This window comes from Marivirga atlantica (genome assembly GCF_016734805.1).
In the GTDB taxonomy this organism is placed as follows: domain Bacteria; phylum Bacteroidota; class Bacteroidia; order Cytophagales; family Cyclobacteriaceae; genus Marivirga; species Marivirga atlantica.
Genome location: NZ_JAERQG010000002.1, coordinates 980,414 through 1,038,084, shown reverse-complemented (window position 1 = coordinate 1,038,084; position 57,671 = coordinate 980,414). Strand labels below are relative to the sequence as shown.

The 57,671-nt window shown below is 36.0% G+C and carries 49 protein-coding genes (2 of these 49 running past the window's edge); 36 read left to right on the top strand and 13 right to left on the bottom strand.

From position 1 onward, the window contains the following. The 3 genes in view from JKP34_RS11535 to JKP34_RS11525 are tightly spaced (each overlapping or abutting the next) and all read left to right on the top strand, a layout consistent with a single transcriptional unit that may run on beyond the window. Positions 1-138, top strand: partial view of an acetyltransferase gene (locus tag JKP34_RS11535; protein ID WP_201921342.1) — the 3' end only. The gene continues 492 nt to the left of window position 1, outside the view; only the last 138 of its 630 coding nucleotides appear in the window; its start codon lies beyond the left edge, outside the window; the stop codon is at positions 136-138. Then, positions 135-662 carry an exosortase family protein XrtF gene (gene xrtF, locus JKP34_RS11530; RefSeq protein WP_201921339.1) on the top strand — a complete coding sequence of 176 codons (528 nt, stop codon included), beginning with the start codon at positions 135-137 and terminating at the stop codon, positions 660-662. Before JKP34_RS11535 ends, xrtF begins: the two co-directional genes overlap by 4 nt. After that, positions 649-1,077 carry a hypothetical protein gene (locus tag JKP34_RS11525; protein ID WP_201921335.1) on the top strand — a complete coding sequence of 143 codons (429 nt, stop codon included), beginning with the start codon at positions 649-651 and terminating at the stop codon, positions 1,075-1,077. Before xrtF ends, JKP34_RS11525 begins: the two co-directional genes overlap by 14 nt. A 7-nt stretch (positions 1,078-1,084) precedes the next feature. On the opposite strand, the gene JKP34_RS11520 is transcribed toward JKP34_RS11525, so the two are convergent. Both JKP34_RS11520 and JKP34_RS11515 read right to left on the bottom strand, forming a co-directional pair. Continuing rightward, entirely contained in the window at positions 1,085-1,309 is a 225-nt protein-coding gene (locus JKP34_RS11520) for a DUF3820 family protein (RefSeq protein WP_201921332.1), read from the bottom strand. Next, positions 1,310-2,200, bottom strand: a complete 891-nt coding sequence (locus JKP34_RS11515; RefSeq protein WP_201921328.1) for a 3-hydroxyacyl-CoA dehydrogenase family protein — start codon at positions 2,198-2,200, stop codon at positions 1,310-1,312. A 151-nt stretch (positions 2,201-2,351) separates the two neighbouring features. Here JKP34_RS11515 and JKP34_RS11510 point away from each other — a divergent pair, with 151 nt between their 5' ends. The 8 genes from JKP34_RS11510 (at position 2,352) to JKP34_RS11475 (ending at position 9,553) form a co-directional block, all read left to right on the top strand. Further along, positions 2,352-3,224, top strand: a complete 873-nt coding sequence (locus JKP34_RS11510) for a hypothetical protein (RefSeq protein ID WP_201921324.1) — start codon at positions 2,352-2,354, stop codon at positions 3,222-3,224. A 9-nt stretch (positions 3,225-3,233) separates the two neighbouring features. Continuing rightward, positions 3,234-4,484 carry a BamA/TamA family outer membrane protein gene (locus JKP34_RS11505; protein WP_201921321.1) on the top strand — a complete coding sequence of 417 codons (1,251 nt, stop codon included), beginning with the start codon at positions 3,234-3,236 and terminating at the stop codon, positions 4,482-4,484. A gap of 83 nt (positions 4,485-4,567) precedes the next feature. Next, on the top strand, positions 4,568-4,978 hold the full coding sequence (locus tag JKP34_RS11500; RefSeq protein ID WP_201921318.1) for a hypothetical protein: 411 nt from the start codon (positions 4,568-4,570) through the stop codon (positions 4,976-4,978). A gap of 54 nt (positions 4,979-5,032) precedes the next feature. Next, positions 5,033-5,533, top strand: a complete 501-nt coding sequence (locus JKP34_RS11495) for a hypothetical protein (protein WP_201921316.1) — start codon at positions 5,033-5,035, stop codon at positions 5,531-5,533. Then, a complete protein-coding gene (locus JKP34_RS11490; RefSeq protein ID WP_201921313.1) occupies positions 5,530-6,105 on the top strand; it encodes a pyridoxamine 5'-phosphate oxidase family protein in 576 nt (191 codons plus the stop codon). Before JKP34_RS11495 ends, JKP34_RS11490 begins: the two co-directional genes overlap by 4 nt. 60 nt (positions 6,106-6,165) lie before the next feature. After that, the gene (locus JKP34_RS11485) at positions 6,166-7,392 is read left to right on the top strand and encodes an oxygenase MpaB family protein (RefSeq protein WP_201921312.1); all 1,227 of its coding nucleotides are present in this window, start codon (positions 6,166-6,168) and stop codon (positions 7,390-7,392) included. Positions 7,393-7,395: 3 nt separating this feature from the next. Then, on the top strand, positions 7,396-8,073 hold the full coding sequence (locus JKP34_RS11480; protein ID WP_201921309.1) for a DUF6989 domain-containing protein: 678 nt from the start codon (positions 7,396-7,398) through the stop codon (positions 8,071-8,073). Positions 8,074-8,218: 145 nt separating this feature from the next. Further along, positions 8,219-9,553, top strand: a complete 1,335-nt coding sequence (locus JKP34_RS11475) for a sensor histidine kinase (protein ID WP_201921307.1) — start codon at positions 8,219-8,221, stop codon at positions 9,551-9,553. A 4-nt stretch (positions 9,554-9,557) separates the two neighbouring features. On the opposite strand, the gene JKP34_RS11470 is transcribed toward JKP34_RS11475, so the two are convergent. Continuing rightward, a complete protein-coding gene (locus JKP34_RS11470) occupies positions 9,558-11,831 on the bottom strand; it encodes a tetratricopeptide repeat protein (protein ID WP_201921305.1) in 2,274 nt (757 codons plus the stop codon). A gap of 291 nt (positions 11,832-12,122) precedes the next feature. On the opposite strand from JKP34_RS11470, the gene JKP34_RS11465 reads away from it, so the two are divergent. Further along, on the top strand, positions 12,123-14,102 hold the full coding sequence (locus JKP34_RS11465) for an OmpA family protein (protein WP_201921304.1): 1,980 nt from the start codon (positions 12,123-12,125) through the stop codon (positions 14,100-14,102). Here the strand turns inward: JKP34_RS11465 and JKP34_RS11460 are convergent. Then, complete coding sequence (locus JKP34_RS11460) at positions 14,095-14,598, bottom strand: GreA/GreB family elongation factor (RefSeq protein WP_201921303.1); 504 nt, start codon at positions 14,596-14,598, stop codon at positions 14,095-14,097. The two genes, JKP34_RS11465 and JKP34_RS11460, sit on opposite strands and share 8 nt — an antisense overlap. A gap of 121 nt (positions 14,599-14,719) precedes the next feature. On the opposite strand from JKP34_RS11460, the gene JKP34_RS11455 reads away from it, so the two are divergent. The 9 genes from JKP34_RS11455 (at position 14,720) to JKP34_RS11415 (ending at position 30,538) form a co-directional block, all read left to right on the top strand. Beyond that, positions 14,720-15,991: a hypothetical protein gene (locus JKP34_RS11455; protein WP_201921302.1), complete on the top strand. Its 1,272-nt coding sequence runs from the start codon at positions 14,720-14,722 to the stop codon at positions 15,989-15,991. 65 nt (positions 15,992-16,056) lie between these two features. Beyond that, positions 16,057-16,614, top strand: a complete 558-nt coding sequence (locus JKP34_RS11450) for an RNA polymerase sigma factor (protein WP_201921301.1) — start codon at positions 16,057-16,059, stop codon at positions 16,612-16,614. Then, positions 16,604-17,812 (top strand): hypothetical protein, encoded by a 1,209-nt coding sequence (locus tag JKP34_RS11445; protein WP_201921299.1) that lies wholly within the window; start codon positions 16,604-16,606, stop codon positions 17,810-17,812. The genes JKP34_RS11450 and JKP34_RS11445 overlap by 11 nt, the downstream gene beginning before the upstream one ends. A gap of 186 nt (positions 17,813-17,998) precedes the next feature. After that, positions 17,999-20,368 (top strand): TonB-dependent receptor, encoded by a 2,370-nt coding sequence (locus JKP34_RS11440; protein ID WP_201921297.1) that lies wholly within the window; start codon positions 17,999-18,001, stop codon positions 20,366-20,368. 6 nt (positions 20,369-20,374) lie between these two features. Further along, entirely contained in the window at positions 20,375-21,514 is a 1,140-nt protein-coding gene (locus tag JKP34_RS11435; RefSeq protein WP_201921295.1) for a PepSY-associated TM helix domain-containing protein, read from the top strand. Positions 21,515-21,620: 106 nt separating this feature from the next. Next, the gene (locus JKP34_RS11430) at positions 21,621-25,889 is read left to right on the top strand and encodes an HYR domain-containing protein (protein WP_201921292.1); all 4,269 of its coding nucleotides are present in this window, start codon (positions 21,621-21,623) and stop codon (positions 25,887-25,889) included. Position 25,890: 1 nt separating this feature from the next. After that, on the top strand, positions 25,891-26,820 hold the full coding sequence (locus JKP34_RS11425) for a PorP/SprF family type IX secretion system membrane protein (RefSeq protein ID WP_201921289.1): 930 nt from the start codon (positions 25,891-25,893) through the stop codon (positions 26,818-26,820). Next, positions 26,817-28,448, top strand: a complete 1,632-nt coding sequence (locus JKP34_RS11420) for a tetratricopeptide repeat protein (RefSeq protein WP_236664970.1) — start codon at positions 26,817-26,819, stop codon at positions 28,446-28,448. The genes JKP34_RS11425 and JKP34_RS11420 overlap by 4 nt, the downstream gene beginning before the upstream one ends. Before the next feature lie 8 nt (positions 28,449-28,456). After that, on the top strand, positions 28,457-30,538 hold the full coding sequence (locus JKP34_RS11415) for a sensor histidine kinase (protein ID WP_201921282.1): 2,082 nt from the start codon (positions 28,457-28,459) through the stop codon (positions 30,536-30,538). Positions 30,539-30,678: 140 nt separating this feature from the next. Here JKP34_RS11415 and JKP34_RS11410 read toward each other — a convergent pair whose 3' ends face one another. Both JKP34_RS11410 and JKP34_RS11405 read right to left on the bottom strand, forming a co-directional pair. Then, positions 30,679-32,712 carry a glutamine--tRNA ligase/YqeY domain fusion protein gene (locus tag JKP34_RS11410; protein WP_201921279.1) on the bottom strand — a complete coding sequence of 678 codons (2,034 nt, stop codon included), beginning with the start codon at positions 32,710-32,712 and terminating at the stop codon, positions 30,679-30,681. A gap of 221 nt (positions 32,713-32,933) precedes the next feature. Beyond that, a complete protein-coding gene (locus JKP34_RS11405) occupies positions 32,934-33,263 on the bottom strand; it encodes a rhodanese-like domain-containing protein (protein WP_201921276.1) in 330 nt (109 codons plus the stop codon). Positions 33,264-33,428: 165 nt separating this feature from the next. Here JKP34_RS11405 and JKP34_RS11400 point away from each other — a divergent pair, with 165 nt between their 5' ends. From JKP34_RS11400 to JKP34_RS11390, 3 genes are all read left to right on the top strand, one after another. Beyond that, on the top strand, positions 33,429-33,677 hold the full coding sequence (locus JKP34_RS11400) for a hypothetical protein (RefSeq protein WP_201921273.1): 249 nt from the start codon (positions 33,429-33,431) through the stop codon (positions 33,675-33,677). Positions 33,678-33,741: 64 nt separating this feature from the next. Then, the gene (locus tag JKP34_RS11395; RefSeq protein WP_201921270.1) at positions 33,742-33,993 is read left to right on the top strand and encodes a hypothetical protein; all 252 of its coding nucleotides are present in this window, start codon (positions 33,742-33,744) and stop codon (positions 33,991-33,993) included. 28 nt (positions 33,994-34,021) lie between these two features. Further along, a complete protein-coding gene (locus JKP34_RS11390) occupies positions 34,022-34,618 on the top strand; it encodes an SDR family NAD(P)-dependent oxidoreductase (protein ID WP_201921266.1) in 597 nt (198 codons plus the stop codon). Between the two features lie 21 nt (positions 34,619-34,639). On the opposite strand, the gene JKP34_RS11385 is transcribed toward JKP34_RS11390, so the two are convergent. Beyond that, positions 34,640-35,368, bottom strand: coding sequence for a LytR/AlgR family response regulator transcription factor (locus JKP34_RS11385; protein WP_201921263.1), 729 nt, complete (start codon positions 35,366-35,368; stop codon positions 34,640-34,642). Beyond that, on the bottom strand, positions 35,365-36,861 hold the full coding sequence (locus JKP34_RS11380) for a sensor histidine kinase (protein ID WP_201921260.1): 1,497 nt from the start codon (positions 36,859-36,861) through the stop codon (positions 35,365-35,367). The genes JKP34_RS11385 and JKP34_RS11380 overlap by 4 nt, the downstream gene beginning before the upstream one ends. 182 nt (positions 36,862-37,043) lie before the next feature. On the opposite strand from JKP34_RS11380, the gene JKP34_RS11375 reads away from it, so the two are divergent. Next, positions 37,044-37,946, top strand: a complete 903-nt coding sequence (locus tag JKP34_RS11375) for an ABC transporter ATP-binding protein (protein ID WP_201921257.1) — start codon at positions 37,044-37,046, stop codon at positions 37,944-37,946. Next, complete coding sequence (locus tag JKP34_RS11370; protein ID WP_201921254.1) at positions 37,940-41,536, top strand: ABC transporter permease/M1 family aminopeptidase; 3,597 nt, start codon at positions 37,940-37,942, stop codon at positions 41,534-41,536. Before JKP34_RS11375 ends, JKP34_RS11370 begins: the two co-directional genes overlap by 7 nt. 67 nt (positions 41,537-41,603) lie before the next feature. Here the strand turns inward: JKP34_RS11370 and JKP34_RS11365 are convergent, their stop codons facing one another. Continuing rightward, on the bottom strand, positions 41,604-42,845 hold the full coding sequence (locus JKP34_RS11365; RefSeq protein WP_201921250.1) for a cation:proton antiporter: 1,242 nt from the start codon (positions 42,843-42,845) through the stop codon (positions 41,604-41,606). Between the two features lie 241 nt (positions 42,846-43,086). Here JKP34_RS11365 and JKP34_RS11360 point away from each other — a divergent pair, with 241 nt between their 5' ends. The 7 genes from JKP34_RS11360 (at position 43,087) to JKP34_RS11330 (ending at position 51,597) form a co-directional block, all read left to right on the top strand. Further along, the gene (locus tag JKP34_RS11360; protein ID WP_236664969.1) at positions 43,087-43,386 is read left to right on the top strand and encodes a response regulator transcription factor; all 300 of its coding nucleotides are present in this window, start codon (positions 43,087-43,089) and stop codon (positions 43,384-43,386) included. A 92-nt stretch (positions 43,387-43,478) separates the two neighbouring features. Beyond that, positions 43,479-44,174: a DUF998 domain-containing protein gene (locus JKP34_RS11355; RefSeq protein WP_201921244.1), complete on the top strand. Its 696-nt coding sequence runs from the start codon at positions 43,479-43,481 to the stop codon at positions 44,172-44,174. Positions 44,175-44,244: 70 nt separating this feature from the next. After that, positions 44,245-44,661, top strand: coding sequence for an alternative ribosome rescue aminoacyl-tRNA hydrolase ArfB (gene arfB, locus JKP34_RS11350; RefSeq protein WP_201921240.1), 417 nt, complete (start codon positions 44,245-44,247; stop codon positions 44,659-44,661). 294 nt (positions 44,662-44,955) lie between these two features. Next, on the top strand, positions 44,956-47,613 hold the full coding sequence (locus JKP34_RS11345) for a sensor histidine kinase (protein WP_201921237.1): 2,658 nt from the start codon (positions 44,956-44,958) through the stop codon (positions 47,611-47,613). Beyond that, positions 47,606-49,906: a hypothetical protein gene (locus JKP34_RS11340; protein WP_201921233.1), complete on the top strand. Its 2,301-nt coding sequence runs from the start codon at positions 47,606-47,608 to the stop codon at positions 49,904-49,906. Before JKP34_RS11345 ends, JKP34_RS11340 begins: the two co-directional genes overlap by 8 nt. Beyond that, positions 49,887-51,056: a DNA cytosine methyltransferase gene (locus JKP34_RS11335; RefSeq protein WP_201921230.1), complete on the top strand. Its 1,170-nt coding sequence runs from the start codon at positions 49,887-49,889 to the stop codon at positions 51,054-51,056. The genes JKP34_RS11340 and JKP34_RS11335 overlap by 20 nt, the downstream gene beginning before the upstream one ends. Next, entirely contained in the window at positions 51,043-51,597 is a 555-nt protein-coding gene (locus tag JKP34_RS11330) for an HNH endonuclease (RefSeq protein ID WP_201921227.1), read from the top strand. Before JKP34_RS11335 ends, JKP34_RS11330 begins: the two co-directional genes overlap by 14 nt. A gap of 256 nt (positions 51,598-51,853) precedes the next feature. Here the strand turns inward: JKP34_RS11330 and JKP34_RS11325 are convergent, their stop codons facing one another. Both JKP34_RS11325 and JKP34_RS11320 read right to left on the bottom strand, forming a co-directional pair. Continuing rightward, on the bottom strand, positions 51,854-52,267 hold the full coding sequence (locus JKP34_RS11325) for a hypothetical protein (RefSeq protein ID WP_201921224.1): 414 nt from the start codon (positions 52,265-52,267) through the stop codon (positions 51,854-51,856). A 38-nt stretch (positions 52,268-52,305) separates the two neighbouring features. Then, positions 52,306-52,518 carry a helix-turn-helix domain-containing protein gene (locus JKP34_RS11320; protein ID WP_201921221.1) on the bottom strand — a complete coding sequence of 71 codons (213 nt, stop codon included), beginning with the start codon at positions 52,516-52,518 and terminating at the stop codon, positions 52,306-52,308. A gap of 985 nt (positions 52,519-53,503) precedes the next feature. Between JKP34_RS11320 and JKP34_RS11315 the strand changes: the two genes are divergently transcribed. The 3 genes from JKP34_RS11315 to JKP34_RS11305 all read left to right on the top strand — a co-directional run bounded on the left by JKP34_RS11315 (position 53,504) and on the right by JKP34_RS11305 (position 56,917). After that, the gene (locus JKP34_RS11315; protein WP_317193686.1) at positions 53,504-54,412 is read left to right on the top strand and encodes a phosphotransferase; all 909 of its coding nucleotides are present in this window, start codon (positions 53,504-53,506) and stop codon (positions 54,410-54,412) included. Between the two features lie 432 nt (positions 54,413-54,844). Continuing rightward, positions 54,845-55,711, top strand: a complete 867-nt coding sequence (locus JKP34_RS11310; RefSeq protein WP_201921216.1) for a 3'(2'),5'-bisphosphate nucleotidase CysQ family protein — start codon at positions 54,845-54,847, stop codon at positions 55,709-55,711. Between the two features lie 66 nt (positions 55,712-55,777). Next, positions 55,778-56,917: a BamA/TamA family outer membrane protein gene (locus JKP34_RS11305; protein ID WP_201921215.1), complete on the top strand. Its 1,140-nt coding sequence runs from the start codon at positions 55,778-55,780 to the stop codon at positions 56,915-56,917. Positions 56,918-56,936: 19 nt separating this feature from the next. On the opposite strand, the gene JKP34_RS11300 is transcribed toward JKP34_RS11305, so the two are convergent. Together JKP34_RS11300 and JKP34_RS11295 are read right to left on the bottom strand one after the other, a co-directional pair. Next, complete coding sequence (locus JKP34_RS11300; RefSeq protein ID WP_201921213.1) at positions 56,937-57,293, bottom strand: response regulator; 357 nt, start codon at positions 57,291-57,293, stop codon at positions 56,937-56,939. A gap of 49 nt (positions 57,294-57,342) precedes the next feature. Beyond that, positions 57,343-57,671, bottom strand: partial view of a LytR/AlgR family response regulator transcription factor gene (locus JKP34_RS11295; RefSeq protein ID WP_201921211.1) — the 3' end only. 412 nt of this gene lie beyond the right edge of the window; the window shows 329 of its 741 coding nt (coding positions 413-741); its start codon lies beyond the right edge, outside the window; it ends in the stop codon at positions 57,343-57,345.

The following is a 57,671-nucleotide window of genomic DNA, read 5'->3' as shown; positions in this document are numbered from 1 at the left end:
GTAGGGAGCGGTGCTAACATTTTAAATGGCATTATACTGGAGAAACAAAGTGTATTAGGATCAGGCGCTGTACTCACCTCAGATTTATCAGCTGGTAAAACGGCTGTTGGTGTTCCCGCAAAAGAGATTGATTCATGAGTTTGTTTGCCGATTTTAAACCCTCAATTTTATTCCTTGGGAAGTTTCTGGGGCTCTACATAATCTTGAATGTACTTTACGGCTTTTATCTTGATGCTTACTCTGAAAAAGCAGATTGGATGACACAATTTGTGACCGAGCAAACGGCCGATGTGCTGTCTCTTTATAATGAAAACATCACTACTGGTCCCAAAGAAGATTTAAAGAGTGTCTATATTTTTAAAGATGAACGAGCTGTTCTTTCTGTTTATGAAGGTTGTAATGGTCTAAACGTTATGATTATATTCATAGCCTTTGTTTTTGCCTACAGTAGACCTTCAATGAAAATGCTATGGTTTGTTCCAGTAGGATTAATAGTAGTTCATTTATTTAATCTCTTAAGGATAGATCTTTTGTATCATGTCACCTTATCACTGCCAAAGCTGCTTTATTTTTCTCACAAATTTCTGTTTACTGCATTTATATACATAGCGGTTTTTGGTTTATGGGCATTATGGATATTTAAAATAGATGCTAAAAAGTAATCAATTACAACCAGACAGATCAAAACGATTAGCGTTAATTGTCTTCTGCTTTATATGTCTGGGGCTCGTATTCATTTTTCAGAAGTTTGACTACAGCCAACTAATACTAAACGAAGCATCCTTCAAAACACGCTTTATTTTCAATAGGAGTTTGCGCTTTTTAATGAATGACAACCTCATGTTGTTGTTGATATATGCATTATTTTATCAGCGAAAGTATGTGCGCTTCGGACTTATAGTAGAACTCTTCGGATTACTATTTTTATTGATACCCTATTTCATTTTGAGATTTTCTGTTACCATGGATCACATGTATATCTCATTTCTCCACAGGCTTATTGTAAATCCAACGCTTATGGTTTTGCTAATCCCAGCTATTTACATTCAAGAGAACAAGGTCAATACAGGAAAATAGATAAGAGCTATCTACCTTTTAGTTGATGTAAAATCTCTTCCAATCCATTGGTTTTGATTACCCAAAGTGTTTCCAATTGCATGCCCAATTTTCCTGCAGGAAAACCATCTTTACGCTTAAACCATTCAAGGTAGGAAACAGGAAGATTACAAAGTAAAATGCCCTTATATTTTCCAAAGGGCATTTTAACTCTTACTAAGTCTTTTAGAATTTCAGGATTTAATCCTTCCATTTATTTCTTAAATGTATCTGCTACTATTAAATCTTTAGTACCATGGCCATATGAATAAAAACCTTCACCTGATTTAATACCCATTTTACCAGCTTGCACCATGTTAATCAATAAAGGACATGGTCTGTATTTAGGGTCACCTAATCCATCATGTAGTACGTTTAGAATGCTCAGGCAAACATCTAGTCCAATAAAATCAGCTAGTTGTAATGGCCCCATAGGGTGCGCCATACCTAACTTCATAATTGAATCAATTTCTTTAACACCAGCTACGCCTTCAAATAAGCTAAAAATAGCTTCATTGATCATTGGCATTAAAATTCTATTAGCAATAAAACCAGGATAATCATTAGTCATTTCTGGTATCTTGCCCAAGCTTTTTGAAAGCTCCATAATTTGATCAGTTACTTCATCAGAAGTGCTATAGCCCCTGATTACCTCAACTAACTTCATCACTGGAACAGGATTCATAAAATGCATGCCAATCACTTTATCTGGTCTGTTCGTAACAGCAGCAATTTTAGTAATGCTAATTGAGCTGGTATTAGAAGCCAGAATGGTGTTATCGTTACAAACCTGATCAAGTTCTTTGAAGATGTTCAGCTTTAAATCAACATTTTCAGTTGCTGCTTCTACCACTAATTCCGCATTTGCTGCACCTTCTTTAACAGAAGTATAGGTGGTAATATTTTTTAGAGTGTCCGCCTTTTTGGCTTCGTCAATAATTTCTTTCTTTACTTGCCTGTCAAGGTTTTTTTCTATGGTTTGAAGGGCTTTGTCTAATGCTTCTTGCTTGATGTCAATTAGGGAAACCTTAAAATCATTTTGAGCAAAAACATGTGCAATGCCATTACCCATAGTTCCGGAACCTATTACTGCAATATTTTTCATATTAATATAGTTTGACTTTTAATTTTTCAACAAATATAGAAACTAAACAGGGCTTGCCTAACACTTGTTTGGAAGAATTAGCCATCATGAAATGAAAAGCTCTGTCTGCTCCATGACAGTTGATATGACTCATGCCGTGCTACATTGAAGTATGATAAAAAGAACCTTAATACTTATCAGCCTTTTTAGTAGCCTTCCATTAGGCTTGCTTGCTCAGGAAAACCTGCAGACTTATACACCCTCAATATTATTTGACAGGGGCGAATGGGAGTTTAAAAGTTTTCAGAATCTATATACCCAAACAAAGGCCTTTGGAGAAAGACCTTTAAATAAAGAGCCTATTAATGGTGGTAGACAAACCTATTTTACATCTATTAATCAATTTTTGTATGGTGTGAATGACCAGCTTAATTTAGGACTGGATGTTTGGGTGAAGCAGGTTAATTATGAAGATGAGAATTTAAATAACAGAACAGCAATTACTGGTTTTGGGCCTAAAATTAAAATAGCACCTTTTAAGAACCTGAAACGGCTTTCCATTCAATCTACTTTTCTTTGGCCACTAGAACAGGATTTAGAAGCACCTCTTCCTGATGAGGGTGGTCCTTACCCTTTTTTAGAAACTGATAAAAGTCTGTGGTTGACTCAGTTCTACTATGATAAACCAATTAGCAATAAACTTCAATTGTTCTTTCAACAAGCTTTCTGGATGAATTTTGTGCGTGACTCTTTCCGAGAGAATAACTTCCTGCAAACGCAGACAAGTGGCTTTTTGAGTTATTTCCCTACCACCAGGTGGACTTTATACGGTATGGTTGAATATTTTCCTACACACTATAATGATCAGGGACAAAGCTTTGAGGCTTTTAATAATTACTTTGTTCAAAGTGGGCTCGGAGCCAAATATCAATTAATGCCACAATTTGTTGAGCTGGAGTTATTATATACTTCATTTTGGGCTGGGAGTGAAGGAGCCGGTGCAGGAAATACATTTAATCTTGGGATAAGACTGATAAGACAGTAGTTTTAGTATATGTTTCGACTTGTCTTATTGGTTGGCTACCTAATTGTGAGCTTTGAATCTCTTGCTCAAGACAAGATTATTGCCATTCAATTTAAGGGCATTGACAAAACTAAAGAGGTTTATATCAACAAATTTATTGATACCCAAATAGGAGATGAGCCTGATACTGCTAAGATACATAGAGAGATTAACAGGCTAACTAACCTTGAAATGTTTGGTGATGTGAGTTATCAACTAGATGTTACTGATGAAGGTCTTGTTTTAACTTACGTGTTCAAAGAACTTTTCACACTGTTACCAATTGTGAACTTTGGAAGTTTGACCAATAACTTTTGGTTCCAGCTTGGTACCTCGGACGTTAATCTACTAGGAATGGGACATAAGTTTTATGCTTACTATCAGTATTATGATAGGAGTAGCGTAGCCGTACATTTAAATTTGATAAGAATAAAATGTACACAATGGGATGTGAACTTTAATTATATCAAGTGGAGCACTTTAGAACCATTGTTTTTCGATGCTGGTGAAGTATTCTATAATTATGACAATTATACTTATGGAGCAGATTTAGTACATCATTTTAATTTTAATAACAGCTTATTATTTGGTGGAGCTTTTTTTACTGAGGAGTATACAGCAACATCTACTTTAGTGGAAGGTGCTCCTAGCTATGCCTTTGAGAAAAAAATGCTTTTAAAATTGATATTTAAACATCAACAGATAAAGCAGCATTATTTTCAATTATGGGGTTATACCAATCAGCTAACGTTACAACATGTGAGGTCATTTTCTGATTATCCCTTGTTTTTTATCGGCTATAATGACTTTAAGTATTATAAGAAAATAAGAGAAAAGGGAAACTTGGCAGTTCGCCTTCGCCTGGGTCTTTCTTCAAATAACAACAGCCCCTTTGCACCATTTGTATTGGATAGCTACTTAAATATTAGAGGCGTTGGTAATAGAGTAGACCGTGGGACTGGTACCTTAGTATTGAATGCAGAATACAGACATAGCCTATTGAACAAGCAAAAACTAGCACTTCAGTTGGTTGCTTTTATGGATACAGGGACATGGCGTACACCAGGCGGTGGCTTTGATGACTTTATGATGTATGAAAACCAGGAATACTTTGGAGGATTAGGAATTAGATTCATCCATAAAAAGATACATAATGCCATTTTACGAATTGACTACGGAGCTGATTTCAAGGGTGCTTCAGGTAGCAATGGAATTGTGATAGGTCTTGGTCAGTATTTCTGATTAATCGTTTCAAAGGTACATTTTATCTAAAGTAACTTTTCAAGAATATAATTTTTTTCTAAATTCTTGTAAAATTTCTAGTTATGATAATATATGATAAACCTCATGCTTCAATAGATTACAATCCTGATACGAAAATTGGTTTTGTAGTTTGGAAGAGCAATTGCACTATGGATCAGTACAGAGATGTTTTTGAAAACATGCTCGCTTATGCAAAGACTCATTTAATGAAATACGTATTATCCGATACCACTAATCAAGGTGTTGTATCTCCAGAAAATAGAAAATGGTTCGAGAAAGAAATGATTCCCGCGGCTATAGAAGTTGGTCTGGAGAAAGTAGCTATTATCACGGATGCCAACGTTTTTAAAAGATACTACCTTAATATGCTATTGAGTGCTGTGAATAAATTTGGTGTGCCATTTAAAATATTTGGTAACGAGGGCCAGGCGAAAGCTTTCTTACTTGAAGAGGAAACGTTAGCTGCGGAGTAACTCTTTTGATGATTTTATTTTCAAACATCATCAGTAAGATGGTGTTTGGTTTTAATGTCAGACAAAAGAGCGGTTAAAAATGCTAAGCCTAGCCATTTCAGAAACCACATTTTTGAGAAAACCTTTAAGTCTCAATATAATGAGGCACAAGTGTGGGATTGGCTAAATGATCCCAAAACTTTTACCAAATCACAGATTTTCCCTTACCGGGTTGAGTTTCTTTTAAAGCCTGAAGAAAGTAGTGCTTTTTCAAAAGGTGTGCTCAATATACATCATGGTCCTTTACTTTCTTTAGCTGGAGAAATAGGAGAAGTCAATGCCCATTATCGAGACCTCCAGTACTTCTATGGAAGTTATGCTATCAGTTTCCGATTAATTCGTCCTTATCGCCTGGAGTTTAGTAGTGCACCAACAGAAAAAGGAACGCATTTTACTGTTAAGCTGAGCTCATTTGTACAACCTTCAATATATGGCATGTGGAGTTGGTCACAGGGCTTGTTTTGGTCGCGCTTTGGTAATTGGATGGACAGGTCGATTAAAAAGAGAATTAAATGAGTAGTAATTATATTAAATCTGAAGATAGCTTACCAGAGATCAAGAGAACCGTATTCGATTTATTAAAAAGGGCAGCGGCTGATAATAGGTCAGCTATGCACTTTGTTACGCTTGCAACTATTAAAAATGATACGCCAAATTTAAGGACCGTTGTGTTAAGGAACTTTAATGAGAATGATCAAGCTGCTATTATTTATACCGATGAGCGGTCGAGCAAAGTCCATGAATTAAAAGAAAACAAGAACGCTACCATTCTAGCTTACGATAAAGGGCACAAAATCCAGCTAAAATTAATTGGTGAGGCGCATGTACATCATCAGAATGATCTGGCGCTAAGTCATTGGCTGAATTTGAAAGGGGGCAAGGAAGCCTATAACACTACGAAAGCACCGGGAAGTGAAGTTAAAAGTTTAGAGAGAGCTCATACTTTCAAAAAAGAATTTGATGAGGAACACTTTGCTGTGATAGAATTTAACATAAAAGTAATAGCGGTACTTCAACTCAATGGAAGTGAGCATATTAGAGTGTGTATTGATTTAAAAAATAACAAGAGCAGTTGGTTAGTGCCATGATATTTTCAGAGTGTTAAGCAAAATATTAAATATGATTTAATATTTTGCTTAAAAAACCTAATGGCATCCTTAGAATTCAACCAAAACGAAATTACAATTCCTTTTCTTGAAAGCTGTAGACATATAACTGATGAATTAGCTGACAACGTTATAAAACAGGTGATAGATAGCGGTAATGCCGAGCATCTCAATGCTGTTTTCGTAACTCTTGTAAGTAATCACACTTTTAATGAACAAACTTTCAAACAGTTTGAAGGTGAGTTAAAATTAACCCTAGACAAATACTTTATTGATTCAGCTCAACTACCTGATTGGTATGATGCCGATAAGATCAAAGTTGGTGAGCAGGTGTTTGCCGAGTTTGGTCCAGAAATATTCATGTTGCTGAACGTAAGTTCCTTGCCCATGTGTTATACCTGCGCAAAAGGTGCTCAAGTACTTTTTGATACAGGCCGTTTGATGACCCATTATAAAGACATGGATCCTTTAGTCAGAAGATTAATGGAAACAGGCCAAATGATCTTTAATGTGATGAGCCCCGGAGGACTCTCAGCTGACGGAACTGGTTTGGTGACCATTCAGAAAGTAAGATTAATTCATGCCTCCATTAGATATTATCTCAAATATCAGGCTAGTAAAAACGGTTTCCAATGGGATGCCCATGATCTGGGAGAGCCGATAAATCAGGAAGACCTGGCCGGTACCTTAATGTCATTTGCACCAGTAATATTAAAAGGGCTTGAGCGACTGGATATAAATCTATCCGAAAACCAAATAGAAGGCTATTTACACTGCTGGCAGGTAGTTGGTCATTTGATGGGAATAAAGGAAGCCTTAATTCCTGACACTTATGAGAATGCTTTTGACTTAGCCAATAAAATACTCAAGCATCAAGCAGATACTTCTGAATCTGGCATTGCATTAACAGCATCCTGTATCAATTTTATTAATCATACCATGCCGGGTAATATTTTTAGAGGTGTACCGGAATATATGATACAGTATTTTCTTCAGGATTTTGAACAGGGTAGTGGTAAGCCATTGGCTCAATATATCGGTTTAAAAGATGGAGATAATAAAAAGGATGATGTAGCCTTAAGGCTTACTAAATTCTTCACAAAAGATATTAGTAAGCTTGAGCATCATAAATTCATTCAGGAGATAAGTGGTGTATTTAATAAAGTGCTTTTAAAAAGTATAATACATCATTTTAATGAGAATAAGTCAGTTCATTTTTATATACCACCATCATTAACCCAAAACTGGAACCTCAACCAAAACTTTTAATCTATGGAAACTATCAACGGCTTAAATAAGCAGAGTACACGAGTTATTCTTTCAACCGCTTTTATTCTTGTGCTATGGTCCTTGGGTAGCTCAATTACTACGGCAGGGCCTTGGAGTGCAAGTGTTATTACCTTTTTGCTATACACTTTCTATTGGTTTTATGCTGTTAAGTTTAAAAATCAACTGATTCTGAGACTTGCAATTATCGGTACCATTGCAGGTTTTATGGAATTGATAGCCGACTATTATTTGGTAAGTGTTATCAATAGTTTGGTTTATCCTGCCAAAGAAGCCATGATTTGGGATTCACCTGCTTATATGCCTTTCGCATGGTCCAACATTATTCTTCAGTTGAGCTTTATTGGGGTATTGTTAACGCAGAAGTTTAAAGTTTTAAAAGCTTCTATCATCTTATGTATTGCAGGTGGAATGTATATCCCATTATACGAACATTTAGCCAATAATGCTGGCTGGTGGTTTTATCATCCAAATACTTTGATGGTGTTTAATGCACCTGTATATATTATTATTTCCGAAGCTCTTATTTCGTTGTCATTACCCATGCTTATACGTTTATCTGAACATAATAAGATTGGTAAATCAATTGGTTTGGGCATTTTAGAAGGTTTTTGGATTGTTGTGAGTGCCATGCTAGGCTGGAAGCTTGTTTTGATCATGTAGTAGGAAATATCGCTTTGTATAATTAAATTGTTAACCGAACGAACTGTTAGGCTGGTCTGACTAAAACCAGCCGTAAACGAAAAGCATATTTAAACTTGAACCAGAATTATAATTACATCATTGTAAAGCATATTTTTAATGTTGCATGGTACTTAATGGTTTAATAGATTTTTTTATTCACCCTGATCGGTTCAAGTCTGATGATGAGTTGAGAAAGGCACGCCTCTTAGTAAGAGGATCACTTTTAACTTCACTATTTTCTAACTCCTACTTATGGCTTAGTTTCTACTTCTCCTTTCAAATGGGCATTTATATGATGCTCATGAATGTTGTGGGTTTTCTTTTGTTACCATTTTTGGTAAAGACCAAAATCCCTATTATTGGGATAGGTAATATCTACGTTTTGATAGGTGCCATTGCGGTAACAACATTGGCTTATTATTCAGGAGGTACTGAATCTGCCTTGTATCCATGGATTGTCTCCATACCAGTATTAGCGCTTCTTATTGTAAACAGAACTTCAGCAGTATTTTGGGGAGCAATAAGCTTCACCACAATGGTTTTTATTGGCTTTCTTGCTATTAAAGAGTATCCCTTTCCTGAAGCTTATGACAAATCTTTAAGGTCTGAGTGGTTTACCGCTATAGTTCCTGGCTTGTTGTTGATTATTCTTTTTATTGCTATGGTTTTTGAATTTACGCAGCAAAAGGCGCTACAACGAGTAGCTAATCAAAATGCCGAATTATTGCAACAACAGGCAGTCATTAGTGAGCAAAAGGAAGAATTAAAAAGTTTAATAGAAGAGAAGGACTATATAATACGCATATTATCACACGATTTAAGAGGGCCATTGGGTAATATCAAAGGACTTATTCGAATGATGGATATGGAAACTGATGCAGAACGGAAAGATGAATGTAAAGAGTTGATTTTACAAACTTCGCTCAATGCTGAAAATCTGGTCAACAGAGTGCTTGAAATGGATAGAAGTGAACAAGAGAGTGATAAAGTAGATTTTAAGAAGATTGATTTATTACCCTTATTAGATGAATTGATTAATAAAATGCAGGGTTTGGCTAGCAAAAAGTCTATCAAGATTAATCTGCTATGCTACACTGATAAAACAACTGTTGTAGTTGATAAGACTTATGTTAACCTAATATTCGAGAATCTTTTATCTAATGCAATAAAGTTTTCACAACCGCAAAAGAATGTAACGGTGACGTTAAATTCAAAGAATGACTATATTCAAATTTCTGTTGCAGATCAAGGCCCAGGTATTCATCCGGAAGAGGAAGATCACCTTTTCAAAAAGTTTTCCAAGTTAAGTACAAGACCTACTGCTGGTGAAAGCTCAACTGGTTTAGGCTTATCCTTGGTAAAGCGTTATGTGGAAACTAATAATGGTACTGTACGATATGACAGAGAAGCATCAACTAAAGGAGCAACTTTTGTAGTTGAATTGCCGCTGAGTAACTAACCTTTTATTGAATTGGAATCTTTATAATAAATGTAGTACCACTTTTTCCATCACTGATACATTCAATATCATAGTTTAGTACATTAAGATATCTTTTGACAATTGACAAACCAAGGCCAGTAGATTTCTCGTCTGCAGTAGGTTTTGCACTTAGCTGTGTATAGCTGTCAAACATATTTCTTTGTTCCTCTTTACTTATTCCGGGTCCATCGTCACTTACATGAATTTGATGGTGAAGTTTGGTGCTATCTAGCACAACTCTAATTCTGCTCTCCATTGGAGAGTATTTTAGTGCATTTGATAGAAGGTTTTCAATGATCTCTGTAAGTAATAATGGATCGGTCTGTATTTGGGCGGTCTGCCTGGCTTCAAAATCAATTTGAATGGCCTTTTTTGATGCCTTGGTGTCAAATCCATTAACGAGTTTGGCTGTAAATGACTTCAAGTCAATTGGTTGAAGTTTAACTTTGATTTCCTTGTTTTCTGCCGCACTTATATCGAGTATCCTATCAATCATTTCTATCGAACGCTTCGCAGAATCCTCAATTTTAGAAAGATATTGGTTTAGTAAAGCCTCTGAATCAGATTCCAATCTCATTAATTCTAGTAAGCCTTGTATTTGATTTATAGGACTTTTAAGATCATGAGCGACAATGCCAATAATAGTATTTTTTTCTTCATTGATTTGTTTAAGATCCTTATTGGCTAAGTTCAGCTGATTACTTTGTTCCTCAAGTAAATTCGCTCTATTCTGTAATAGCTCACTTTGATGAGAGATTTCTTCTATTTGTTCATTAATCTGAGCATTTTGTAAGGTAATTTCTTCATTCTGTTTGTTCAACAGCTTGTTATATTTTGTCCGGATATAATAGAGTCTTAATAGTACGAGCATTATCAAAAGAAGTGCGATTGCTACAATGATGAACAATAAATTTCTTCTCTTTTCTTCTGCCAGACTTTCATTATAAGTTATATCGCGTAGTTCCTGATCGTGCTGAAATTTCTGCCTTTCCTTTTCAATAAGGTATTCAGCTTCAAGCTGGGCTATTTTTCTAGTGTTTTCAGCATTAAAAAGTTCATCTTCCAGTTGATCAGCAATTTCAAGATAATAGAGAGCCTTTTCGCGCTCACCTAATTTTTTATAGAGTTCATATAATAAATTAGAGGCCTGTTCCTGCTGGCTTTTATATCCTTCTTTATTAGCAATAAGGTGTGCCTTCTCAAGCATTTCTACGGCTCTATTTCTCTGAATTGTTTTGATAAGGTATTTGCTGAACTGTATGTAGCTCGAGACAATTAAACCAAGTGTTTTGCAGCTTTCTGCAGTTTCAACCGCCTTGTTTAAATATTGATAAGCCGAATCTAGTCGTTCCTGAAGCAAATAGATTTCGCCAAGATTTCTAATTTGGTTTATAGCACGGCATTTAGAACCTACCTGATTACTCAAGTTTATGGAAGATTTATATTTATAAATGGCCTCTGCCGTATCACTGTTTTCAAGATAGAGGCCAGCTAATTGCCCTAATGATTCAGCATATCCTTGTTTATTTCCAGTAAGGCTGTCAATAGCAACCGTTCTTTCCATGTATTGTAGGGCTTTCTTTATATCACCTTGTTTTTTAAAAAGGTTAGCGAGATTGTAACTTGCGCTGGCAATGCCCATTTTATGATCTTGTTGCTCGAAAACCAGTAAAGATTCCTGAAAATTCTTGAGGGCATCAATATAGTTTCCCTGACTCTCATAAATGGAACCAATATTCAAATAAGCGCCTGCTACATCTGCTTCTCTTCCATTAATATTTCTAAATAATTTAGCGCTTTCTTCATAATAGAATCTGGCACTATCATAATTGGATTTTCTATAATGAGCAATACCTAGTGTATTGTAAGCGTCTGCCAGGTTAGTGCTTAGATTATTCTTTTTAGCCGTAATGGCTGCTCTATTTGCCAGTACGATTGCCGTATCATAATTACCTTCTCTCAAATAGCTCAATCCTATATTTCGGATGGCTTGAACCTGACCTTTTAGGTAATCAATTGATTTTGAATAGGAGAGGCTTTGTTGCGCATAATGCTTTGCAGAGTCTATTGATACATTGCGGTAAACAAAAGCAATATCCAACAATAACTCAGCCCTAACTGTATCCGTAATTTTATTATTGCGTAATTCAGCTTTCAGGCTATCCAGTTGATATAATTGCTGGTTTTGGCCGGATAAATCTGCTGTATTAAAATTGAAGAAAAATAGGCCTGTAATAATTAATTTACTATATCTCAAAAGATTAGTTTTTTGATTACTTTACCAACTAATGATAATAAACACAAATTTTAGTCAAAAGTCCATTAAAACCTATTCTAAAGCCTACCTTTTTACTAATACTTTATCTAAGCTTAAAGCTAATCATTTCATACTTCAGTACAATGCTGATAGCTTTAAACACTAATGATTCTTTAGTTTAATGCACTAATTATTTTTATTTTACACTGAATATCAAGTTTTTATGTATATTTGCTTAATCTTTTAATTTAAGTAAGAGATGTTGAGTGGATCAACCTTAACTATAGAACCATGAAAGTATTGAAGATATCCGCTATTTCAACCTTATTATTATCACTTTATTTTACCCCACTTTACGGTCAGGAGATTATTAAAAATAATCTGTCGGATTCTATAAATACATCTTATGTTGAAACCAAACCAATGATTTCAGCAGATGGGAATACCCTATTTTTTGCAAGACAAAACACCCCGGAGAACATCAATGGGAGATATGATGAACAGGATATTTATTACAGTAAGTACGGCAAAAGAGGCTGGTCGAAATCCGTAAACATAGGTGAACCACTCAATAATGAAATGCCAAACGGTGTTGTTTCAATATCTCCGAATGGTGAATCTCTTTACCTGCTAAATGCTTATGTGGACAATAAAAAGACAGATGGTGTGGCTGTTAGTCATCGAACAGATAGTGGTTGGAGTGTACCACAGATTCTACCTATTCAAGATTTTCATAACCATAGTGATTTTATTGATTACTTTTTTAGTAGTAACGGTCAAGAATTACTTATTGCAGTAGAGCGTGATGATAGCTTTGGCGATCAGGACTTGTATGTAAGTAGAAAGCTGAAAGATAATAGTTGGTCAAAACCCATTAATCTGGGTCAACAGATTAATACAAAGCACCCAGAGTTCTCTCCTTTTTTAGCCGCAGATAATAAGACCTTATTTTTTGCATCAATGGGGCATGAAAACTACGGTGGGGCAGATATTTTTTATTCTAAAAGACTAGATTCAACCTGGACAAATTGGTCCAAACCAGAAAACCTTGGTCCTGATGTAAATACAGAATCTTTCGAAGCATATTATACCATACCTGCTAATGGAACTATTGGATATTATGTGAGCGATAAAAATGGAAGAGATGATAGCCGAGATATATTTTCGATAACCATTCCTTATCAGTTTAGGCCAGATCCTGTTATTTTACTCACAGGTGAGTTTTTGCTTGCTAATAATGAGGATGACAGCATTGACTATCATGTCAATTTTTTAACAACAAGTGCGAGTGAATCGGAGATATTTGTAGAATACGAGTCCAATAGCTTCAATGCCATACTACCTACAGGTGGATCATATTTCTTCTATGTAAATAAATCAGGGCACATTAGTGAGAGTCATTATATCGATTTAGAAAAGCAAACTACTTATAAAGAAGAAACTGCTGATATACATACAGTTCCAATAAGAAAAGATGAGAAATTTACCAGCCATAACATTCAATTTGAGTATAAAACAGATGAGTTTGTAAGCTCTACTTATTTTGAACTGGTAAGACTGTTGGAAATCTTTCAACAAAATGAAGGTCTGCAAATTGAGATAGTAGGACATGCACATGACTATGAAGATAGTGTGGCTAATATGGAATTATCTTTGAGCAGGATAATGAAGATAAAGGACTTTTACGTAGAACAGGGCTTTAATCCGCAACGATTGTTGTTAAGGCCTGAAGGAAGCAATGCTGAAAATGCTGACAATTATAAAAAGCATGTCAATTCAGCTTTTAACATAAACAATAGAATTGATTTCTTGATCAAACGAACTGACTGGAAAGAATTGCAAGTTGTGGCTGCTGCAAACGAATCTGCTTCCGATTCATTGATAAACCAGTCAACACTTTTAAGTAAGAAAAAAACATTTAAAATTCACTTCGACTTTGATAGTTATGCAATCAATGAAGATCAAGAATTATTAATTGAGATAGCCAAACTGATTAAGGATGAAGAGATCGATAAAGTTGATTTAATAGGCTATACCTGTAGTATAGGAGATGAAACTTATAATAAGTATTTAGCGGAACAAAGAGCAAAAGCAGTAAAGCAGTGGATGAAAGAACACGGTTTGCATGCAGAGCATGTAGAAATAATAGCAGAGGGTGAAGCTAATCCGATTGCAGACAATGATAAGATAGAAAAACGCGCATTAAATAGGAGAGTTGAACTAACATTGAGTTTTCATCATAAAAGTGCGTTAAAGGCTGCTTCTAATTAAGATACGAGATTTGTTTAATCTCAATTGATCTTTTTTCTTTACCCAATTTTAAAACGGCTTTATCATTCTTTTTCTTGCCGATGATAGTTTTAGCAATAGGTGAAAAGAAGGCTATTTTCCCATCTTTTACATTGGACTCATCAGCTCCTACTATTTGAAAGGTACTTATCTTATTGTCAATAGAAAGCTCAACTGTAGCACCAAAACGAATTTCATTTTGCGGCTGATCATCCGGCAGGATTACCCTCGCACTGTTAATTCGTTGTTCCAATAGAGTTAACTTACCATTTACTATGGCTAACTCATGACGTCTTATTTTCTCATCTTCTAACGCTTGAATTTTTTCTCTTTGATCGATTAATGAATCTTTCTCATTGTATAATTGACTCATCCCGTTAGGTGTTACATAATTGACAACACTGTTAGGCAAAGCTGCTCTTGGTGGAACAAATGGAGCTTCTTCCTGATCATCTTCTTTTACAAATGCTCTACTCATAAGTTAATTACAGTTATTTCCACATTATGTTCAGAGAGATAAGAAACTTTTTGTTAGCTCAGGCAACCTTTTTTACCTGAGTTGCGCCCTTCTAATAAACAGAAACTTTAACTTTAGAATTATGCGTATCTACAGAGTAACATTACTATTAATTTGCATGATTGCGGCACTTTGGTCATGCGATCAACTTGGAGAGGATGTTCTTCCGAAAAGTACACTTGATGAACATTCGGTAATTAACAATAGTGAAATATTTGCCATAAAAGGGGAACCTATGGTGATAAATGTTTTAGGTGATCCTTTAGAAAATGCATCTATCTCACTTAATCACCAAAGTGATAAATCAGAAGTAAGCTGGTTAAAAAATCAGTTAGTTAAATATACTGCTAATGAAAGTGCAAGTGGTAAGGATTACATCATATTTGAGGTAAGCACCCCAAGTCAGAGTTTTACGGATTCTATTATTGTAAATATTGGTGACTCTAGTCAATTTGAAACTGATTCCTGTATGCCTTATGCTAAGAATGACGTCCTCTACATTGAGGGGAGTTTATCAGCCGAAGTTGGTGTATTGGCTAATGATATACTGTGTCAATATACACTGGATAAACTCAATATTATTGGTGCTCCAAACTTTGGAACAGCAACTATAACTGCAAATAATGCTATAAGCTACACCCTCGAGGATACCGCTAATTTTATCAGTGACAGTATCGTTTATGAAGCCAAATTGATTGGCCCTGCAGATGAAGCCACAGCGATATATGGATTTCTCGAGGTGTTTATGACTTCTGATCAAGATACTTGCTATATAGAGGCGTATTCTGGCTTTGATGCTATACCACTTGATTCGGTGCTGTATATTGATGTTACAGCTACTGATAGCATTTGTAACAACGCTGTAAGCCAAATTAATTACGGACAAATTTCATTGGGTGTTATTGAAGCAATTAATAATAATGTAGCCAAGTTTACCCCATCAATTGAAGGAATCGATTCACTTTGGTATGAAGTAACTCTAGCTAATGGGCGGTCTTACACTGGCAGTCATGTTATTGAAGTTATGGCACCGGCAAACGATAGTAGTTGTAACGTGCTTTCTCTTTCAGATGATTTCTTCACTTTAAATATAGACTCTACCGCTGTACTTGATATGGATATTTTAAGCAATGATGTATACTGTGGCTTACCCGGACAATTTAGCATTTCGATACCAGACTCAATGAACCTATCATTTGGGCAAGCTCAAATAAAAAATGAAGCTGGTTACCTTTATGTGAGATACTTAGCTGATAGCGCTGCATGGCAAAACGATGTTGCAGAGCAATTTAGCTACTTGGTGTGTGAAGGAAACGAATGTGACACGGCACAGATAACGATTCAAAAACCTTAAAACTAATATTTTAAAGTATCAACCTTAAAAGGAAGGGAGTTAAAGCTCCCTTCTTATTGTATTTAATGAGTCTGGAGGCTTTAATAAAGAAATGTAAAAAGAATAATAGGAGAGCACAAGAAGCTCTTTATAAGGAATGCTATAAGCAAGTAATGGGTATCTGTATGCGCTATTGTGCTAATAAGGAGGAAGCTGAGGATTGTTTTCAGGAAGCTTTCATTAAAATATTTAACCAAATCAATAAGCTCAGAGATCATAAGTCCTTTTGGTTATGGATGAAGCGAATTACCATACACACTTGCATAGATGGGCATAGGAAGAAGGTTATTGTTCAAGATAATGTAGAAGCTGAATATGAGCTTGCTAATGATCATTATGAGCAGTTGTTTGACAAAATGGAAACTGAAGAAATCATTCAAGTTATAAATCTTTTACCTGATGGGTATAAGGTGGTTTTTAACATGTATGTAATTGAAGGTTATGCACACAAAGAAATAGCAGAAATGCTCAATATAGCTGTAGGTACTTCAAAATCTCAGTTGAATAAGGCTAAAGCTTTGCTAAATAAACTATTGTTAAAAGATAGGGAGCATCTAATTTACGAGAAAGCTGATGGAAAATAAAGATTGGAAAAATAGAGTGGCCAATTATGAGGCTAATGCTGATGCTTCATTGTGGACTAGCATTGGTGCTAAACTACCAAATGGATCTGGTAACTGGAAATATGGAGTACTGCTGCTGTTACTATTTCTAGGAGCTGGTAGCACCTACTATTTTAATTCAAATAACAGCGATGACTTAAAAACCACTACAGAAATTCAAAGCCTTTCAAATGAGCTTAATAACAGGGTTAATTCTACCAGCCAATTACAAGTAGCAGTTAAAGATAACATTGAGTTTGATCAAGCAAATTCAAACATTAGCATTGCTAGTGCTGAAGATAATATGAGTGAAAATGCAAGCCATTCTAAAAAGAAAACATTTAGCTCATTTTATAATAGTAAGTTCATTAATTCTACTGAATACGCTAAAGAGGCTATTGGCTCATCATTTAAAGATGAGCCTGTTTGGAACACTTTAGTAGGACGACAATTTATACCATTACAAGATTCCATTTACTTTAATAAAAGAATAAATACTGTCGCACTACCCAAATTGATAAAAGAGCCTATAGTAAAACCAAAGAAGCAATTTTACAATGCATATTTCTCATTTCAAGGTTTTAGTTCGTATCACAAAATTAATCCTAACCTCATGGATGATCATGTAATTGAATATGTTCAGAGCGATGCACTTAGTTGGGATAGGGTAGGTTTTAGAACATCTTTTGGTTTTGAAAAGAGCTTGAAGGACAGGTGGAAATTATATGCAGGTCTCTCTTTGGTGCGACAGTCTCAAAAAATCAAGGTAGGTTACTATAATGCACAATCTGATTCTATTAATGTTACGCAGTCAGACAATGGTTTGACATTAGCCACTTATAAAGAGACCATAATTGAGTCCTTTAAAATTACCAACTTCTCTACGGGCCTTCAATTAGGAGTAAAGTATAAAGTGCTTGAAAGAAGACCATTAAGCCAATGGATTGATTTTCAGTTGGAAGGACATTATCAGCTTGGTGATAAGCAATTTTACGGAAATCAAATGTATTACTTCAATATGAGCTATAATAATTATTTTAGGATGAACACTAAGCTTCAGTTTAGGATAGCTCCAGTTATTAGCTATACATTTAACAACTATAATGGAAATGGCGAGCAGCTTTTCAGTCTTAAACCATATAGCCTTGGAATTGATATAGGCTTGGTGTTTACTTTTTAGTTATCGTGAGTTGTTCATCAATCTGTAATCATTAGTAGTATTATTCTATTTATTTCTATTCTGTAATCAAGAAAGATTAAGGATTTTCAAAATACTATTTAGAAATATTCTAAATAGATTGCTTTTTTATTAAGTAGATTCTAAAATTGTCTTATTATTTATAATTAATCTAAATTAATATAAGACATGAAAACACTCTACTTATCAATTCTATTAACCTTCATTAGTTGTTTTGAAGCCATGGCTCAATCGAGCATTGAAGGGCAGGTGCAAAAGTCAAATGGTGAACCGCTTGCTTACGCTAATGTGCAATTATTGAATACTCCCTTAGGATCGGTTACAGATGATTCAGGAAACTTCATTATTCAATCTGTTCCACAGGGCTCATATATACTTCGAATTTCTTTTATCGATTTTACGCCTCAAGCAATAGCTGTTGAGCTATCCAGAGATCAAAAGCTTAAGCTCAACGCTATTACACTCGAACCGGCATCTTCTAGTTTAAACGAAGTATCAGTTGTGGGTAAGTCAGATAACTATCTTCAAAAGTTACCATCGAGTTCACTAAGGTTGCAGGAGCCATTAATCAGGACTGCTCAAAATATACAGGTAATTAGTGATGAGCTTATTCAAGATCAACAATCTTTTGATATGTTGGAAACTGTAACGCGTAATGTCAGTGGTGCGCAAATGATTGAACATTGGGGAACATTTGCAAGGATTAACATGCGTGGATTTAAAATTCCTGCATTTAGAAATGGTTTTAATGTTGATGTTCCCTGGGGTCCTCTTTCAGAAGACATGGCCATAGTTGACAGAATTGAATTTGTGAAAGGTCCTGCTGGTTTTATGCTTTCATCAGGTGAACCCGGAGGTTTATACAATGTGGTTACAAAGAAACCTAATTTGTTTCAGTCCAATGAAGCATCTTTTACACTAGGTAGCTTTAATACCTTAAGAGGAGCCATTGACCTGGGTGGGAAAGTCGCTAACAATGATAAATTATTATATCGTATGAATGCTATGGCATCAACTAAAGGTACTCAACGAGCTTATGATTTTACCAAGCGCTACACCATAGCACCATCAGTATCTTATCAAATTAATGAAACAAGTAAAATTACAGCTTCATATATTTACCAATATATGCAAATGTCATTAGTAGGCTCGGCCTATGTTTTTTCACCTAATGGTTTTGCTGATTTACCTCGAGATTTTACCCTTGCTGAGCCTAATATTGATCCTACAATTGTTGATGAACACAATTTATTTATTGATTTTGAGCATAGCATTAGTGACAATTGGAAGCTGACAGCTAAGCTGGCTTATATTTTATACGGTCAGGAAGGATCATCTTTATGGGTTAATTCGGTGGCCAAGAATGGAGATGTAGTAAGAACCATGAGCAGTTTTGATGCTTTAAATGAGTCCAAACTTGGTCAATTATTTTTGACGGGAGAAGAATCAACAGGAGCCATAAACCATAATTTTTTAATTGGTTTGGATTTAGGGCAGAAGGATTACTTTGCCGATTGGTGGCAGACGGGAATTATTGGTCCTGAAAGAACATTCAATATTTACAATCCTACTTACGGTTTGCCAGCAGACCAAATTCCAGATTTTGATAGGTCTCAGTCTATCCGAAAAAGAGCCACTTCAGGAAGTTATCCTGCCATAATTGGGCAACAATATGCTTCTTTTTACGCACAAGATCAGCTTTCCATCTTAGAAAATAAGCTGAAACTTACTTTAGCCGGACGATTCACCGATTACAATGGTTGGAGCTATGGAAGCACTACTCATGATCAGGTTTTTTCTCCGCGTGTAGGCCTAAATTATGCGGTAACACCTTATACCTCCGTTTACGGTGTTTTTGATCAATCCTTCAATCCTGTTTCAGGAGCTACGGTAGATGGAGAAGCTTTCGTTCCGGTAAGAGCAAATAACATTGAATTCGGCATTAAAAGAAATTGGTTTGATGAGAGTTGGAGCACTACACTGGCAGCGTATCAAATCACCAAACAAAATATGGTAGTTGGCCATCCTGATCAGGAAGTACTAAAAGAAAATCCTAATGCACAAATTCAATTAGGAGAAGCCGTTTCTAAAGGAATTGAGTTTGATGCACAGGGTAAAATAACTGATGACATAAGTCTTGTTTTTAATTATGCATTTACCAATGTTGAGATTACTGAAGATACTAACAAAGAAATTATTGGTACAAGAGTAGCCGGACATGCGAAACATATAACTAACGCATGGATTAAATACCAACTCCCTACTACTTCATTAAATGGATTTTCAATTTCACTGGGAAGTCAATACCAGAATGATCGCTCCTCATGGAATTGGGGTGCGGACAATCAATCATTACTACCAGATTATTTTAGATTGGATGCTGCCCTTGCTTATGAGTTGAAAGGATTAAGGGTAGGTTTGAATGTCAATAATCTGCTAGATGAATATCTCTATTCTGGCAGTGCTTATGCCGATTTTTACTATTGGCAGGCAGAGCCGGGAATTAATTTCAGATTGAACCTCACGCAGAAATTTTAATCTGACATGCTCAAAAAAGTAATTAGGAAAACACACCTCTGGCTCGGATTAAGTTCCGGGCTGGTGGTTTTTATTGTAGCCATAACAGGTTGTCTGTATGCATTTCAGTTTGAAATAAAGAATTTGCTTTATGACTATATACATGTAGCACCTCAACAGCTTGAAATACTTCCTCCAAGTAAAATAAAAGAAATAGCAGATCAACAATTACCCGGAAAGCATTTGCACGGTGTTCAATACCTTGGTACTGATAAGTCCGCCAAAGCTATTTATTATTCATTTGCAGAGAAGTATTATTACTTCGTTTATGTAAATCCCTATTCAGGGGATGTTCTAAAGGTGAAAAATGAGTATGCTGATTTTTTTAGGATTGTTCTTGACGGTCACTTTTATCTATGGCTTCCCCCTAATATTGGTCAACCATTAGTTGCGAGTTTTACCCTTATTTTTTTGATCATGATCATATCAGGTCTGTTTTTATGGTGGCCACGCAAGAAGAAAGGGCGCAAGAAGAGTTTTAAAATTAAATGGAATGCACGTTGGCGCAGAAAAAATTATGATTTACATAGTGTAATTGGTTTTTATGTAGCTTTTGTGGCAATCATTTTTGCATTAACAGGTTTAATTTGGGGTTTTGAATGGTTTAGAGATGGGCTGCATACAGCAGTAGGAGGTAAGAAGTCTCTTGAATATATTGCTCCTAATTCACAAATAGACTCTTTGAAAGCAACCGTTACAAATCCAGTTGATTTATTATGGGAACGAACAGTAGCTCAATATCCTCAGGCTGCTTCTATTGAAGCGCATTTTCCTAACAATGAGCAGGCACCTATTCTGATGGAGGTGAATCATGAAGTTGACACGTATTGGAAGATGGATTATTTGTATTATGACCAGTATTCATTAAAACAGCTAGAGGTGGATCATATTTACGGACAGCTAAAGAATGCTGACTCAGCCGATAAACTTATTAGAATGAATTACGATATTCACACAGGAGCAATATTGGGTTTTGTTGGAAAACTATTCGCCTTTCTTTGTAGCTTATTAATAGCAACCTTACCGGTAACCGGCTTCTTAATTTGGATAGGAAGACGAAATAAAACCAAAAATAGAAAAAATCATTCTGTTAAAGTAGTGTCTTAGAATCCTTAAACATTACATGAACCCTAATTGAACCACCATCATAATACCCCTAAATTGTTTTATATTTAGGGGCTTTTATATATCTTTCTGTTTAGGAAAAGTAGAAATGAATTGGGGGAAATATTTAGTTAAGAATTTTCAGAGCAAGTTGCCACTGGTAATAGGCTTAATATTGATTTTGTCACCTGATGGAATTTGCGCGGTAGAACTAAATAAAACTAAGCAGGCTCCAACAGTTTCTAATTGTCCTTCAGATATTACCACTCAAATTGTTGATGACTGTGCAGTAGCAGTTAGCTGGACTGAACCTACTGCAGATGATGATATCTTAGGTATCCCTTTAACGCCTGATAGTAACTTTTCACCCGGAGACCAGTTTCCAGTTGGCACTACTACAGTAACTTATACATTCACCAACATTTTGGGTCAAGAGTCTACTTGCAGTTTCGATGTAACTGTAAAATATCAATTTTTTGATTTACCTTCTGACATAACAATAACCGCAGGTACAAGCTGCAATACGGCTGTTGCATGGGTGCCTCCAAACAATTGTGGTGTAATGCTGTCATCTACCTATCAAGTGGGAGATGATTTTCCTATCGGTACAACTGATGTAACTTATGTTGCCATACGCGGTGCCAGTGTTGACGATATTGCTTCTTTTTCAGTTACTGTTAATGATAATATTGATCCTGTATTGAGTGGATGTCCGGCCTCAGATAAAGTTATTCAAGCAGATGCAAATTGTAAGGCAGTATTAACCGATTGGCCAACTGTTACTGCTACCGATAACTGTACTTCAGGCTTGGTACCTACTGCTGATTATGCTGAGGATTTTGAGTTCTCATTAGGCACTACTACAGTTACTTATTCTGTCTTAGATGAGGCAGGAAATGAAGCTACTTGTTCCTTTGATGTAACAGTTGTAGACAATACAGGTCCGGTTTTCACCAATTTACCGGGTAATATTACAGTGGCTGCCAATGCGAATAATTGTAAAAGAATGGTCAGTTGGCCCACAGTCACGGCCGTGGATAATTGCGGTGGTACGGTTACGGTTGATAAAACACACGCACCGAATTTTAATTTTGATCTGGGTGTTAATTCGGTAATTTATACCGCTATTGATGCCAGAGGAAACGAAACTATAGGTTCATTTAATGTAACAGTAGAAGACCAAACTCCACCGACTGTATCAGGTTGCCCTACGAATATTTCACTTGATGCTAATGGCAATTGTGAAGCAACTGCAACCTGGACTAATCCAACTTTTGATGATAAGTGTAGTGCATTTACCGTTTCAAGCAATTATAGCTCGGGAGATACCTTTCCGCTGGGAACTACTGTTGTAAACATAACAGCCACAGATTCTGAAGGTAATCAAACCACCTGCTCATTTAATGTAACAGTCTCTGATGTAACAAATCCAGTATTTACACTTTGTCCTCCGAGTATTCAGATATCTGCTAATGCTAATTGCGAAGCTGTTGTTAATTGGGATGTCCCAACAGTTACTGATAATTGTGATGGTAGTATTACGCCAACGGCCAATTTTGATTCTGGTGATACTTTTCCATTAGGTACCACTACTGTAAATTATGTCGCAACTGATGCAGCGGGTAATAGCGCTTTTTGTTCCTTTTCCGTTACAGTTAATGACAATTCAGCTCCTGAGTTTGAATCTGATTTAACTACGATAAATCTGGCTGCAGATGCCTCGTGTAATGCTATCGCCAACTGGAGTGCTCCTGTTATAACAGATAATTGTAGCAGTAATATTACAATAGATCAGGATTTTAATTCTGGCGATCAATTTCCAATAGGAAGTACAACAGTGACATACACAGCAACTGATGAGGCTGGTAATCAAAGCAGCTTTAACTTTGAAGTTCTGGTAACAGATCAGACTAATCCGGTTTTTAGTAATTGTCCTGATGATATTATGTTGAACGCTGATGAAAACTGTTTAGCTACTGCCAACTGGACAGCACCAACAGTGAGTGATAATTGTACTTCTAATGTAAGTTTGAGTAGTAGCCATTCTTCAGGTGATGATTTCTCAGTAGGCACAACCACAATTACTTATACAGCAAAAGACGAAGCAGGAAATATTGCAACATGCAGTTTCAATGTGATCGTTAAAGATGAAACACTTCCTCAAATTGTTTCATGTCCAAATGATATTACTTTAGCTTCAAGTAGTTCCTCCTGCACTGTTACAGCTAGCTGGACTCCGCCAGTTTTTACAGATAATTGTGACGCTACATTAACTGTAGAGAGTTCTCATGCTCCTGGAGATGCCTTTCAAGCGGGCACAACGGAAGTTGTTTATACAGCTACAGATGATTCAGGTAATGAAATTAGCTGTTCATTTAATGTTACAGTAAATGATGAAACTGCTCCTGTTTTTACAAACTGTCTTGCCGATCTGGAGGCTGTTGCCGCAGATAATTGTGAGGCAATAGTGACATGGAATACTCCTTTAGTTACAGATAACTGTGGAGAAACTGTCGATTTAATTCCCTCGATTGAATCAGGTTCTTCTTTTCCAATCGGTCTAACAGAGGTTGTTTATACCGCGACAGATGCAAGTGGTAATTCATCAACATGTTCTTTTAATGTTCGTGTTACGGATGGTGTTGCACCCACATTAGTCAATTGTGTTGCTGATATTGAAATAGCTGCTAATAATGATTGTCAGGCCGTAGTAAGTTGGGAAAACCCGACTTTCGAAGATTGCAGTAGCTTTACCCTTACTAGTGATTTTGCCTCAGGAAGCACATTTAATTTAGGCGTCACTGAGGTTACATACACTGCTGAAGATGATTTTGGTAATACTTCAAGTTGTAGCTTTAATGTAACTGTAATAGATGAAAGCTCACCTGAAATAACTTCTTGTCCTGAAGATATTGTACTTACATTACCTGCATTTAGCTGTGCCGCTACTGCTACATGGTCAACACCAACATTCACAGATAATTGTGATAACAATCTGACAATTGAAAAGACCCACAGTTCAGGACAATCTTTTGAAAGAGGAACAACGCAGGTTACTTATGCAGCAACTGATGATGCTGGTAATACCAGTACCTGCTCCTTTAATGTAATAGTGCAAGATGTAACAGCTCCAACTTTCACCAATTGCCCATCTGATATTCAAGTAGTAGCAGATAATAATTGTGAAGCATCTGCTAATTGGTCGGTTCCGGTAGCAGCAGATAATTGTGATGAACAGATTCAAATTGTATCATCACATGCTCCTGGAAATAAGTTTCCCTTAGGAATAACAGAAGTAACTTATACGGCTACTGATTTAAGTGGCAATAGTACTACGTGTACATTCAGCGTAATCGTAGAGGATGAAGATGAGCCTGTACTTGTTTCTTGTGTAGAAGATATTGTAGTAGGGGCGGATGATAATTGTCAGGCTGTTGTTTCATGGGAATCCCCGGTATTTAATGATTGCAGTGAACTTGAGATTACAAGTGATATTGCTTCCGGGAGTATTTTTGAACTGGGTGAAACTGTTGTAACCTACACAGCAACTGATACGGCTGGTTATGATGCCTCATGCTCATTTATTGTGAATGTTGTTGACCAAACAGCGCCTTCAATTAGTTCTTGTCCTGAAGATATATTGGTAAAAGTGGATGATACTTGTGAATCAGTAGTTAACTGGAACGAACCTGAGTTAAGTGATAACTGTGCCAATGACAATATCATCATCAACAGTAACTTCAAATCAGGAAATATTTTTTCTGTTGGTACAACTGAAGTGATATATACATTTACCGATGATGCGGGTAATGAAAGTAGTTGCTCCTTTAAGGTGAAGGTTGAGAATAACCAGATGCCAGAAATTATCAATTGTCCTAATGATATTACTGTTGAAACTGATGATAGTGGTTCAGCAATAGTAGAATGGCAAGAGCCTGAAGTCAACAGCTTTTGTTCTGTCTTTCAGGCACAAAAAAGTCATGAACCGGGAGATACATTTAATGAGGGTAGCACCACAGTTACTTATGTTTTTACGGATTCTCTTGGAAATGAATTAAGTTGTTCTTTTGTGGTGGATGTAAGTATAAGAGATATTGAATTTGAGGTAAGTAAGTTGGTAACACCAAACGGAGATGGTAATAATGATTTATGGATTGTATCAGATTTACAAAATTTCCCGAATAATGAAGTAGTTATCGTTGATAGGTGGGGAGGTCAAATATTTAAAGCGAAAGCTTATGACAATGAACAAGTGGTGTGGGATGGAACAAACCAAAATGGAGAAGTAGTACCTACAGGCACCTATTTTTACTATATTACTGTTAAATCTAATTCAGTTACTCAAACAAAAAAAGGCTTTATAGAAGTAATCAGATAGCATGAGGAGATCGATACCTGTTACATATTTATTCTTTCTAAACTTTCTTATTGCTTCTCTAAGCGTTCAGTATTCTTATGGGCAACAGGGTAATCAGTTTACCCAGTATATGTATGACCAGTCCATTATAAACCCTGCTTATGTTGGTGCTGATGAGGCCTTATCATTAAATCTTATCCATCGTGATCAATGGTCTGGTATAGATGGTGCTCCTCAATCTCAAACACTAAGTGCTCATAGTCTTTTTAAAAGAAAGAAATTTGGCACAGGGTTACTGTTGCATCGCGAAACCATTGGAATTCATACCCAATTGGATGCCGCGGCAAATTTTGCTTATCACCTTAAAACTGGAGTCAATAGCTTTCTCTCATTTGGTATTAAAGCGGGAATCACCAATAGACAGTCCGATTATCAATCCCTAGAAAGAGGAACTCCCGATAATGTTGCCTCTTTTAATAATCTTAACGAAACATATTTAGACGCTGGGCTGGGCTTGTTTTTTAGAAACAGGAACCTTCAGATAGGATATGCAGTTCCCCAACTTTTACCACCAGTATATGAACTTGGCGATACTATCAAAGTAAATCCAACCAATCTTAATCATTTACTTTTTACAAAATACAGTTTTGATCTAAATGAAAGCTTTAAACTGATCCCTAGTATTTTACTGAAATATTATAAAGGAACACCCTTTTCATATGACCTTAATATAAATACCACTTATTATGATATTATATCTGCGGGTGTTTCTTATAGGAAAGATGAATCCATTGATTTATTACTGAAATTACATATTACACCTCAGTTGCAAATAGGTTATGCTTATGACATTCCCATAGGAGAAGTAGGTGCCATAACCAGAAGTTCCAGCGAAATTATGCTCCGCTATTTATTTAAGTTTAAATATGCTAAAGTGGTTTCTCCAAGATGAAAGAGAAAGTGCTACATCACATAACTAAAAGTTTGAAAGCATTATTTCTTGGTGCTTTTTTTCTATCTACCCTTCAGCTTAATGCTCAGGATTCTGTTATTGGCATGTTCAATAATAATTTAGCCAAGGCGGATGATTATTATGTCAATGGGAATTATTTAGAAGCAATCAGAATTTATAAGGATCTTGCTCAGAGTAAAGAGGCACCTTCCACTATTAATTTAAGGCTAGCGAGGAGTTATTATTTTACCCATAACTATGCAAATGCCAAGTTGAAGTATGAAAAATTTAGTGAGGAAAACAGGCTTTCTGAGATCGATAAATTCTATTATGCTGAATCATTAACATCAATAGGAGATTATCAAAAAGCTCTTGAGATTTATCAACAGGCATACAGTAAAGACCAGCAAAATGAAATGCTGGCAGCCAGAATATGGCGGTTAAATAATATTAATTACTTATTAGAAGACTCTCTTGAGAATGCAGTAAAATACATTTCCATCAATACAGAGTATAGCGAATTAAAGGCATCTTTATATGATGATGGGGTAGTTTTTACATCCAATAAACCAGCTGTTTCTCTTATTAAAAAATTAGATACGAAGGCAGGCACATCTTTCTATCATTTCTACAGAACAGACACGCGTCCAGATCCTTTTGATATAAATGCTTTGGTATATGAAGATTCAGAACCGTTTGCACAATCACTAGGCGCTAACTATCATGTAGCTTCTTTTTCCTTCTTTAATGATTATAATGAAATGGTGCTCTCCATGTCGGCAGCTAAGCCTAATGCAAAAGGTGTTTATCCCTTACAAATATTCTTTGCCCGAAAGAAAGGTAAAAAATGGAGTATAGTTGCTGAGTTTCCGCATAACAATATTGCTTATTCACTTTATGAACCCTGGATGAATGAAGGTGGTACTGAAATTTATTTCAGTGCAGAAATACCTGGAGGCTACGGAGGTAAGGATATTTACAAGTCTGTTTTAACCGACAGTAGTTGGAGTAAACCAGGTAATGTAGGCGAGGTAATTAATACTGCAGGGGATGAAATACATCCTTTTATGGGACAAGATGGTATTTTTTATTTTGCCTCGAACGGTCATCCTGGTTTAGGAGGTTTTGATCTTTTTAAAGTAAAGAAGATAGGCGAGCGATATGGAGAATTAGAAAACCTTGGTTATCCTATTAATTCAGGCTTTGATGACTTTGCCTTATCCATTGACTCACTGAATCGTCATGGCTTTCTTACGTCCAATAGAAAAAGGGGAGGGCTAGATGATGATATTTATGAGTTTGATATGGGGCTTCAAAGTTATCCTTTAGAAGTGAGCGGGAAGGTGAAATTCATCGAGCACAACTGGATGGATTCAACCGAATTAGAATTACTACCTAACGTGAGAATGGTATTAATAGACAACAAGAATCAGCAAAAGGTGCTGGAAACAAACTCAGATAAGGAAGGCAATTTTTCCTTCACAGTGCCTTATTATAGCCAATATAAAATCAGAATAGTGAGTGATGAATTGGATGGAATTGTTAGTTTTGAGGTACCCAAATACTCAAAAGCGAATGACAGCTATGAAATAGTTGTTGTAAATGATGATTTCAAGAAACCTAAATAGAAGTATAAATGTCTGTTAGAGCTTTTAAATATAAAAGGCTTTACACAAGTGTATATCATATACTATTAATAGGCATTTTGTTAATATCAGTAGAGCATTTAAAGGCACAGGATACTCAAGTTATTCAAATTAAGGCTTTCAATGAATCACTGACACCTTACGGAAATATTAAAATCTCTATTAATCAAGGAAAATACGTTGAGCTTAATGATAAAGGTTTGGCATTTGCCAACCTTAAAAAAGATGAGCTTCCAATAAAATCTGTTGAAGTAGGTGATCCTACCCTGGAGGCTGCTTCCTGGAATTTGAGCAAAGGCATTTTAGAGCTTACTATCCGAAAGAAAAGCTACCGAGATGTAAAGCTCTTACTGAAAGATGAAAACAATGATGTTGTTGCTGGAGCTAAGCTAACCTATATTGGTGAGAAAACTGTAAATATAGCTACTAATACTAATGGAATAGCCATTGTCCCACTGGCATTAAATGAACGCATAATAGAAACAAGTCAATTTAATGTGGAAGGTTACATTCCTCAAAATGTCAGTTATCAAAACGATCAGTATGTTCTTAGGGTTGAAAGACTAAAGCAACAAGTAACAATTATAGATAAGGATACACCTTCATTAGATGCGATTGATAAGTCAGCATCTGATCCCAATTGGGAAATTTTTATTTCAAATAAGATTGACTCAATTGACGATCTTACATTATTCTATACGCTTCTAAAGGATGCTAAAATAGAAGAATTAAGTGAATCCACCAGGCAAAAATTAGATGATAAATTTCAATCCTTGTTGGCCGAAATTAGTCAATCAAATGATTCTACTTCCTTTATAACATATATCACAGATACAACAATTGTAGAACGTGATTTGGAAAATTTACTAAAAGAGGTGAGACGAGAGGGGAATAGATTAAATGCTCAAAAATCTGCCTTCACAAATAAAATTGAATTGGTAAAAGAAAAACTTAGCAATGGCATAGCCAACCTGAATAAACAGGAACGCGCCAGCTTATTAGATGATATCAATCAATTAGAAGAATTACTTCTTTCTAATGAGAATGAATTCTATGAAAACCTCAGTGGTTATAAAGAAATGATCAACGAATTGAAGGTTAAATACTTCAACTTAACCGAGTTAGAGGATAAGCTATCTGAAAGTGAACAAAAGAGGTTAGATGAAAAAAAACGCTTTCAACAGAGAATATTGTTTATAAGTGCGATCACTATATTTTTTGCTTTGCTCATTATACTCTTAATTTATTTATGGGGTAGGCTTAAAAAGCAGCAAAGACAATTAGTAGTTGCCAACGAAAAGGTCAATAACATTAATCAGAACCTTGAGACTATAGTTTCTGAAAGAACTAACTTACTTGAGCAAACATTTAAAGAATTAGACATGGTGCTCTATCGGGCATCACATGATTTAAGAGCACCTATTTGTTCAATTGCCGGTTTAAGTGACCTCATATCAAGAGATACAAAGAATGATCAGCTAACCAACCTTATTCTTAAGACAAATAGTCAAATGGATAAGCTTCTTAAGAAACTGAGCACCATAAGTGAAATACATCAGCCAGGTAAGTTTAAAAAGGTTAATATATATAATCTGGCTAAAGAGGTCTCTGAAAGATTTAGTTCAATTATTGAAGCTGGAAACCTTACTTTTGAATTAGACTGCAACAAAGAATTAACGGTGGTTACTATTCCCTACCTTGTAGAAGTGATAATCAGCAATTTATTAGATAACGCCTTCTTTTTCAGCAGTATCAAACACTCAAATATCAGGAAAGTCCAGCTAAAAATTTCTCAGGAGGCTGATAAGCTATGTATTGAAGTCAAGGATAATGGTATTGGTGTAGATGATAAATTGTCTAATAAGTTATTTGATATGTTCTATGTGGGTACTGAATACTCTAAAGGTAATGGCTTAGGTCTTTATATTGTGAGGAAATCAGTAGACGTACTAAAAGGGCAGATAAGTCTTGAATCTGAACCATACAAATACACCAAAGTAAAGGTCGAACTTCCAGTAGATGATTCTCAAGGTCACGCCCTGGATTTTTTAATAGATGTTAAAAGAGTTTAGATGAATCATTCAAATTCCCTCAGCTTGGTAAAGCTTCAATTATTATATTTTATAATTAGACTCAAAAAGCTGCACCAAATTTTAAATAATAAAAAAGGGAGCTCTTAGGCTCCCTTTTACTTTCGTAATTATTAGATTAATTAACCAATCATTTTGGCCGCTTCGTTGAGCAACTCATTAGGGTCATTTTTTCCAGCCTCGATAAATTGCTCTATCTCATCATTCTTTGCCTGCCCCTTCTTTAATAATACGCCTAGCGCAAGGGTAACGCCAATGCGCGTTCCTACCTTTTTAGCTGCAGTATTAAATAACGGTTGTAAATCCTCATAAGTCACTTCTTCCGCTAGCTGGAGAATGTTCTCTTTGGCACTTTCCAGTTTATCACCTGATAGGTTGGTGTATTTTTTACTTATTTTCTGGATTTCGCTAATTGCACTTCTCTTAGGCTGATTTTGCTGGCCTTTATTTGACTGCTGCTTCGGCTGATTGTCCTTAGGCTGTTGTTTGGCCCATGAATCTTTTAAGCCAACTGTCTTATTAAAAACCAAGTGATCTGCTTTGCTATCCTTGTCTAAAGTGAAATAGCCTACTCGCTGAAATTGAAATTTGTCATCTATAGAAGCACTCTGAAGGAAAGGCTCTACATAAGCTTCTTTCACTATGTTGAGTGAATCAGGGTTGATGAACTCCATAAAACCTTTTTCTTCGTGGCTATCGGGTGCTTCATCAAGGAATAGTCGGTCATACTCTCTTATTTCAGCTTTTACGGCATGCTCAATAGAAACCCAGTGCAACGTACCTTTCACTTTGCGCATGCTGGCTTCGGTACCACTTCCTGAGCGTGAATCTAAATCTACGCTACAATGAATAGCTGTAATACGACCATTTACATCCTTTTCAACAGACTCACCTTTAATGATATAGGCATTTTTTAGTCTTACTTCTTTACCTAATGTTAACCTGAAGTATTTGCTATTGGCCTCTTCTTTAAAATCCTCTCTTTCAATGTATAATTCTTTACTGAAAGGCACCTCATGCGATCCAGAGTTTTCTATCTCAGGATTATTCTCTGCTATTAACATTTCTGTTTTGTCGGCAGGGTAGTTGCCCAGAATTAACTTGACAGGATCAAGCACGCCCATCACTCTTGTAGCATTTTTGTTGAGGTCTTCTCTGATGCAGTATTCCAACAATGACACATCGGTTACGCTATCACGTTTGGTGATGCCGGATACTTCACTGAATTTCCTGATCGATTCTGGCGTATAACCTCTTCTGCGTAAACCGGAAATAGTAGGCATACGAGGATCGTCCCAACCAGCTACGGTTTTGCTTTGTACTAATTCGAGCAATTTTCTTTTGCTCATTACAGTATAGCTCAAATTTCTACGGGCAAACTCTCTTTGTTTCGGTCTTAGTTTGTCCGGGTCGATGATTTGATCAAGGAACCAATCATATAACTCTCTGTGAGGCTTAAATTCTAGTGTACAGATAGAGTGGGAAACCTGCTCCACATAATCTGATTGGCCGTGAGCCCAGTCGTACATCGGATATATACACCATTCACTTCCTGTTCTATGGTGGGGCTTGTTAAGAATACGGTACATGAGCGGATCACGCATGAGCATATTAGGAGAGGCCATATCAATCTTTGCTCTCAATACATAAGTCCCTTCTGCATGTTTACCATCTTTCATTTCCTCAAATAATCGAAGGTTTTCTTCAACTGGGGTATCTCTGTAAGGACTTGCCTTTCCTGGAGTTGTTGGAGTGCCTTTTTGTTCGGCCATTAAGGCAGCTGATTGACCATCAACATAGGCCTTGCCATCTTTTATTAATTGTATCGCCCAATCGTAAAGCTGTTGAAAGTAATCAGAAGTGTAACACTCTTTTGCCCATTTAAAACCTAACCACTCGATATCGTTTTTAATTGAATCAACGAACTCCTGCTCTTCTTTAATAGGGTTGGTATCATCAAAACGCAAATTAACCGGGGCCTGGTTATCTTCCCCTAACCCAAAATTTAAGCAAATGGAAGCTGCATGACCAATGTGTAAGTAACCATTAGGTTCAGGGGGAAATCTAAATCTTAATGACTTTTGAGATATGCCTTCTTTTAAATCATCGGCTACTATCTGTTCTATAAAATTTAATGAGTTATATCCTTCTTTCATTTGTATTGATAATTGACGAGCAAAATTATCGGAAATACACGCAATTACAATGAGTAAGTGGATAATAAATAGCTTTAAGAGAGAGCTCATTAATTTAATAACGGGGCTGAGGTAAAACCTTGCTCTACCAAAAACAATCATTAAAAGATTGTAAACACCTCAGCCACCATTATTTAAATCGCTGAATAGTTTTGTATTGTCCAACGAAAGTTCTTTAAATATTATGCCGCAAGGCTTTTAGCTTTGTTTTTAACAAGAGGAAGTGAAGTATTTTCAATCAAATCACTTAAATTAAATACATGTTGAAATCCGCGATTGGCTAGCACCAATGAAGCCACTGCACTTCTGCCACCAACTCGGCAATGTAGAAAATAGTGCTTTGAAGGATCTAATGAATCTATTATTTCTTTAATGTTAGGTACATTTATGGCCATTTCCAGATGACCATCTGCGTATTCAGCCGGAGTTCTCACATCCAACACTATAGCATTAGGGTCTGATGTGATTTGTTTCTCAAAAGCTTCCATTTTTAAATTGGTATATCTAGGCATAATTGAAATAGTTTGGTTTTAATTTTTGATATTTCAAATTTAAATCAGTTAGAAAAGCCTGCCATGAGTGATTCGCCTAATTCCCATTTTGTGAAACGCTTAATTTATGGGGTACCTCAAACAACTCTTTTGCAAAAGAGGTTTTAGCATAAAAACAACGGTTATATGACAGAGCAAGAAGTAAACGACATAATTAAAGATTTACCGATTGGTGCTCAACTAGAGGTAATAATGAAAAATGGCGATGTGATAGATGTTAACCTATCATCGCATGAAACAGCTGCGAAGGAAGCCAAAGAATACAGTGAAGTAAAGGTACCTGAATTACCACCGGCACTTATTGTAAAGGGTAAGCGATGGGCCAGCTACCGCATTGAATTAGAAAATATTTCCAACATAGTTAGAGTAGGATAGATTCTAAAAGAATTGCTCTTTAAGCCATGGCCTGCTTAATTTGCATACTCATACTTTAATGACAATGTTTGATAATACGGATTTCCCCAAAAGTTTAGATGAAGCAGAGTTTGACCAATGGCTTGAAAAAGGTCGGGACAGCAAAATTGGCTACGCCTATTTACTTATTGTATGGGATGCCTTTGATGAAGTTTACCTTCCTGTTTATGTTGAAGAGCGAGAACAAATAAACTCTTATGAAAGCTTCCGAAGTTCTTCCGTGAGAGAGTCATTGGTGGCAGCTTACGACTTGTACTCTGAATCACGCGTTAAGTGATTGTTTTCAAGAGAAATAAAACAAAATTTTGGCTGGTAAGCTTTATATCATCGGAGATTTATCAGATCGAGAAGCAACCAAAGCTTTAGCAGATAAAATTAATGCACAAGGACCTTTTGACACCATTATTCATAATGCTGGCATCTATCAGGGAGATGGAAAGCGCCTGGCAGAGGTGAACACCTTTGCTCCCTATCTGCTTACGGCTTTGGTAAAATTACCTCCTCGTTTGATTTATTTGAGCTCTGGTCTGCACAGCAATGGACAAGCTAAATTGGAGCAATTGGCTGGTGACTGTAAAGGTATTGGCTATGGAGATACTAAATTACATATTTTGCTACTCACCAAAGCCTTGGCCAAACGATACCCGAGCATAAAAGTGAATGCAGTGAATCCGGGTTGGGTACCTACAAAAATGGGCGGAGCTGGTGCGCCTGATGACTTGCAGAAAGGGTATGAAACCCAGCTTTGGTTAGCAACTCATCCTGATGCCACGGCCAGCGGTCAATACTATTTTCATCAGCACCCGCAAGCCTACAACCAAGCTGCAGATGATGAACAACTACAGGATGAATTCCTTAAAGTATGCGAAAGGGTGACAGGAGTCAAAATCAGAGAGCAATGACCTGCATCACTCTGGCTGTTATCAAAATAAACCTTCCTTAAACTGTTGTTTATAGCTTTTACCTATGGGTATTTCTGATTTATTTTTAAGCACAATTCTGTTGCCTTCAATATAATTTATTGAAGCCTTTTGGACTATAAAGGATTTATGCACTCTTAAAAACTCTTTGTTATTCAATTGTTCTTCAAAACTACTCAACGTGCGTGGTGTAAGATGATAGGCTGTATCTATCCATACTTTTACATAATTGCCATAGCTTTCCAAATAATTGATTTGACGACTGTCAATATGAATTTGCCTTTTGTCTACCTTGAGCATTAAATAACTTGAAGTGCTTTCTTCATGATTCCCTTCTTCATTGGCTTCATTTTCATGCAATTGTTCATTTTTTAGTTGAATGTGGTCATGAACTTTATTGACAGCCTTTAAGAACCGATCAAACCTAAAGGGCTTTAAGAGATAATCCGTAGCATCTAACTCAAAGCTTTCGAGTGCATATTCTTCATAAGCAGAAGTGATTATTACTGCCGGTTTCTTAGTGAGCGTTCTTAAAAACTCATTCCCTTTAAGCTTTGGCATTTGAATATCGAGGAAAAGCAGATCTACATGGTTTTCATTCAAAAAGCTAATCGCCTCTGTCGCTAAATAACAGTGTCCCACTATGTCTAAAAAAGGAATATCTTCCGCATAAGTTTTGATAACATCATGCGCAAGAGGTTCATCATCTATCACCAGGGCCCTTAACTTCATGCAAAGTTTATTTTAAGTTGAGCAATAAACTGTTTGTCTTCTTTAATTAAAGATAGTTGGTGTTGCTCCGGATACAAAATTTCTAGCCTGCGCTTTAAGTTTTCTAATCCTATGCCATTCTTGCTAGTTTCTTCTTCATAGGTATTACTACATTGGAAGAAAAATGTATTTTCATCGGCTTTAATATCGATGATTAAGTGAGCACTTCCTTCAGCAGGCTCAATGCCATGTTTAAAAGCATTTTCTACCAAAATAATTAATAGGAGCGGGGCAAGGGTTAAGTCTTTGTTTGAAATGTTTTTATATATAGCTAAATCAAGTTTCTGATGTAGCCTGATTTGTTGCAAACTAATATAATCCTCAATGTATTTTAATTCTTCCTCCAGGGTGACTTTTTCTTCCTTACCTCTATAAATGACATAACGCATTAATTCTGATAATTGCATGACCACTTCTGAGGTTTGATCTGATTTAGCAAGGCTCATGGCATACAAATTATTCAAGGTATTAAAGAAGAAATGTGGATTTATCTGTTGTTTCAAAAGGTCTAATTCTGTCTCAATATTTTGTTTTTCAAGTTGAACTATTTCATTGTTCTGTTTGAACCAATCCAAGGTGAGAACGAGGGGTATGCTAACAATCATAATTCCAAAAACAACGGCTCCATTAATAGGGTCCATCACCTGATAATTTTCACTAGGCAATAAGATCGGCACTGTTTGATGAAGTGGGAGATATTTTAAAATAGTACCCATCAAAGGATAGAAGATAAAGATAGTTCCTAAACCACCGAAAATGTAAAAGAGAATACCTCTTTGCCTTAATAGCTTAGGGATGAGGAAATTAGCATTAAGGTAATAGAAGAAGAATCCTGCCATATAGGCTATAAACACTTGAAGCCAAATGCTTAGAAATAAAGGAAATCTTTTCATTACTATTTTATAGTCAATGCCTGCATCCACTATGCGGTTTCTTGTAAAATTGTCATAATCTGAAATGATAAGTAATGCCATTAGGCCAGCTATTAGCAGGAGTGATAATATAAGTGCCTTATTCAGGTTGATATATCTAATCTTTTTTACCCACTTAAAGCGTCCTCTGTATATTTTAAATACATGAAGCCCAATCGCTATCAATATCCAATAAACACTTACAAGTACCAGAATCTCTTCTGGTAAGCTGAATAGAGGCGTGTTATACAGACTTGTATTTAGTAGATTTATAATGACCAAATAAATGGCCTGAATACCAAAATAAGACAGATGAAGTGTAAACTTATTTTTTGATAGATCACTGAACTTAGATTTAAAAAACTCAAGGAATAACAGTGGCGAAAAAATGGCAAACAGCAGTAAAATATTGTCTAAATAGTCTTCAATCAACATTTCATCATGCATCTGTACTTCTAAATGACTGGCAACCAATAGATAGACAATGAAAATCCAGCTATCACTCTTAAGGAGAAAATTCTCCAAACTTTTTAACACTTTCATAGGCTACAAATAAAGATGAATTGAACTCCTTTATCAAAAAAGTATGATGAAAGGCTCAATATACATGATGAAAGTAAAACCAACTAAACAAGGTAGTTCATCACAATATTTGACCAGCTCATCATTCTAAATTGTTGCCTTAGTTTGTCCACTCTAGTTTCGGGTAAACCAACTCAAGAAAAATGAATACACTCGAAATTAATCATCTCTCAAAAACCTATAGTAATGGTGTGAAAGCCTTACAGCAAATTAATCTCACCCTTGAAAATGGAATGTTCGGTTTACTCGGCCCAAATGGCGCTGGTAAATCATCATTGATGCGTACAATTGCTGCACTTCAATTACCAGATAAAGGAAATGTAATCTTTAATGGTACTGACATTGGCGAGCAGCCTCAATTTATCCGTAAACATTTGGGTTATTTACCTCAAGAATTTGGCGTATACCCCAAGGTGTCAGCTGTTGAACTACTCAATCACATGGCCATACTAAAAGGGATTTTCAATCAAAAAATCCGAAAGGAACAGATTGAATCTCTTTTAGTGCAGACTAATTTATACCAACATAGAAAGAAATCAGTGAGTAGCTACTCAGGAGGGATGAAGCAACGATTTGGCATTGCACAGGCCCTGTTAGGTAATCCAAAAGTCATTATTGTTGATGAACCGACTGCAGGACTAGATCCTGAAGAACGTAATAGATTTCATAACCTATTGAGTGAAATTGGTGAGCAGGTGATAGTTGTGCTGTCCACGCATATAGTAGAAGATGTGAGAGATTTATGCACCAAAATGGCTGTGATGGGTGGTGGCAAGATATTACTGGAAGGTTCTCCTAAGGAACTGATGACCAATTTAAATGGACATATATGGAAGAAGGAAATTAAAAAGGAGACCCTAGAAGCTCATCAAAAATCATTTAATGTGATATCTAGCCGCTTATTTGCAGGAAATACGCAAATACATGTTTATGCTGATCGCCAGCCAGAAGAAGGTTTTGAACTTGTAGATGCCGGTCTCGAAGAGGTTTATTTCTCTTTAATGCGTGGTTTCCCAATAGGTAGAAAGGAGGGAGTAGCATGTTAAGCAGGTTACTGGCATTTGAAATAAAGTATCATATCAAGAGCCTATTGTTTTTGGTAGGTGCGGTGGCATTTGTCTTTTTTGGTTTTATGTTAACTGCCTTCGGAATAAAAATACCACAGGTTAACATTAATTCACCTTATTTAATAGGTTATGGTATAGCACTAACCTCTATAGGAGCCATTTTTGTAGTAAGTCTTTTAGGAGCCAACGCTATTCTCAGAGCTTCAGAGAGTAAAATGGAAGCACTAATAAACACCTCTCAGGTAAATAAATTTCAATACCTTGGGTCCAAATTTATTGGTCTCTTTTCGGCAGCCTTCATTACCTGTTCATTTATTGTGCTGGGTATGATGTTGGCACCTCTATCACCTTCCGTAGCTGCCGAGCGATTAGGAGACTTTCCTGTTTGGCATTATGGCTGGAACTTATTGGTTATTATGTTACCTAATGTATTACTATTCTCAGCATTTACATTAGCAGTATCAAGTCTAACCAAGAATAGGATAGGAGTTTATGTTTCTGGTATTCTACTTTATGTGCTTTATATGGCGGGCTCTATTTTTGCCGGTGCACCATGGATGGCAGGGGTTTCTCCTGCTAGTGCTGAGGCAGTAAAAATAGCTGCTTTGCTAGATCCATTAGGAATGTCTGCCTTCTTTGAGCAAACCAAAGATTGGTCCATCATCGAAATGAATACACAAAGTATTGCGCTTAAAGGTCATTTTCTAATTAATAGAATTATATGGTTGTCTGTAGCACTGATAAGCCTATATTTTACCTATTCGAACTTTTCATTTAGAACGCTAAATGATAGAAAAGAAAAAAAATCCGAAGCTCAAGATACCAGGGATGTACCATCAGCCGCTTATCATCCTGTTGAAGTTGATCCAAATAATCGTAATACTAGAAGATTAATGTGGTGGTCCTTATTCAGGATTCAGTTGAATGCCATCGTTAAGTCTATACCATTTTTGATCATACTGTTACTATGGATTTTCATTTTTGGCATGGAGCTATTTGGCATGCTAAGCGGTGGTAGCAGAATGGAAGGACCTTACCCGATTACTGCCAATATGATAAGTCTGATTATGGATATGATACCTGTATTCGGACTATTTATAATCATTTTTTACAGCAACGAGCAAATATGGAGAAATAGACTATTGAAAATACATAGTATCAATGATGCAAGCCCGGTAAGTAATTTCATATTATATAGTTCTAATCTAGTAGCCCTTACTAGTATTCCATTCATTTTTATAATGGTAAATATACTGATGACCATTGGCACTCAATTAAGTATGGGCTATACTGAGCTTGAGCTTTTGGTCTATCTCAAAGTCTTCTATTATGCGGGATTGCCATTGGTTTTAGTGTCGGTATTATCGTTATTAATACAATCAGTAGTAACCAACAGATACCTTGGTATGTTGCTAACAGCCGCAGTTGTACTATTATTCACCTCCCCATTGAGTACTATCATAGGAATTGAACATCCGCTATTAAGGTATGCAGCTCCACTCTTTACTTTATCACCAGTAGACTATACTGACTTTAATGGTTTTGGCGCATATGCGGAGGCATTTCATTGGCGTATGCTGTACTCGGTAGGTTTGGCAATGATTTTCGGCCTCCTAACTTATGGTTTCTGGAGAAGGGGTGAAGCCTATAGCTTTAAAGAGCGAATTTTCAATTTTTTCAGACAGCTTACGCTAAGAAATAGTCTGTTTATGGCTTTCGGAATATTGGTGCCCCTCGGAAGTGCAGGTTTTATTTTCTATAAAACCAATATAGCACATGAGTATGTTACCAATGAACAGGTGAGAGATTGGGCACAACAATATGAAGAAAAGTACAAGGCTTATGAGGAGATGCCTCAACCTGTAATTACCTCAGTTAATTCTAAGGTAGACTTATATCCTGATCAACAAAAATATAAAGTGGAAGTAAGCTATCAGATAAGGAATAAAACTAAAAAGCCTATGCGTAAAGCTTTGCTCTATTTGCATAAGGCCTCCAGATTAGATTCTATTTTCATTGAAAAAGGAGAGTTAGTAAATCCTGATGGGCGGTTTGGTCAATTCTGGATAGACTTCGATGAAGTCTTAAAACCTGATGAAGCATGTTCCGTATTTGTTCGTTTTGAATCCGGATGGTCAGGTTTTGCACAGCATGATATCAAGAATGCCATTATAGGAAACGGCTCATTTATGCGGATCAGCGAGTTTTTTCCACAATTCGGTTATAATCCTGAGATGGAAATTACAAGCGTAGATGCCAGAAAAGAACGTGGTATGCCTGAAAGGATTGAGCGCATCAATACATTTGAGGATTTTGAAAAAGAAAAAGCAGTTGGTAAAGATATGTATGACTATATCAGTTATGAGACCATCGTATCAACCAAAGCACCGCAAACTGCTATTGGTCAGGGTAAGCTTATCAAACAATGGACTGAAGGCAATCGAAATTATTTCCATTACAAAATGGATCGGAAAATTCCTTTTCGTTTTGCCTTTTCATCAGCAGTCTATGCAAAGAAAACTGTCGCGTATAAGGGAGTGGATATTGAAGTCTATGCGCATCCTAAACACCAATATAATGTGGACAGGATTATAGAGCTAAGCAAACAAACACTTGATTACTGCACTAAGCATTTCGGAGCCTATCAATACGATCATTTCAGGTATGCTGAAGTAGCAAGTTTTACAGGTGGTTTTGGAGCAACCAGCTATCCGAATACTATTTATCATAATGAAAAGATGGGCTTTATTACACAGATAAAAGACTCATCGGACATAGATGTAATTGCTCAGTTTGTAGGGCATGAGTTGGGACATCAATGGTGGGGCGGTCAGCTTGATGCACCTGTTATGGAAGGAGCTATTGTACTTTCGGAAACACTTGCACAATATACAGAATTGATGATCTATGAACATGCCTATAAAAACCACAGGCTTATTACCGATGCCTTGGATATTGAGCAAGGTATTTATTTTGGAAATAGAGGATTTAAGGAGGAAGTGCCGTTGTATAAAGCCGGATATGATCATCAACATATCCCTTATAGCAAAGGGATAAAGGTCATGTATGCCGTAAAGGAATTAATTGGAGAAGCGGCATTGAATAAGGCGCTCAAAAATCTGATTGATAAGTATGCTTACCCGCAAGAACCCGCTACCGTTAATGAGTTATTGACTGAATTATATGCAGTAACACCACCAACTCAGCATGAGTTATTAAATGATTGGTTTAAGAAAATAGTAACCTATGATGTATCAGTTGAGCAGGCTGATTATAAAGAATTAGACAACGGCACTTATGAAGTTACAATGACTTTAAAAGCTGAAAAATGGGAAGAAGATGGTTTCGGCAGCAAAGAGAAGGCTGAATTTAGTCTGCCCGTTAAGATTGGAATCTTTAACGGAGATAGGTTTAAAGAGCAGCATATACTTTACCTTAAAGACCAATTTATTGATGCAGAGATAACAGAATTATCTTTCATAGTAGAAGACAAACCGACCTTAGTTGGTATCGATCCTCATCATGTATTACTCGATAAGAATGTTAGTAATAATTTAAAAGCATTATAAGTCAATAAGGGGAATCAGTTCTTAAAATGATTCCCCTTATTTCATTGAAACCAATCAAGTGTTATCCTCAACTGACCTTCAACCATTTCAGCACTTTCTCTACAGTAAGGCCTTGTACAATTATGCTAAAGACAACGATGATATAAGTAATGGCCACAATAAGTTCGCGATTCATTTCATCGGTTAAGGAAAGGGCAAGAGCAATAGAAATTCCACCTCTCAATCCTCCCCAGGTCATAATCAGACCTGTGTTGGGTACAAAGTTCAATCGCTTTTTTAAGAGGATAATAGGACCTGAAAGGGCTAGGTATCTACACAATAGTGCCACTGGAATAAGTATGAGGCCTGCAAGAACGAAATTACCTTCAAAGCTCAAGATCAATACTTCTAAGCCTATTAAAACAAAGAGTATGGCATTAAGCAATATATCCAACAACTCCCAGAACTTATCTACATAGCGTTCAGTCACCTCACTCATTGATGTGGTTCTTTTATTGTCGCTGCCTATGAAAAGACCGGCCACCACCATGGCTAATGGACCTGAAAAATGCAGACTGCTGGCCAACAAATAACCTCCGCTGACCATAGCAATGGTGAGCATCACTTCCGTTTCATAATTATCAATAGATTTTAACAGCCAATAGGTAAGGTAACCCAGGCCCAAACCTAACAGGATTCCTCCGCCTACTTCTTCCAGAAAGAGAAAACCTATATGCGACAAAGAAACATCAGCCTCAGGGCTTGCCGCCAGTTGAAAGAGCGTAAGGAAAATCACAACGCCTATACCATCATTAAAAAGACTTTCTCCTACAATTTTGGTTTCAAGATTTTTAGGTGCTCCAGCCTTTTTAAGGATCCCTAATACGGCAATGGGATCAGTAGGAGAGATTAAGGCACCAAAAAGCAAGGCTTGCAGGTAGCTGATAGGTAAGTGCATGAAATTAAGTAAATAAAAAGCTATAGTGCCAATCAGGAAGGTTGATACTAACACGCCAAAGGTGGCGAACAAAAAGATTGGGTAGCGCTGTGTTTTAATGTGTGTCAAATTAGTATGCAAAGCACCGGCAAAAAGCAGGAAACTTAGCATCACATCCATCAATACTTCTTTAAAATCAATTGAGTTGATGATAGCAACTGCTTCTTTTAACAGAACATCAGTAAATAAAGAGGATATCGTAATACACAAAGTGAATATCATCGCCATAATCATTAAGCCAATGGTGGTGGGCAACTTGAAAAAGCGGACATTGATGTAGCTGAAAAGAGCCGAGATAACAAATAAGATAGTTATGATTTGAAATATACTCATGTCTTCATTTTAAGCTGTAAATTAAGGAATGTGGTTGGGTTTTAATAAATAAAATTAATTTCACTCAAAGTAATGAGTATGATCTTTTTATAAGATGAGTGTCCATTAAGGTAGATTATTTAATTTAAATACCATCGTAACTAATTGCGAATCAAAGCTTTATTTGAAAATATTTGAATTTTAACTTGACTGATCGGTGCAGATGTTTGTATTTTCATTACGTCAACCTAATATACGAACCATGTCAACCACAACCTTACAAAGGCGAGATAAGCTTTCCTCCTTTGCCTTTAAATTAAAAAGAATCAGGAAGCAGGAACAATTCAGATTAGCACATCAACAAAAGTTTCAATGTTTAACTCAGCGCGAAAAGGAAATTCTACAATACCTGGCAGAGGGTTATAATAATCCACAAATAGGGGAGATGCTTTATATTAGCAGGCTTACCGTGGAGCAACATCGTAAAAATATTATCAGAAAGCTGAAAGCTAAATCTGCAGTGGAGTTATTTCAGTTTGCTTTGGCCTTTAATTTAGTCTGATGGTTAATTTTGCGTTATAAATACCCAAACTTGGGTATTGCTAGTATTTCGTAAATTAACGCTATTTATAAGTAGGATCTATCTAGGATATTATGAGTACGCAAAATTCAAGCCCCAACATCTGGCTTAGTTCTACCAAAAACTTCAGAAGAGTAGTAGGCTTAAATGGCATGCTGTTGCCGCTTTTACTTTGGTTGTTTTTATACCTTACTTCAGGCCATGTGGAAGTACTGAAATCTATCAGTCATTACTATTATACCCGATCGAATAGCATCTTTATTGGCGTGATGGCTACGCTTTCCATGTTCCTAATTGTGTATAACTATAAGGACAAGAAAGCCGATTTTATTGCTTCCTGCATAGCAGGCGTAGCTGCTATTTGTGTCATCTTATTTCCTACAGATAACTTATTGGCCAATCCTTGTTTGTTGGAGGACAGCTTTGCCATTAGCTATACGCCACCCAATACGGTAAGCGAGAAGTTTCACCTGCTTGCTGCTGCGGTTTTCTTTATGGCACTGGCCTATATGTCATTCTTCTTATTTGTGAAATCCAATAAGCCAAAAGGAGAGCGAAGTAAAAATAAAATTATCAGAAACACTATTTACCGTGTATGTGCCGTGCTGATGGTGCTGTCCATAGCGGTAATTGGTTTATTGAGCTATACCGATATTATCAGCGAAGCACGTTATGATGCCCTCAAAATCACTTTCTGGATGGAAGTACTTGCCATAGAAAGTTTTGGTTTTTCCTGGCTGATAAAAGGAGAGTTCTTCTTTGAGGATTGATAAGCACTTCTTTTTCATATGCTAGGAACAACTAAATGAACTCGCTGTTAGTAAATCAAAAGTTAGATTTATGGTAGCAAGGCCATCCTTAACGGCTATTCGGAAAGAAGTAGTGATTCAGACAGCTCGCAGTGGCGGGCCGGGCGGACAGCACGTAAACAAGGTAGAGACAAAGGTAATCCTCAAATGGAATGTAATTGATTCTAAAGTACTCAAGCAAGAACAGCGAGAACAACTGCAAGCAAGCTTAGGGAAAAGATTGACTAATGCTGGTGACTTACTAATTGCGGTGGATAGCCAACGCTCACAGCTTAAAAACAAAACCATTGCTTTTAAAAAACTGGATAGACTGGTTAAGAAAGCCTTTGAAAAGCAGAAAGAACGCAAGGCAACTAAGCCGAGCAAATCGGCTATCAAGAAAAGGTTAAAAGCTAAAAAGCTCCATGGCGAAAAGAAAGCCTTAAGGAAACCACCTAAATTGGAATGATTACACAGCTTAACAACAGAGATAGTTTAGAGTTTATTGTTAGCAATTGAGTTTAGTTGATACGTTCAACGAAGAAAAGCTTTAATTTATAGAAAATTAAGGATGTAGCTTATACAAATTTACTAATTTCCTTTATCTTACATATTAAATAAGTTCAACTAAAACCTAAAAAACATGCCTGTAAAACTGATTTCTAAAAGCTTTAGCATACGGTCTATTGAATATCTGTCGCTATATTGAGCATCAGTTGAATGAAATTTATCTGAAGAAAAATATAATAATAAGATAGAGCCAATGAAATTTACTTATAATCCTCGAATAATTAGGCATTTAGGGTATGAATTGATTACCACAGACGAAGTTGCAATTACTGAACTAATTAAAAATTCATATGACGCAAAAGCGTCAAACGTAAGTATTCAATTTTTATCAGGATTTGATCGAATAGATAAGGCCAGGTTAACACAACCTATTCCTGAGGTTCTTTATGAAATATTTAATAATACTAGCCTAAATGGTTTGATCATTGTTGAAGACGATGGTGTTGGGATGAATTATAAAAAACTTCAAGAAGGTTTTTTTGAAGTAGGTTCTACTGTTAAAAAAGAACAAAGAGAAAAAGCTAAAGACGGAGATGAAATTGTTTTAGGAGATAAGGGTATAGGTAGACTTGCGGCTCAAAGAATTGCCCCAACTTTAATTGTAGAAACTTCAACTGAAAATAGTACCATTGTCAACATTGTTAAAGTTTCTTGGAAAGATTTTATTTACAATGATGAATTTGATGCCCCAGAATGGGTATCAAATAGAACTACTAATAGTTCTTATACAAGGTTATGGCTTTTAGGAACCGAGGATAATCCAGTTCAGATTGACAAATATTATGAGCAAAGAGAAGTATTCGAAATTGAAGATTTATTTGGTAATAAAGGAAGGTCACTCGGTAATTCACTTTTTGTAAAGGATGAATTACAATCTGCTCTCAGCTTTTTGTATTCACCGTTTGAACAAAAAAAGAGTTCAATTAATTTGGAATTATCGGCTGATAGTGTGGGAATTATTTTAGACTTTAATTACCATGCGTTAAACGTAGCAGAGTCAATTCATTCGTTTAATACAGAGCTAGTTTTGGATAAAGAAGGAATTCCAAAAGATTTGAAATTTAACTTAGAGATGAAATTACGTCCTTGGTTTGTAGAACGAATTCATCATCGCGAATTAGGTAAAGTTCTTTATCAAGATTGGAAAAAAAATTCCAAAGAGTACAAAAATTTTCTATTAAAATATAAAGATCACTATTCTAAAAATCTTAGAGAGGTATTTTTTCTTTCAGAACTTATTAAGAATTGGAAGAAAAAAGCTGAAAAAAATAATCGTATTTTTCCTGAAGATTTTGAAAATTTACTTATAAAAATCGCTCCTATAAAAGGAGAAATTCACACATATAAGAGAGACAATACATTAATGAGCATGGCTAGGAGGTCGGCTGTTGATAATAACTATATAAAAGATTCAATAGGTGTGAATTATGATATTAGGCCATTTCTTGATGCAAATAATGGCATAAAACTATATAGGAATGGATATAGAGTAGCTACGATAGGTAATAAGAATAATGACTGGTTAGAACTCCAACAAAAGAGGACTACTGGGCAACAATTTTATCGTTTTGAACTAGGTAATGTAATTGGATTTATAAATATTAATGATCCTAAACAAAACTATATATATGAAACCAGCTCTAGAGAACATTTAACTCAAAATGTTTACGCTGATTCACTTCAAATTGTATTGAGTGAAATTCTTGAAATTTTCTCTCCAGGTTATACTAAGACAGCTGTTGAATTAACTAAGAATTTTTTGGATCTTGAAGGTTGGTTGCCTGAAAATACAGATGAGCAGATACAAGATGAGGTAGATAAATCTAAAGAAATACTTTCTGCAGCAAAAAAGAATTTAGCAGCAATTCAAGAAGCAATTTCAGCAATTAAAGACAACATCGATTTAGATACAGATGATAAAATTAAATCTGTTAAAAAGGTTTTTGAAAAACTTGAACCAGCAACTCTTAATTTTGAGAAAAATCTCAATGATACACAATGGTCATTAAAAAGCGCAAATCAATTACTTGAAGCTACAAAACAACATCAAATAAGGATTAAAACTGAGGCCTATAACAATTATAAACTTATGGCAAATGGGCTGGTAACTGAAATCATTACTCATGAACTGCACTCTTTATTGAGTAGTTCTGAAGAAGAATCAGAAAAATACGATGAGCATTTTAATATGATTGAAAATCATTTGCTAGATAATGAAGATTTTAAAATCAATAACTCTCATTTCCTTCCAATAAAAAACAAGTTTAATCACCTGTATAAACGTATGGGTGATTTAGATAAATTTTATTCCTTCTTAGAAAAAACTTTTATTACTAATGAAGGAAATAGAGCTTTAATACCTACAGATGTCAAAGAGGAATTAGCAATTATTGTAGAAAGATTCAAATTTAGATTAAATAGACACAAAGTGGATGTTGATATAAGTTCTGTCAGCAATACTTGGGAAGTACCAAAAGGAGCGCTTTTGCATGTATTTTATAATCTAATTGACAATTCAATTTACTGGATTAGGCAACGTCAAAAATTAGCAAAAAAAGACAACATATATATCCAAAGCGGAGGTGATAAAATCACTATAAAAACAACTTCTTCCAATACAATACAGCTTGAAGATACAGGAATAGGTGTGTTAGAAAAATATCAGCATACTCTTTTTAATGAACTTGTATCAGGACGCGAGAATGGTGGAAGAGGCATGGGATTGTATATAGTTCGACAATTTTTAAAGTCTTTTGGAGGAGAAATAGAGCTTCTTCCAATCACGAATATTTATGGTAATCGTTATATTTTCGAGTTAAGGATGCAAAATAGTTTAGAGGAAGATGAGTAAGTTAAATGATCTCATAAAGAGTCTTAAAGCATATACTATTATAATAATCGAAGATGAGATTACTTATATAGACGACCCTATTAAATTATTGATTGAATTTTGCTTATCGGAGGATCGTGTAAAAAAATCTATTATTGAAGAGTTGGATACCCTTAGCTTTAGTTCACTTGGTAAAGCAATAATAGATTTTGATGAGAAATTTAACCCACTTCTTGTTAATAGTGAAGATGTTCAGAATTTTCTGCCTGGAGGACATTTAGCAAGATTCTTAAAGAAACTAGGAAAAGAAGAATTATTACAAAATGAAGTCTATGATGAATTTGAGAGATTAATAGAAGAGGATGGTGAAACCCAATCTATAAAGGCATGTTTTGCTAAATATGGAATTTATTTAAGTATAAATGAAACTCATTATAACGAATTACTTACTGAATTAAAGAAAATAGAGGAAGTTGAAATTTTATACTACAAACAAACACCTGGAGCAGATAAAGAGCCTTTTTACAAAGATATTCAGAAAAGTGTAAAAAGGACTAATAGCAATTTCTGTTTAGCTATAATTGATAAATCATTAAGTACTGGTAGTGCAAATGAAGTTGGAAAAGATTTTATTATTGATGATTTAGTAGGTGAATTCAAAGATAATCCCGAATTGAGATTTATTGCTTGTTTATATACAAGTAGACCAGATTCTGTTGAAAAAGAACTCTTAGAATATGAAGATTTTTTTATCGAAGAAATTACTAAAGGATCAGAACGTGTTATTGAAAAAATGACCAAAAGTCTTGCTCAGTCTGCATTTGCCGAAGTATTCAATTCTATACGAAATAAAAAAAATGTTAGCACTGAAGAAGCTTTTACTTTAGTCTTAAAGAATCAAAAGAACATTAAACATATTATACAAGAATCACATAGTGAAGGTATACCTCCTTATGATGCAGCAAAATATTGGTTTGAATTAGCTGAGCGAAAGAAATTTGATGATCATGAAGTTGAAGATTTTAAATTCATTGCCGGATTATCAGCCTTTTTTAGACAAAATTATTTGGATGATCATCCAAAAACATCAGAAATAGGAGATGAACTCTTGAAGATAAATACTTTTGAGATTTTTGATTATAATGTAAATAAAAAATATTTACCGATTGCTCCAGGAGATATTTGGCAAATAGATGGTTCATACTATATGATTCTAGGACAACTATGCGATACTTTATTAAGAAAAGACAATACCAGAAAGGCCAAACTTGCTGAGTTGTTTAAAATAGAGTTATCTCAAGAAATTGCAAGTGAAAAATATGAAGTAAGATTAAGCGGAGGAAACAAATTCGTATTTATAAATAATTTTTTTGACATTTCAGATAATAATTACAAAACTATTCAAATTGAAATTTCTACTCCTAATTTATTCTATGCTGACTTTTCAGTTTTAGACTTGTGCATGTTTAATGATGAAGGCAATTGCATTATAAATCCTTACGAGGAATTGGAAAATGATATCAAATTAATTCTACCCCAAAATAAGGATAGATATTATCAGAATCTAAAAATAGGGTATCAGAAATTGGCAGAAATTAACATTGATGAGTTGCTTAGTTCGATGGCATTTAATGACCCTATTGATTTTCCAATAACAAAAGTTAAAAAGGTAAATGATAAGTTTAGTTACAATATAAAAAGAGTCTGTAGATTAAAGGGAAGATACTATGATTCTCTATACAATAATTATCTTAATAATAAAGGGAGAATTGACTTAAATCTTATTGATAACACTCCTGAACTGATAAGAAAAGTTACTTTAAGATTCAAGCTTCCCGGAGACGATGATTCCACAAGAGAGTTAAAAAACTTTGACTTATGGTCTGCAAAGGGTAAGGAGTTTTTCAGATTATCTGATGTTCAAGCAGCTCTTATAGACTATCAAGATCTTTTATCATTTAACATCGAGGATAAGTTTTCTTTGGATGGTATTACTCATTATAAGTTGATTAAAGAGTCTCACGTAGAATATCATTTAAATCACAAATATCGAATTGATGATGGTAAATATCTCCAAAAAACCGAATTTAGTTTCAATGATTTGTTTGGAGAAGTAAAACCAAATAATAACCCTAATTTTCAAATAATAGATAGTGGTGAAATAAAATCTTTTTTAAATGATCAAGGATATGCTACTAAAAAATTAACAATTGAGGAGCTAAAAATGGGAGTCATAATATTTGATAAAAGTTTAAAAATTCAGCTTATCAAAGGAGTTCTAAAAAAAAATAAATATGAAAAACCAGGTATTTGATATATTATCACTTTTTTCTGGGGGTGGATTTCTTGATTTAGGTTTTATCAATCAGGGTTTCCAAATAAAAGAAGCTGTTGAAATAGAACCTCATTTTATAGAGGCATATAATTTTGGATTGAAAAAGTATTTCGAAAAATCTGACAATTATTACATTCGAAGTAAAGTGATTGCTCATAAAGAAATATCAAGAGCTGTTGATGCATCTTGTCGAAAAGAACAAATTAGATTAAGAAAAGAACATTCGGGTATAACCGGTATTATTGGAGGGCCACCTTGTCAGGATTATTCTATTGGTGGAAAAAATGGTGGAATAGAAGGTGAAAGAGGACGTCTGATATATAGTTATTTTAAAATTGTAAAATCTATAAAACCTGATTTCCTATTTTTTGAAAATGTAGAAGGACTATACAAAACTAAAAAGCACAGAGAATCTTTTAATGCTTTTGTTAAGGACATTGAAAAAAGTGGATACACTGTATGGCATGATTTACTTAATGTATTGGAATATGGTTACCCGCAAGACAGACCAAGAATAGCACTTGTTGCTTTTAAAAATCAAATAGTTAGATCATTAAAAAGAAGGGGATATAAGCTAGAGAAAAATAATCTGGTTTTAAAGTCTTCGGAAGATAATCAGTTAATATTTAGATGGCCTAAACCTAAATATATAGAACCTAAAAGGTTTGGTTGGCCAAAAAAATGGAGTTTTGGTGACCAAACATCCACACATCATTTAAACGGACATGCTGAATTATGTGTGGAACATGCTTTTTCAGGATTAAATAATGACTTTCCAAATCAAAATGAGCATTTTTCGCCAAAATCATCTAGGTTTTATGAAATTGAAGAGGGTGATACAAATAGGAAGTCATTTAAAAGACTACATAGATTTAGATATAGTCCAACTGTAGCTTATGGAAATAATGAGGTTCATCTTCATCCTACAAAAGCCAGAAGGCTTACTGTGAGAGAAGGGTTAAGGCTCCAAACTGTACCAGACGAATATATCTTACCAAGTTCTATGCCTCTTACACCAAAATTTAAACTAATTAGTAATGGTGTTCCAACTGCAATTGCAGAGCTGATTGCTACAGAAATAAGAAGAACACTTACTAACTTTTCCCTCTCAGAGAATGTCAATTTATAACACACCAGCGGATGCTGCTAATACCGCAGTTAGGGCATTTTTAACTAGTTTGGGTGAACATTATTTGGGAAGCAGTTTCAACACTGGCAGTGGAAGAGGAAAGAGAGATTGGGAAAAGATTAAACACAATATTTTCAAAAATGAATGTGCATATTGTAGTGCTACAGGAATAAAATTACAAATGGAGCACTTGATTATGTTCAATCGATCCGAATATGGATTACACCACCCTGGAAATGTAGTTCCTGTTTGCGCAAAATGTAATTCAAGAACTAAGAAGGAAGATAAAACATATACTTCATGGGAAGATCATTTATCATTCATATGTAAAGAGAATAATGAAAAAGATAAATTCTTTGATAGGTGGACAAGAATTCGAAAACATTTGGGTGAAGGAGAATTTGCTTACCCTCAATTAACAACCGAAGAAAGAGCTTCTGTACGTATAATAGCCAATCACTTATATGAAAAGATCAAATATGAATTTCATAACGCATTAACATTATATAAGGAATTAGACAAAACCTTTAACAAGAAATAATTCTCTAAACTAACATTTCTCTATTTATAAAACCAACCTTCAAACTACTTCATCTAATGTGGTCCTAACCATTAACCAGGTAATTTAGTAAAATAGTTATACCTCTACGTAATGCGTACCTAACCTTAGGAATTTTAACATCATACTGATTAGATCCCTACAGGATGACCCACTTTAGAAAACCAATTCTAATTCATAAAAAAAGCCCTTCAAACTATTAGTTCAGAGGGCTTTAAACCGATATAACTGCCATGTACTATGCCGCAAGTATTGTGTCTATTTCAGTGATTTTATCTTCGCGGTATTGCTTTTGCAATTTCAACTCATCAATGCCCACCTGCTGTAAATAGGCTTCTTCATCAGTCAGCACATTTCTGCCTTTCGATTCAGTCTCTACTTCTATCATAATCTTATCTACCAGGGCACGCTGTTTGTCAATCATCTCTTGTGGGGCACTAGTGTTCACTAGGTGCGTCAACAGACTTTCTGCGTTGGCTAAGTCCACCTTCAAAGCATCAATTTCGCTTTGGTCCATTTCCTGTCTGGATAGCCTGCTAGTCAAGCGTACTTCTGATCGTACAATGTCTCTATCCAACTCTTTTGCCTCTGCCGACCATTTCTGCTTCAGATAAGTCAGCTGCTCGTTTGTCATTTGCTCTAACGTTTTCATTTTGTGTCTATTTAAAGGTTTAACATGTATTCAATTCTTTAGCGTGATAGCGTCATTAAGTCGCTCATGCTTTTGTTGGTATATTGCTCCAGTCGTTTTAAAACCATGGCACTGGGGAAGTGAAGTCCTTTTTCTATTTTTGAGATGGTCGATTGGTTCACATTGAGTTTAATGGCCAGTTGTTTCTGGCTGATCTTGCGGTATTGTCGAACGAATTGAAATACCCTTGCACTTGTTTCTTTCGCTTTCATATCACATACATTTTAAGGTTTAACATATGCTTAGCGACAATCAACCACTATGCCAATAGCAAAATTTACGCATGGCTTTTTTGCTATTTACCAAATAAAAGTATGCGCATACTGTTTTTGTAAAATAAATTATGCGTGGTAAAAAATTTCAATCACGCATATTACATTTTAGGAGTGCGCATATATGCGTAACAGAAATGAGGCACGCATATATGCGTGGCAATAATTGGGTACGCATATATGCGTGCTTAAAAACCATTACGCATATTTTCACATGCTAACTAAAGTTAGCCATCTTCAAATCCCCCTTGATCCCCATTAGAAAGGGGGAGTTTGATTTTAACATAAAAACTTTGTTCGCTAGACTATTAATACCTTTTCTGATTGTCTAATGATTCCCCCTTGGAGAAGGGGGCTAGGGGGATTGAATATTCGTCTTTGAAGTTTCCCATTTTGCTTATTCAAAAATGAGATACCTAAGAAATCCCCCTTGATCCCCCTTTACGAAAGGGGGAGTTTGATTTTGGTATGATTACGATGTCTTTGTGAGTTAAAGTTCTTAAATGGTTCTCCCTAAATTAATCGTTCCCCCTTGGAGAAGGGGGTTAGGGGGATTGAGGAATTCCATTTATATCTTCTTTTTACTTAATCAAATAGTAAACACGATAAGAAATCCCCATTTGCCCCCCCCTTTAGAAAGGGGGAGTTTGATTTTGGTATGATTATGATGACTTTGTGAGTTAAAGTTCTTAAATGGTTCTCCCTAAATTAATCGTTCCCCCTTGGAGAAGGGGGTTAGGGGGATTGAATATTTGTCATTGTGAATCCCGATAGCTATCGGGATGTGGCAATCTCAAGCCCTCAACATAAATTGAAAACTGAAACTTGCTGCTTTTAATTAAAATTGACAGTTTTGAAAATGTCTTTTTCAGAACGCCTCATCCTCCAAACCACCCAATCCACTGCCATTACAAGTATAGAACATGTGCAAACCTTGTGGAGTGGCTATGGCGCTATAAAGCGTTATCATTTAGCAGGAGGGAAGCACAAAAGTGTAATTGTGAAGCATATTCAACTACCTGAGGCCAACAAGCACCCCAAAGGCTGGAATACGGATTTATCGCACCAACGGAAGCTCAAATCTTATGAAGTAGAAACGGCCTGGTACCAGCATTATGCACAGCTAACAAATGAAGACTGTAAAGTCCCGCAGCTGCTACATGCTGAAGTTTCCGGTAATGAACGTCTGCTGATTATGGAAGACCTCAACGCTTTAGGTTTTAATGAAAGACTTAGCCCAGAAACAGTCTCTATAGCAGCCGCTAAAAACTGCCTGAGTTGGCTGGCATGTTTCCATGCTAACTTCATGCACACCACACCCAAAGGCTTATGGGAAATAGGCACCTATTGGCATTTAGATACTCGCCCGGATGAATTAGTCAAAATGCAGAATATCCCTTTGCAGCAGGCAGCCACAGCCATTGATCAAAAATTAAACTCAGCCAATTACCAAACACTGGTCCATGGCGATGCCAAGCTGGCCAACTTCTGTTTTGATAAAAGCCATCAGGTAGCTGCTGTCGATTTTCAGTATGTCGGCAAGGGCTGCGGCATGAAGGATGTGGCCTATTTCATCAGCAGTTGTTTTGATGAAGATGAATGCGAGCAATATGAAGAGGAATTACTTACGTATTATTTTAGCACACTTGAGGCGGCTTTAGAGAAGTCTTCTCATGACATTGATTTTCTGTCGCTCAAGCAGGAGTGGAGCCATTTATACAAATACGCCTGGGCCGACTTCTACCGTTTCCTCGATGGCTGGAGTCCTAGCCACTGGAAAATGCATGGATATAGTGAAAGACTTACGCAAGAAGTGCTGAAGGAGTTGAATTAAATTGTATTAAGTATCAAGTAGCTTGTATTAAGATTAGACTACGAAATATGAGTCGCGAGTACGAGCGACAAACACTCTTACACGCTTATTGCGAATCCCGATAACTATCGGGATGTGGCATTCTCTTATTTCTGTTATTGGTTTCCTTTTTGGTTCATCAAATAGTAAACATGATAAGAAATCCCCCTTTATCCCCCTTTACGAAAGGGGGAGTTTAAATTTTGCACTATACATTGTGCTTTATAACAATTAGTAACTTTTCTTATTTAGCTGTTCCCCCTTGGAGAAGGGGGCTAGGGGGATTGAATAACCGACTTTATAGTTTCTTTCTTTTTGATCAAGCAAAAAGGAAATTAAGAAATCTGATCCCTTATAGATCATTTATTAATGCAAGCTCGCTATTGCTATTTTGAATAAGCTTAAATTAGCCCCATGCTAAGCAAAGAAGTCTTAAAAACACTATGCGAAACTGCCAAAGCAGCCGCTATTGAAGCAGGAGCTTATATCCAATCCTGCTTTGACCAAAGCTATGAGCAAAAGCAAAAGGAAGCTGGACATTCCAAGGCTTCTCAGGTAGTTACCGAAGTAGATTTCAAAGCACAGGAAATCATCTTAAAGCATTTATTGCCTACAATTACCCTATATGATTTGGGCCTACTCACCGAAGAAGCACCAGATGATCAATCACGCCTGCAAAAAGACTATTTCTGGTGCATAGACCCGATGGATGGCACTTTGGCATTTACCCAAAAGCGAAGTGGTTATGCAGTTTCCATAGCATTAGTTTCCAAGGCTGGCGATCCGGTTATAGGTGTGGTGTATGTACCTGATCAGAAACTTTGCTACCATGCCATAAAGAGCAGTCGCGTTTTCGTAAATGAACAGCCCTTTCAATCAACCGAGCGAGAAGCAGACAACAGACTCCATGTCTATATGGATAAAAGCATGCAGTCAAAAGCAGCATATCAGCAACTCACGCAAGGATTAAAGGAATGGGCAGCTAGTCACCAACTGGAAAAGGTAATGTATCATCAAGGCTATGGAGCCGTTCGAAATGCCTTAGCGGTGATGCAACACTCGCATGCCTGTTATTTCAAATTTCCCAAGCCGCAACAAGGCGGTGGTAGCATCTGGGACTTTGCCGCCACCAGGCTTTTCTTTGAAGAACTCGGTTTAGGCGTAACCAATGCAAAAGGAGAGAAGCTGCATCTCAACGATCCTGATACCACTTTTATGAATAAGCTGGGTGTGATTTATGCGAGTCAGCAGGCTTTACTTAAGGAAATTGTTGATGTATGAGAAACAAATATCAGAATAGTGTGTATATCTTGCTTGTCTATCTTAAAACATTTTCAAAAACAGATCATGCACAAAAGGCTGAGCTTTACAATATTCCTATTAACCATATTACTTTCTATCAATAATGCTACTGCTCAGGAGCAAGTTGGTCTTGTGAGAAAAGTCGTGAACTCCGTATTTTTTGACACTACCTCAACTGAAAGACCAAAATTTATTGCTTATCCTACAGTTGCCTATGCGCCTGAAACGAAATGGGAATTCGGCATCAGTGCTTTGTATGTTTACTATGCCAATAGGGATACTTCTAACAGACTAAGCGAAATCAATGCTTTTACCTTTATCACACTTGAAAAGCAATATGGCCTATGGCTGGATCATGCCTTATATTCTGATGCAAGCAAATGGTTCTTCCTAGGAAAAGCCCGGATACAAAGGTTTCCTTTGATTTATTACGGAATTGGTCCGAACGTAAGCGGAGAGGAGTTGGCAGTAGTGAATGCTAATAGCATTGCCATAAGAGAACGTGTTTTAAGACAGGTAATAGGAAGTTTTTATATAGGCTTGGAAAGTGACTTCCAGCGTTTGTCACAAGTATCATTTGAGTCTTTAGAACAAGATAACTTTGACTTGCCAAACGGAGCCAGAGACAATACCAATATTGGCTTTGGTATCGGACTGGTTTATGATGACAGACATAATGTGTTAAATGTCCGTAAAGGTTTTTTCGGAGAAACTGGCTTTTTACGCTATGATAATGCCTGGGGCAGTGACTTTGAGTTTACCAGCTATTTTCTGGATGCAAGGTATTATGTACCTATAACAGATAATCAGGTATTTGCCAGTCAGCTATTTTACACTGCCGTAGATGGTAATGCTCCTTTTAATCAATTGGCCTTGATGGGAGGCGAAAATTTGATGCGAGGTTATTATACCGGTAGATACAGAGACAATGCCTATGCAGCCGGTCAGGTTGAATACCGCTTTTTGCCATTTAGTTTTACTGAAAGATGGGGTGCTGCTGCTTTTTTAAGTGCGGGTACGGTGGCGAGCTCTACCAATGCGCTTGATATCCGAAACCTGAAAGTGGCAGGTGGTGCAGGTGTAAGGTTCCTATTATTCAAGAATAAAGATATCTTTACCCGTTTTGATGTAGCTTTTTCCGAGGATGGTCCCGGCTTCTACTTTTTTATAGGTGAGTCTTTTTAAACAACTGTTTATTAAATACTTAACTCATTTTAACTAGAAGTTTTTTCAGCTGTTCCGCACTCACAGGCTTCTCTATAAAGCCGATCACATTAGGGTATTGCGCCAACTTATCGGTGTCCACTTTTTCAGATGAAATCATAATTGTTTTGGGTAAATGCTTCATCAGGTCCAGTACATCAAAGCCATCCAAACCATCGATGTAATGATCCAGAAACAGTAAATCAGGTTGCTGACGCTGAATATCAATTAAGCCTTCCAGTGTATTGTCCTTTGTGCTAATATGTTGCAATTCAGGGAATTCAGTTTCAATGGTTTTTTGCAGCAATAAGCTGTAAGACTTATCATCATCAAGGATTATGTATTTTATATCGGTCATCGGCTTAAATTAATCATTAAGAAAGCGGAATTTATGTATTTTTTAAAAACTAAGCTATCCAATCTCTAAAAGCTGGTGCATTTTCCTTACTTACATAAACAGTCTCTTTGGTTTCAGGCTGCAGTTGGACGTTAATCTTTCCGTTCTCAGATTTAAATTTTTCTATGGCAGCAAGAGCACAAAGGTATTTCCTGTTGAGTCTGAAAAAGTTGGACTCATCTACCAGTTGCTCTAGCTCAGTAATGGTTTTATCTACCATCAATCTGCGTCCGGAAAAGTCTGTAGCAAACACCACTTTATGCTGGGTATCAAAATAGGCTATGTCATTCATGTTGAGGGCTACAAATTCATTTCCTTTCTTAGCCAGTATTCTATTGT

Bases quoted from the DNA above. Each gene is read 5' to 3' on its own strand.
- xrtF (WP_201921339.1), top strand. From the start codon at position 135: ATGAGTTTGTTTGCCGATTTTAAACCCTCAATTTTATTCCTTGGGAAG.
- JKP34_RS11525 (WP_201921335.1), top strand. From the start codon at position 649: ATGCTAAAAAGTAATCAATTACAACCAGACAGATCAAAACGATTAGCG.
- JKP34_RS11520 (WP_201921332.1), bottom strand. From the start codon at position 1,309: ATGGAAGGATTAAATCCTGAAATTCTAAAAGACTTAGTAAGAGTTAAA.
- JKP34_RS11515 (WP_201921328.1), bottom strand. From the start codon at position 2,200: ATGAAAAATATTGCAGTAATAGGTTCCGGAACTATGGGTAATGGCATT.
- JKP34_RS11510 (WP_201921324.1), top strand. From the start codon at position 2,352: ATGATAAAAAGAACCTTAATACTTATCAGCCTTTTTAGTAGCCTTCCA.
- JKP34_RS11505 (WP_201921321.1), top strand. From the start codon at position 3,234: ATGTTTCGACTTGTCTTATTGGTTGGCTACCTAATTGTGAGCTTTGAA.
- JKP34_RS11500 (WP_201921318.1), top strand. From the start codon at position 4,568: ATGATAATATATGATAAACCTCATGCTTCAATAGATTACAATCCTGAT.
- JKP34_RS11495 (WP_201921316.1), top strand. From the start codon at position 5,033: ATGTCAGACAAAAGAGCGGTTAAAAATGCTAAGCCTAGCCATTTCAGA.
- JKP34_RS11490 (WP_201921313.1), top strand. From the start codon at position 5,530: ATGAGTAGTAATTATATTAAATCTGAAGATAGCTTACCAGAGATCAAG.
- JKP34_RS11485 (WP_201921312.1), top strand. From the start codon at position 6,166: ATGGCATCCTTAGAATTCAACCAAAACGAAATTACAATTCCTTTTCTT.
- JKP34_RS11480 (WP_201921309.1), top strand. From the start codon at position 7,396: ATGGAAACTATCAACGGCTTAAATAAGCAGAGTACACGAGTTATTCTT.
- JKP34_RS11475 (WP_201921307.1), top strand. From the start codon at position 8,219: ATGGTACTTAATGGTTTAATAGATTTTTTTATTCACCCTGATCGGTTC.
- JKP34_RS11465 (WP_201921304.1), top strand. From the start codon at position 12,123: ATGAAAGTATTGAAGATATCCGCTATTTCAACCTTATTATTATCACTT.
- JKP34_RS11460 (WP_201921303.1), bottom strand. From the start codon at position 14,598: ATGAGTAGAGCATTTGTAAAAGAAGATGATCAGGAAGAAGCTCCATTT.
- JKP34_RS11455 (WP_201921302.1), top strand. From the start codon at position 14,720: ATGCGTATCTACAGAGTAACATTACTATTAATTTGCATGATTGCGGCA.
- JKP34_RS11450 (WP_201921301.1), top strand. From the start codon at position 16,057: ATGAGTCTGGAGGCTTTAATAAAGAAATGTAAAAAGAATAATAGGAGA.
- JKP34_RS11445 (WP_201921299.1), top strand. From the start codon at position 16,604: ATGGAAAATAAAGATTGGAAAAATAGAGTGGCCAATTATGAGGCTAAT.
- JKP34_RS11440 (WP_201921297.1), top strand. From the start codon at position 17,999: ATGAAAACACTCTACTTATCAATTCTATTAACCTTCATTAGTTGTTTT.
- JKP34_RS11435 (WP_201921295.1), top strand. From the start codon at position 20,375: ATGCTCAAAAAAGTAATTAGGAAAACACACCTCTGGCTCGGATTAAGT.
- JKP34_RS11430 (WP_201921292.1), top strand. From the start codon at position 21,621: ATGAATTGGGGGAAATATTTAGTTAAGAATTTTCAGAGCAAGTTGCCA.
- JKP34_RS11425 (WP_201921289.1), top strand. From the start codon at position 25,891: ATGAGGAGATCGATACCTGTTACATATTTATTCTTTCTAAACTTTCTT.
- JKP34_RS11420 (WP_236664970.1), top strand. From the start codon at position 26,817: ATGAAAGAGAAAGTGCTACATCACATAACTAAAAGTTTGAAAGCATTA.
- JKP34_RS11415 (WP_201921282.1), top strand. From the start codon at position 28,457: ATGTCTGTTAGAGCTTTTAAATATAAAAGGCTTTACACAAGTGTATAT.
- JKP34_RS11410 (WP_201921279.1), bottom strand. From the start codon at position 32,712: ATGAAAGAAGGATATAACTCATTAAATTTTATAGAACAGATAGTAGCC.
- JKP34_RS11405 (WP_201921276.1), bottom strand. From the start codon at position 33,263: ATGCCTAGATATACCAATTTAAAAATGGAAGCTTTTGAGAAACAAATC.
- JKP34_RS11400 (WP_201921273.1), top strand. From the start codon at position 33,429: ATGACAGAGCAAGAAGTAAACGACATAATTAAAGATTTACCGATTGGT.
- JKP34_RS11395 (WP_201921270.1), top strand. From the start codon at position 33,742: ATGTTTGATAATACGGATTTCCCCAAAAGTTTAGATGAAGCAGAGTTT.
- JKP34_RS11385 (WP_201921263.1), bottom strand. From the start codon at position 35,368: ATGAAGTTAAGGGCCCTGGTGATAGATGATGAACCTCTTGCGCATGAT.
- JKP34_RS11380 (WP_201921260.1), bottom strand. From the start codon at position 36,861: ATGAAAGTGTTAAAAAGTTTGGAGAATTTTCTCCTTAAGAGTGATAGC.
- JKP34_RS11375 (WP_201921257.1), top strand. From the start codon at position 37,044: ATGAATACACTCGAAATTAATCATCTCTCAAAAACCTATAGTAATGGT.
- JKP34_RS11370 (WP_201921254.1), top strand. From the start codon at position 37,940: ATGTTAAGCAGGTTACTGGCATTTGAAATAAAGTATCATATCAAGAGC.
- JKP34_RS11365 (WP_201921250.1), bottom strand. From the start codon at position 42,845: ATGAGTATATTTCAAATCATAACTATCTTATTTGTTATCTCGGCTCTT.
- JKP34_RS11360 (WP_236664969.1), top strand. From the start codon at position 43,087: ATGTCAACCACAACCTTACAAAGGCGAGATAAGCTTTCCTCCTTTGCC.
- JKP34_RS11355 (WP_201921244.1), top strand. From the start codon at position 43,479: ATGAGTACGCAAAATTCAAGCCCCAACATCTGGCTTAGTTCTACCAAA.
- arfB (WP_201921240.1), top strand. From the start codon at position 44,245: ATGGTAGCAAGGCCATCCTTAACGGCTATTCGGAAAGAAGTAGTGATT.
- JKP34_RS11345 (WP_201921237.1), top strand. From the start codon at position 44,956: ATGAAATTTACTTATAATCCTCGAATAATTAGGCATTTAGGGTATGAA.
- JKP34_RS11340 (WP_201921233.1), top strand. From the start codon at position 47,606: ATGAGTAAGTTAAATGATCTCATAAAGAGTCTTAAAGCATATACTATT.
- JKP34_RS11335 (WP_201921230.1), top strand. From the start codon at position 49,887: ATGAAAAACCAGGTATTTGATATATTATCACTTTTTTCTGGGGGTGGA.
- JKP34_RS11330 (WP_201921227.1), top strand. From the start codon at position 51,043: ATGTCAATTTATAACACACCAGCGGATGCTGCTAATACCGCAGTTAGG.
- JKP34_RS11325 (WP_201921224.1), bottom strand. From the start codon at position 52,267: ATGAAAACGTTAGAGCAAATGACAAACGAGCAGCTGACTTATCTGAAG.
- JKP34_RS11320 (WP_201921221.1), bottom strand. From the start codon at position 52,518: ATGAAAGCGAAAGAAACAAGTGCAAGGGTATTTCAATTCGTTCGACAA.
- JKP34_RS11310 (WP_201921216.1), top strand. From the start codon at position 54,845: ATGCTAAGCAAAGAAGTCTTAAAAACACTATGCGAAACTGCCAAAGCA.
- JKP34_RS11305 (WP_201921215.1), top strand. From the start codon at position 55,778: ATGCACAAAAGGCTGAGCTTTACAATATTCCTATTAACCATATTACTT.
- JKP34_RS11300 (WP_201921213.1), bottom strand. From the start codon at position 57,293: ATGACCGATATAAAATACATAATCCTTGATGATGATAAGTCTTACAGC.